Raw genomic sequence first — 56,495 nt, 5'->3', positions numbered from 1 at the left:
GCCGCGTCACCCGCGACCTCGACCTGCCCGTCGAGATCGTCGGCGCCCCCACGGCCCGCGCCGAGGACGGCCTGGCCCTCTCCTCGCGCAACGCCTACCTGTCGCCCGAGGAACGCGCCGCGGCCGTCGCCCTGCCGAACGCCATGAAGGCCGCCATCGCCGCCGTCCAGGCCGGTGAGCGGGTCGAGGCCGCCGAGGCCGCCGGCAAGGCCGCCCTGGCCGCCGCCGGTTTCCGCCAGATCGACTATTTCGACTTCCGCGACGCCGACGACCTGTCGCGCCTGGGTCCGGACGCCCTTAACGGCGCAAAGGCCCGCCTGCTGGCCGCCGCCTGGCTTGGCAAAACCCGCCTGATCGACAACATGGCCGCCTAGCCGCCGCCGGGGAGCTCCAGCCATGCTGCTCCTCGACTTCGTCCTGCGCGGCGGCGGCTCGGCGCTCCTGGCGTTGATCGCCCTTGTCCTGCTGCGCGACCGCAGAGGGTCTGACCTCGCCCGCCTCAGCGCCGCCTTCGCCTGCGGCGTCATCGTGCACGTCTGGCGGACCGCGCCGGGCTTCTCGGCGCTCGATCCCCGGATCGCCATCCCCGTCATCGCCGTGACGACCGGCAACACCCTGCTGTTCTGGTTGCTGGCGCGGCGGACCTTCGACGACGGGTTCGCCCCCCGCCCATGGCACGGCGCCGTATGGGGTCTGATCGTGCTGCTGCAGGTCGCCAACCAGCTGGGCGCGGGCTCCCAGGTCCTCGGCCCGCTGCTGACTGTCCAGGCGCCGGCCTTCGCCGCCCTCGCCCTGATCCAGACCGTGCGCACCTGGCGCGACGACCTGATGGAGCGCCGCCGCCGGCTGCGGGTGTTCGTCGTCCTGGCCTGCGCGGCCTACATCCTGGCCAGCGCCGTCCCCGACCTCGGCGGCGCGCGGCCCGACGCCCCCGGCCTCGGCAACCTCTTCGGCGCGATCACCTTGCTGGCCGCCAGCCTGATCGTGGCGGCGGGCCTGCTGCGCCTCGCGCCCGAGAGCGAGCCCTCCAGGCCGCCCACCGCCCCGCCCCTGCCCGACGCCGCCGAGGACGCCCTGCTGGGCCGGTTGCGCCGGGTGATGGACGAGGAGCGCCCGCATCGCGACGAGCGCCTCACGGTGGCCAAGCTGGCCGCGCGGCTGTCCGTGCCCGACTACCGCCTGCGCCGGCTGATCAACCAGCGGCTCGGCCACGCCAACTTCCAGGCCTTCGTCAACGGTTACCGTCTGGCCGAGGCCAAGGCCGCCCTGGCCGATCCAGGCCAGACGCAGGTTCCGATCCTGACCATCGCCTTGGACGCCGGCTTCGGCTCGCTGGCCCCGTTCAACCGCGCCTTCAAGGCGCAGGCCGGCGTGACGCCCGGCGCCTATCGCAAGGCGGCGGCCGATCGGATTTCGAAATCCGACGAGCCATAGCCGCCGACCACCCCCTTCATCGCCGCCTCTTCCACCGGAGCCGACGATGACCACCGCCCCGATCGACAAGCCGACCCTCTGCGCCGCCGCCGTGCTGGCCATGTGCGCGACCACCTTCAGCCACGAGGCCCTCGGCCACGCCGGCGCCTGCCTGGCCTCGGGCGCGGCGGTCGAGCATCTGAGCTCGGCGATCTTCCGATGCGCACGACCCTCCCCCCTGGTCGACGCGGCGGGACCGGTCGCCAACCTCGTCGTCGGGGCCCTGGCCTGGTCGGCGGCGAGCCGTGTCCGCACGCCCGCTCCACGGCTGCTGCTGGCCCTGGTCGGCGCGTTCAGCTGGTTCTGGGAGGGCGGCTACGCGCTCAAGGCCATGGTTCTGCGGGACGGCGACCTCTATTTCGGCCTCGCTGGCGCCTTGGGGGCGGTTCCTGTCGCGGTGCGCGTTCTGGCGGCGACGATGGGGATCGGCCTCTATGTCGTGACGCTGCGCCTGGCCCGTTCGATGCTCGGCGACGGAACGGCCAGGACGGCCTGGCTGGCGGCGACGCTCGCGGCCCTGCTGGCCGCCCTGGCGAGCACGCGCGACCTTGGTCCGGGCCTGCGTGACGCGGGCCTGGAGATCGGCCTGGCCTCGGCGCCGTTGATCTGGATCGGTGGGAACGCCGCGTCCCGGGGTCTCGCCCGAGACCGCTCGCTGATCGTCGCCGCGATCCTCGTCTTCGCGGCGTTCGTGCTGACCTTGGGCCGGGGGCTGCCCTGGCCCGGCTAGACCTTCACCGCCAGGGCGACCCCGACGGCGATCACCATCGCCAGGAACAGCAGACCCATGCCGAGCGCCACGTAAGCCAGCCGCATCTTCGCTCTCCTCACAAGACCGAGGACCGAGCGTCGCACCCTTGGGTTGACGAGACGCTAAGCGCTCACCAGGCGCCGAGTTCGCGCAGCTGCCGCGCCAGTTCCGGCGGCATGTCGGCGGCCTCGCCCTCGGTCAGGTCCGGCGGGGCGTCTTCCGGCTTGAGATAGCGCCAGCCCTGGAAGGCCCGACGCGGCTGGGGCGCGACGCGGACGATGTTAGGATCCACCGTCACTTCGCAACGCGCCGCCTGGCCCTCGCCCACGGTATCGATGGCCAGGATGGTCTGGCGGCACAGCACCTGGCCCTTGAACACCCGATAGAGCGAGCCGCCGTCGAGGATCTCGTCGATGCGCTTGGGCGTCATCCGGGTGTGCATCACCCACGGATGACCTTCCTCGTGCCAGGCGAGAAGGTCGTCGATGGTGTCGCAGCCGACGACCAGCTTGATCATGTGCAGAGCCATGAGGCCGATGTAGCGCGTCGCGGTCGCGGCGCAAGCGGAAGCCTCGGACGCCCTCCGCTCCACACCCGTAAAATCCCCGCGAAAGCGGGGACCCAGGTGTTTTATCGTCGAGCGCCAAGCCTTTCAGAAAAAGCCTGGGTCCCCGCTTTCGCGGGGATTTTACGGAGTTTGAGAGCCGGTCAGGCCGACGCCTCCAGCCGCGCCAGCACCACGCCCTCGGCCACCTGGCCGCCGGCCACGGCCGAAAGCTCGCCCACCACGCCGTCGAACGGCGCGGCCAAGGCGTGCTCCATCTTCATGGCCTCGAGCACCATCAGGGTCTGGCCCTTGGTCACGGACTGGCCGGCCGCGACCGCCACCGACACCACCTTGCCCGGCATCGGCGAGAGGATCGCCCCATCCGAGGCTGCGCCATGGGCGCCGCCGCCGACCTTCGGCGCGAAGTCGAACTCGCGCACGTCGCCGCCCTCGAACACATAGAGCGGATCGCGGCCGTAGACGCCGGGCAGCACGTCGACGTCGTCCAGCGCCCGGCCGTCCTCGACGGTGATGTCCCACGACCAGTCGTCGCCCGCGCCCGCAACCAGGCCGACCCGCAGCGGAACCTTGGCCCCGTCCACGGTCAGCGGCAGGGCCATGGCCGCGCGCGGGGCGTTCATCCGGAAGCCCTGCAGGCGTGACGGCGCGCTGGCCCAGGGATCGGCCTTGGGCTGGTCGGCGGCCATGAAACCTTCGAGCCGCTGGCCGATCGCGGCCAGGGTCGGGGCGTCGCTGAACGTCCGCTCGGTGAGTTCCTCCAGTCGCGCGGCGATGAAGCCGGTGTCGATCGCGCCCTCGACGAAGTCGGGATGGCTGGCGCAGGCGGCCAGGAAGGCGGCGTTGGTTTTCACGGGATAGACCTCGACCAGCTTGCAGGCCTCGGCCAGGCGATGGGCGGCGTCCTGGCGATCGACGCCGTGGGCGATCAGCTTGGCGATCATCGGATCGTAGAAGGCCGTGACCTCGCCGCCCTCCTCCACCGCGCTGTCGACGCGCACGTCGCCTTCGGGCAGGCGGAAGTGCTTCAGCGGCCCGGTCGAGGGCAGGAAGCCGGTGGCCGGGTTCTCGGCGTAGAGGCGGGCCTCCATGGCCCAGCCCTGCAGCTCGATCTCGTCCTGGGCCAGAGGCAGCGGCTCGCCGGAAGCGACCAAAAGCTGCCATTCGACCAGGTCCTGGCCGGTGACCATCTCGGTGACAGGATGCTCCACCTGCAGGCGGGTGTTCATCTCCATGAACCAGATGCGATCGGCGCGCAGGCCCTCGCTGGCGTCGGCGATGAACTCCACCGTGCCGGCGCCGACATAGCCGACGGCCTTGGCCGCCAGCACCGCCGCGCCGCACACGGCCTCGCGGGTCTCCTCGTCCATGCCGGGGGCCGGAGCCTCCTCGATGACCTTCTGGTGGCGGCGCTGCAGCGAGCAGTCGCGCTCGAACAGGTGCACCACGTCACCGAACTGGTCGCCGAACACCTGCACCTCGATGTGGCGCGGTCGGGTGACGTATTTCTCCAGCAGCACGCGGTCGTCACCGAAGCTGGCGGCGGCCTCGCGGCGGCACGAACCCAGGGCCTCGGCGAAGTCCTCGGCGCGATCGACCTTGCGCATGCCCTTGCCGCCGCCGCCGGCCACGGCCTTGATCAGCACGGGGAAACCGATGGCGGCCGCTTCCTTCGAAAGGCGCGCCTCGCTCTGGTCGTCGCCCAGATAGCCGGGCGTGGTCGGCACGCCAGCTTGGATCATGAGCTTCTTGGCGGCGTCCTTCAGGCCCATGGCGCGGATGGCCGACGGCGGCGGGCCGATCCACACCAGGCCCGCGTCGATCACCGCCTGGGCGAAGTCGGCGTTCTCGGACAGGAAGCCGTAACCGGGATGGATCGCCTCGGCGCCGGTCTGGCGGGCGGCGGCCAGGATCTTCTCGGGGACGAGATAGCTTTCGCGAGCGGGCGAGCCGCCGATCAGGATGGCCATGTCGGCCTCCATCACGAACGGGGCGTGGGTGTCGGCCTCCGAGTGGACGGCGATGGTGCGCACGCCCATCTCGCGCGCGGTGCGGATGATCCGGCGCGCGATCTCGCCGCGATTGGCGATCAGGACCGACTCGATCAACGCATTCCTCCTCGGGACGAGGCTCTTTGCGGAGAGCCTCCATCGCATGTTTCGTTGTTGGCCGACGTTTATGCCCGAAAAGGCCGCCACACCAGCACGACCTTTGCCGAAGGCCCTGCGTTCCCCGCCAGCTTGCCCCCTGCCCTCGCCGTTGCAAAGCGCCGCCGGAACCGAACGACGCCGCCACTCCTCCCAAGCGAGATCGCTCGACGAATCCACAATCCCCGGCTACACGCCGCCGGCCCGATCTTCGGGCTCGAAATGGGGGTACTCTTGAAGTTCATCGTAGCCGTCGCCGCCCTGGCGGCGGCTTGCTTCGTCGCGTCTTCGGCTCAAGCCGGCGCATGGATGGTCGAACTGAACGGCGCCAAGGCCGACGATCTCACGGGCGCCGAATTGGGGGTCGGCTATAACTGGACCAAGAACAAATTCCGGCTGACTCCGATCGTCGGCGGACTGATCTATCAGGACGACGACAGTCGCTACCGCAGCGAGACCCTCAACAACGGCAATACGATCTGCCGGGATCGCCAGACCGGTTACTTCGCCGACAAGGATCGCTGCAGCCCCGAGATCAAGCCTTACGGCAAGCTCGAAGGCGCCTATCAGGTGACCTCGAAGCTGGAGTTCGGCGCCGGCGTGCGGGTCAGTGACGAAGTGGCGCCGTATGGCCTGATCGGAGCGCGCCTGACCGACCGCGTCACGATCAAAGGCTTCGGCGGTAAGGACTACTATGGTCTGGGTCTGACCGCGTCCTTCTGAAGGCCAAGGTTCGGGGGCTTTCCTTGAGAAGGCTCCCGAATGGGGTTGGGAGCATTGCGATGGGGGCGGACATCCCCCTAGATCACCCCGCCAGTGAATTCGCGCAGGAGCCCTGATGCCCGTCGATCGTTCGCGCCGGGCCCTGGCCCTCGGCGCCGCCGCCCTGGCCATCGCGCCGGCGGCCCAGGCGGAAGCCACCCCCGCGCCGATGCTGCGCCTGCCGAACATGCCGCTGCACGACCCGTTCATGGTCGCCGACCAGCAGGCCGGGCTCTACCGGCTCTACACGTCGAACATCCCTCGCCTCAGCGGAACGCCGGGCCTGGGCACGATGATGTATGTCAGCCGCGACCTGCTGGACTGGGAGAAGCCGAAGACGGTGTTCACGGCCCCGACCGACGCCTGGTTCAAGGGCGGCGCCTGGGCGCCGGAAGTCCACTTCTGGAAGGGCCGCTGGTTCCTCTTCACCACCTTCCACGACGAGGCCGCCGCCCTGCAGGCTGTCGGCAAGCGCAGGCCCTACCGGCGCGGCACGATCCTGGCGGTCGCCGACCGTCCCGAAGGTCCCTTCACGGTCGTGCGGGGCGGTGAGCCGGTCGCGCCCAAAGACCTCATGACCCTGGACGGCACGCTCTACGTCGCCCCGGACGGACAGCCCTGGTACGTCTATTCGCGCGAATGGCTGCAGGTCGGCGACGGCGCCATCGAGGCCCTGCCCCTGAGCGACGACCTCGCCGCCGCCGGCCCGCCGATCACACTGTTCACCGCTAGCCAGGCGCCCTGGGCCGACGGCAAGCGACAGCCCGAAGGCGATCTGGCCTATGTCACCGACGGCCCGCAGCTCTTCACGACCAAGACCGGCCAGTTGCTGATGCTGTGGTCCAGCTATGACCGGAACGGCTACGTCCAGTCCCAGGCTCGGTCGACGACGGGCAGGATCGAGGGGCCGTGGGAGCAACTGCCGCCGCTGGTCCGCCACGACAGCGGCCACGGCATGCCGTTCCGCTGCTTCGACGGCCAGCTGATGATGATCGTCCACCGGCCGTTCAAGAACGCCCGCGGCAAGCTCTACGAAATGCGCGACGCGGGGGATCGGCTGGAGATCGTGAGGCAGCGGATCGACTTGGATGGCGATGCGCGAGAAATCGTGGGGTAGGCCCCTTTCCCCCTCATCGTCATCCCGGAAACGGCGAAGCCGTTATCCGGGACCCAGGGGGACTGGACTCTGCGGGTCGATCAAGCGCCCAGGCGACTGCCGACACGGTGCGGCCGCCCCTGGGTCCCGGCTCTACGCTTCGCTTCGGCCGGGATGACGAGCTTTGGAGCGACCTCTTACGCCGCCCGGGCGTACGCCACCCGGAACCCCACGTGCGACGTCCCCAGCCCCTCCTCCTGCGCCTGCCAGGCGGCGGGGCGGAAGTTGGCGCAGTAGTTGAAGGCGCAGAGGAACGAGCCGCCCTTGATCAGGCGTTCAGGACCACCGCTGGCCGCCGGACTGGAGGTCCACTCCCAGGCGTTGCCGATCATGTCCACGAGGCCGAAGGCGTTGGCGGAAAAGCAGCCGACGGGCGCGAGGCCCATGAAGTGGTCCTCGTTGCTCTGGGCCAGCGGGAACTCGCCCTGCCAGGTGTTGGCGGTCGGCTTGCCGTCGTCGTCATAGGCCCAGCCTTGCGGCGAGCGCGGGCCGGACTGGTCGCCGCGCGCCGCCCGCTCCCATTCGGCCTCGGTCGGCAGGCGCCCGCCGGCCCAGCGGGCGTAGGCCTGGGCGTCGTCATAGGTCACGTGCACCACCGGCTCGTCGGCATGGGCCAGGTCGTCTGCCCCGCCGCCGTGCGGATGACGCCAGTTGGCCCGGCGCACCAGTTTCCACCACTGGGCCGCGTCGTCGCCGGACAGGTGCTCGGGCTGGACGAACACCGCCGAGTCCCCGTCACGCTCGGCTTGGGTGACATAGCCCGTGGCGTCGACGAAGGCGGCGAACTGGCGGTTGGTGACCTCGTGGCGGTCGATCCAGAAGCCTTCGACGGCCACGGCCTTGCCCGGCCGTCCGGGTCCGTCCTCGCCCAGCGCCACGGCGCCGGCGGGGACGAAGGCGCGGCCTTGCTGGGGTCTGCAGGCGCCGGGGGCGGCGGCGCGAATGGCCGCCACCTCGACGCCGGCCGGATCGGCGACCGTGAAGCCGCTCGTCGCCAGGCCGGCGACGAGGGCTCCGGCGGCGACCGCCCAGGACAGGCCGCGCCGGCTCATCGACCGGTCGGCTTGGCCGCACCGGCGCCCGCGGGAGGCGCGGCGGGCGGCAGGATCACGCCATTGTCGGCGGCGTAGCGGTTCCAGGCCTCGACCAGTTCCTTCAGCTTCTCGGGCTGGCTGGCGGCCAGGTCGACGGCTTCGGCCGGGTCGCTCTTCAGGTTGAAGAGCTGCCAGTTGGCCGGCAGCACGGCTTCGCGCGAATAGGCCACGCCGCCCGGGGCGGTAGGCAGGTAGACCGCCTTCCAGTCGCCGCGACGCACGGCCCGGCGGAAGAACAGCTCCCACGCCACGGTGTCCTGCGGGCCGCGCACCGAGGCGTCGGGGCTGGCCAGGGCCTGGACCCACGAATGGCCGATGGCGGGGGCGACGGGACGGCCGCGATAGGTCTCCGGACGCTTGACGCCCGCCAGCTCCAGCACCGTGGCCTCGACGTCGGTGACATGGGCCAGAGAGTCGACGATGCGGCCCGCGCCCTTGACGCCGGGGCCCTCGACGATGGCCGGCGTGTGGATGCCGCCCTCGGTCGAATAGCCCTTCACCAGCCGCGTCGGCGACGTCGCCGCCTGAGCCCAGCCGGGGCCGTAGCCGACGTGCGAGCTGGCGCGGCCCAGGTTGTCGAAGCTGTTGTCGACTTTCAGCGCCGCCAGCTTGGCCGGGTCGAAGACCGCCCGCACGGTGTCGATGCGGCTGCCCTCGGCGCCGTTGTCCGACAGGAAGACGATGACGGTGTTGTCGTACTGGCCCGTCTCCTTCAGGGCCGCCACCACCTTGCCGACGTTCTGGTCGAGGCGATCGACCATGGCCGCGTAGATCTCCATCTTCCGCGCCTCGACCTTCTGCTGCTCGGGCGTGAGCGAGCTCCAGGCCGGCACGTCGACGAACGGGTGCGGCTTGGCGTCCTTGGCGACCAGGCCCAGGGCTTTCAGCTTGGCCAAACGCTGCTCGCGCAGGGCCTCGTAGCCGGCGTCGTAGCGGCCTTTGTACTTGGCGATGGTCTCGGGCGGGGCCTGCAGCGGCCAGTGCGGCTCGGTGAAGGTCAGGTAGCCGAAGAACGGTCGGCCGTCCTTGGCGCCGTCACGGACATACTGGGCCATCCGGTCGCCATAGAAGTCGGCCGAGAACACGCCCTTGGGATAGGTCACGACCTTGCCGTCCTCGCGGAAGGTCGAGGCCGCGCCGGCGGCCGCATAGGCCTCGTTCTGGTCCTCGCCATAGTGGTTCTGCAGGCCTTGCAGCAGGGCGTAGGAGCGCTCGAAGCCGCGCGCGGTCGGCGACTGGTCGTCGGTCAAACCGAGGTGCCACTTGCCGGCCATCACCGTGCGGTAGCCGGCGTCGCGCAGCAGCTCGGCCACGGTCACCGAGCGGTCGTTGAGATAGCCCTCGTAGCCGGGCTGGCCCTTCTGGCCGGGGGTCAGGATCTCGGCCATCGAGCCCAGGCCCACCTGGTGGTTGTCCGAGCCGGTCAGCAGCATCGAGCGGGTCGGCGAGCAGGTGGCGGCGGTGTGGAAGCCCGACAGGCGCACGCCGGCCTTGGCCAGGGCGTCGAGGTTCGGCGTCTCGATCTCGCCGCCGAACGCGCCCAGATCAGAATAGCCCAAGTCGTCGGCGACGATGATCAAGAAGTTCGGCCGCTTCTCCACGCCGCGCGTCGCGGCCGGAGCCGTCGGTTCGGCGGCGTTGGCGAGGCCGCCCGCAAGACCTCCAGCCAGGCAGGTCGCGGCGATCATGGCGCCGGCCAGGAGCCGTCCGCGCAGGGTGGTTCGGTAGGTCTTCATGACGCTTTCCCTCAGCTTTCCCTTTCCCCTAAGGCCTCCTCGCTCGGAGGCGCTTACGACAATTTCGAAACGCACCGTTGAGAATTTCTGTAATGCCGATCGGAGTAGTTGGGATTTAAAGCTCCCTCCGCACCGCAACGACGACGCATCGGCGAAGGGCCCGCCGAGGCGTCAAGGACCGTCGTTCTTCTGCGGTTGTTCTTGCTGTTTATGGGGGCTCCACAACATGTCGGGCGCGCAACATTCTCTCCGCCAGGCGAATACTCGCCTCGACCACAACCACGGCGTTACCCTGCGTCGTCTGGCCTTGGCCGCCGCCTCCTGCGCGGCCCTGATGGCCGGCGCGCCCGCCTTCGCCGCCGAGACGCCCGTAGAGCCCGCGGCGGCGCCTGATGACGCCGTCGGCCTGGACTCGGTGGTCGTCACCGCCCGCCGCCGCGAGGAAGACGCCCAAACCGTGCCGGTCGCGGTTTCCGCTTTCGGCGGCGCCCAGCTGGAAAAAGCCCGCGCCTACAATGTCCGCGACCTGCAGCAGCTCTCGCCGAGCCTCAGCGTCAGCGTCACCAACCCGCGCAACACCAGCATCAACATCCGGGGCCTGGGCAACAACGTCTCGGTCTATAACGACGGCCTGCAGTCGGCGGTCGGCGTCTATCTGGACCAGGTCTATCTGGGCCGTCCGGGCCAGGCGGTGTTCGATCTGGCCGACCTCGACTCCGTGCAGGTGCTGCGCGGCCCGCAGGGCACGCTGTTCGGCAAGAACACCTCGGCCGGCGCTCTGGTGATCGCCACCAAGGAGCCGAAGTTCACGCCCGAGTTCGCGGCCGACGTCACCGGCGGCAACTACAACTACTTCCAGGCTCACCTGGCCGTCGCCGGTCCGATCGTCGACGACAAGCTGGCCTTCCGCGTCGCCCTCGCCAACACCCAGCGCGACGGCTACATGACCAACGTCTATGACGGCTCCAAGACCCAGGATTATCACGACTTCGGCGGCCGCGTTCAGTTCCTGCTGACCCCGAACGAGAAGCTGAAGATCAAGCTGTCGGGCGACTACGGCCAGCAATATTCCAACACCGCCGCCAGCGTGCTGACCGGCCTCTTCACCAACTACGCCGACGACGGTACGGCCTATCCGAACGGCTTCCTCGCCCGCTCCGCCCGCGTCGGCTACACGCCGCCGGCCATTGATCCCGATGCGCGCCTCGTCACGGTCAACAGCAAGAACAGCTATTTCGAGACCCACGGCGGCGTCTCGGCCATCGTCGACTACAGCCTCGACGGCGCCACCATCACCTCGGTCACCGGCTACCGCGCCTGGCACTGGCGGCCGCACAACGACGGCGACGGCACCACCGCCTCGGCCCTGCTCGACGCCCACCAGGATAACGACCAGCAGCAGTTCAGCCAGGAACTGCGCATCCGCTCGGAAGGCGACCGCAAGGTCGACTACGTGGCCGGCCTCTACTACTTCTGGCAGGATCTCGAAGCCAAGGCCGTCACCTACTACGGCCCGCAGGCCGCCGACTGGTTCCTGGCGCCGGCCGCCGCCTCCGCGACCGTCCGCGCCGCGGCGCTGAACAACTATTCGATCGTCAGCCACTCCAGCCCCGAGACCAACAGCGCGGCGGCCTTCGCCCAGGGCACCTGGCACGTCACCGACCGCTTCGATATCACCGGCGGCCTGCGCTACACCTACGAGAAGATGACCGGCTGGTTCGACCAGACCGCCTGGGGCGCCGACCTGTCCGGCCTCAGCACTGCCGACCAGGCCACGGCGATCGCCCTGCGCGCCCGCTTCGGCGCGGCCAACAGCTTCTCGTCCGAGACCTCGGGCGACAGCCTGACCGGCAACGTCACCCTGGCCTACACCTTCGAAGGCGGCCCGCTGCTCTATGCGACCTACGCCCGGGGCTACAAGGCCGGCGGCCTGAACCTGTCGAACATCAACACCTCCGGCGCCAACGCCGTCGATCCGGTCATCGATCCGGAGACCATCGACAGCTACGAAGCCGGCCTGAAGAGCACCTGGCTGGACCGTCGCCTGACCGCCAACCTCGCCCTGTTCTGGACCGAGGACGAAGGCTACCAGACGACCTCGATCAACCTGATCAACAACGTCAGCTACCTGACCAACGCCGGCAGCGTGCGCAGCCGGGGCGTCGAACTGGACGTGCGGGCCGCGCCGATCGAGGGCCTGACCCTCTACGGTTCGACCACCTACAACGACGCCAGCTATACGAGCTACGAGCGGGCCGCCTGCCCGATCGAGGTCCACCTGACGACCTATTGCGACCTTTCCGGCCGGCGCCTGCCGGGCGTGTCGCTGTGGGCCGCCTCGACGGGCGGTGAATACCGCCGGGCCGCCGGGACCTGGCGCGGCGCCGCCCTGGAGGGCTATGCCGGCTACGACGCCAGCTATCGCTCGTCCTACTACACCACCGCCGCGGACTCCGAATATTCGAAGATCAAGGGCTACACCCTGCTGAACCTGCGCGCGGGCATCGGCTCGGAAGACGGCCGATGGGACCTGCAGGTCTGGGGCCGCAACGTCTTCGACAAGCTCTACTACCTGTCGCTGGGCGCGGGGAACACCGGCGCCGTCGCCGGCACCCTGGGCGATCCGCGCACCTTCGGCGTCACCCTGCGGGTGCGTCGCTAGGCCTGATGAGTGGTCCTCGTCCTTCGACAAGCTCAGGATGAGGACCAATTCAGGCTCGGCGTTTGAAAAACCTCATCCTGAGCTTGTCGAAGGACGAGGTTTTCGCCCCGGAAAAGCAGCTCAAAACGACAAACGGCGGGGGCCCTGGCCCCCGCCGTTTCCATTTCAGGGCTCGCCGGCCTCTTCGCCCTCGCCGCCGGGCGGCAGGCTCCAGACGTAGTCCTGGCCGAGCACGCGCTTGCTGAACCAGTCCATCTGCACGTTCACCTGGAACAGGCGGTGGCGCAGCTCGCGGAAGTTATGAGGCTCGCGCGGGGCCAGGTAGAGCTCGCTCTCGACGCCCAGGGCCCGCAGCGCCCGGTTCAGCATCACCGACTGGGTCCACGGCACCCGCTCGTCCTCGGCGCCGGCCAGGATCAGGGTCGGGGTCTTGACCTTGTCCAGCTGGCTGAGCGGCGAATTGTCCGTGTACAGATCCCGTCGCGCGGTCGAGCCGTAAGGCGGCGTCACGAACCACTCGGTGCGCTGCCAGCGGTTGTCCGAGGTCAGGTACATCGACGGCCAGTCCACCGCCCCCGCGCCCGAGGCCGCGGCCTTGAAGCGGTCGGTGACGGTGATCAGGCGGTTGGTCATGTGGCCGCCGGCGCTCCAGCCCATCACGCCCAGGCGGTCCGGATCGGCCAGACCCTTGGCCACCAGGTTGTCGACGCCCGACAGCACATCCTTGTCGGCATGGCGGAAATAGCCAGCGTTCATCCCCTGCAGGAATTCGTCGCCATAGCCGGTGCCGCCCCGATAGTTGACGCTCAGCGTCATCACGCCCTTGGCCGCCAGCAGCGGGTTGAAGCGGCCATAGGCGAAGATGTTGAACACGTCCGATGAGCGCGGCCCGCCGTGGCTCTGCACGATCAGCGGGTAGCGACGGCCCGGCTGGTAATCGAGCGGATAGGTGACGAGGCCCTCCAGCGCCTGGCCGTCGGGCGCGGTCCACTGGATCGCCTCCTGGCGCGGCAGGCGGAAGCGCTGCGCGATGTCGTCGTTCAGGTGGGTCACCTGCACCGGCGCAGGCTTGGCCGGGTCGATGCGGAACACCTCGCCCGGCGAGGTCGCCGAGGCCTTGAAATAGACCACCGTCTTGCCGTCGCGGGTCAGGGTGACGTCGCCGGCGGCGTGGTCGCCGCGGGCCAGCGGGCGCACGGCCTCGCTCTTCACGTCGACCGCGAACAGCTCGCGCCGCACGCCGGTGGTCGCGGTGATGTAGATCTCGCGGCCGTCGGCCGACCAGGCCGCGTCCTCGATCTCATAGGGCAGGCCGTGGGCCAGCTCGCGCGGCGCGCCGCCGGCCAGCGGCGCGACGAACAGGTTCGGATTGACCGTGCCGTAGCGGCCGTTCTCGGCCGTGGCCAGGAACAGAACCGAGCGGCCGTCGGGCGACAGGCGCGGCGTGCTTTCCTGGAAGTCGTTGTCGGTCAGGCGACGGTCGGGCCCCTGCCCCGTCTTCACCCACAGCTCGGATTTCGGATTGTCGTCCAGCAGATGCGAGGGCGCGCGGCGGTAGAGGATGCTCTTGCCGTCGGCCGACAGGTCATAGGCCTCGACCTCGAAGTCGCCCTCGACCACCGGCTCGGCCTTGCCGTCGGCGAGGGTGATCCGCCACAGCCGGCCGCGCGCCTGCGGCGTCTCGAAGGCGACCATGTCGTCCTTCTCGCGCTTGCGCTTGGCCACCGGCTTGGAATCCGGTGCGTCGGCCAGGAAGTAGAGCGCCGAGCCGTCCGGCGACCAGCGCAGGTCCGACGGGCTGGTGCGCAGCTTGCCGAGACGGCGCGGCTCGCCGCCGTCGATCGGCGACAGATAGATCTGCCGGCCGCTGTCGCCGTCGCGCTTGGCGGTGAAGGCGAAGCGCTTGCCGTCCGGCGCCCAGGCCGCGCCCGAGGCCGGTCCCTCGACCATCCGCCGAGGATCCGAACCGTCCAGGCCCACGCGCCACAGGTCGTCCTGCACGGCGTTGGCCTTCCAGTCGACGCGGCCGACCGAATAGAGCACGAACCGCCCGTCGGGCGAGACCTTCGGGTCGGAGAGCTTCTCGAGGCCCACCAGATCGGTGGCGGTCATGACACGCGGGGCGGCCCAGCCGTGCGAGGCCACGGACGCGAGCAGGCTTCCGGCGGCCAGGGCCGCCAGGCGGAAACGAAACATCGAAAAGCTCCGGAAATGAAATCGCCGGCGCCCCGAAGGGCGCCGGCGAGGAAGGCGTCGTGCTTAGAACGCGACCTGCAGGCCCAGGGTGTAGGCCCGGCCGGTCACGCCGTAGACGGCGCTGTAGTTGTAGTCGTTGCCCGACTCCGTGCCGCTGGGCAGGAACGGACCCTGGTTGTCGAACACGTTCTTGATCGTGCCGAACACGCGCAGGTCCTTGTTCTTCGGATCCGGGAAGAACTTCACCGACACGTCGTGGCGCCAGAAGGCGTCGACGTTCAGGTACATCGGATCGGTCACGCCGGCTTCCGCGAAAGCGGCCGCCAGATCGTTGTCGTCCACGGCCTTGCCGATGTAGTTGGTCGTCCACTGCAGGTTCCAGTGGCGGCCGCGCCAGGCCAGGCTCGCCATGCCCTCGTTCTTCGAGGTGCCGACTTCGCCCAGGTCGTCGTTGACGGTCGTGCCGTCGATGCCCTGGTAGCGGCTCTCCAGCTTCAGACGCCGGCTGTAGTTGGCGCGGAAGGTGAAGTCGCCAGGCACGCTCCAGCGATCCAGGTCGAAGCGATAGCGCAGGGCCACGTCGACGCCGCTGGCGCGCAGGTCGTCCAGGTTTTCCGCGAGGTTCAGGATCTTGGAGATCTGGCCCTCGGCGTCACGGCTGATGACGTTGCAGAAGCGGTTGTCCGTGCCGCTGGTCGATTGATAGCACTCGGCCAGCAGCTGGCTGTTGGACAGCGACGAGATCGCGTCGGCCACCTTGATGTCGTAGTAGTCGACGCTCAGGTTGAAGCCGCGCAGGAACGTCGGCTGGAACACGAAGCCGACCGTCAGGGTGTCGGCGGTCTCTTCCTTCAGGTCGATGTTGCCGCCGTTGGGCGAATTGACGCTGGTGACTTCCGAGGTGAACACGCCCTCGGCCGCGATGGCCGCGGCGATGCCGGGGTTGGCGCGGCAGTTCTGGGCCACAGTGCCGGTCGTGGAGGCGGTCACGCCGCTGCAGGGGTCGGCGACCGAGTCATAGTCGTCGCGGGGCGGCGAATAGAGCTCGGTGGTGTCGGGCGCGCGCTGGGCCCGGCTCCAGGCGGTGCGGAAGCGCAGGCCGTCGATCGGCGCCCATTGCAGACCGCCGCGATAGCTGACCGTCGTGCCGACGTTCTCCAGATTGTAGTGGGCGACGCGCACGGCGCCGTCGATTTCCAGGCGCTTGATCAGCGGCAGGTCCTTCACCAGCGGCACCGAGGCTTCCACGAAGGCTTCCTTGGCCTTCACCACCCCGGTGTATTCGGGGATGTAGGCGAAGTTGGTCAGGCCGTTCTGGGTCAGTTCGTCGGTCGTGGTGCGGGTCTTGTCGCGACGCAGTTCGAAGCCGAACGCGGTCTCGATCGGGCCGGCCGGCAGCTGGAACAGCTCGCCGGTCATGTAGCCTTCGACCGTGTCCTGGCGGTTCTGCGGGCGATACCAGACGTCGGCGCGGATGTAGTCAGCCGCCGCGGCGCTGATCGAGCCGATACCGAACAGGTTCAGCGGAACGCAGCCGTTGGCGCGGGCCGTGGCGTCCTTGCACTGGATCTGGCCGGTCGTGGTGTTCAGCTCGGAGTTCAGCGCGTTCTTCACATTGGCCATGTTCAGGCCGTTCTTGCGCAGCTGATAGCCGTCGAACTCGCCGTAGCCGTAGGTCACGGCCCAGTCCCAGTCGCCGAACGCCTTGCCCTCGGCGCCGGCCCAGCCGCGCAGGGTGGTGCGGCGGTTGTAGATCTCAAGCTCGCCGACCTCGGTCATGCGGCGACGGAAGCTGATCGACGAGGTCGAGGACGAATAGATCGCCGACGGCACGTACGGGTTGGCCCGGGCGATGTTGCCGATCGTGTACTCGTCGTTGACGCCGTAGGTGGTCGAGCTGCTCAGGGCGTAGGGCTCGCGCACCGAGTTGGTGCTCACGCGCGAGGCTTGGAACTGACCCCAGATCTTGATGTCGGACGTGACGTCGTAGGTGATCTTGGCGGCGGCGGACGAGCGCTTGGCCGGGGTGATCAGGGTGCCGTTCTTGCGGGTCTCGTAGCCGTTCACCGCGGTGACGAAGTTCTTCTGCAGGCCGCCTTCGTCATAATAGAAGCTGCTGCTGCGGAAGCGGCCGCCCGGGGTGTAGGTCGACAGGTCCGGACCCGAGACGGTGTTGGTGCCGGCGTCGTAGGCCACCGACTGGGTCGCCCAGTCGCGGTCGGTCGCGTTCAGGGCGTCCTGCTTCTCGTAGGTGCCGCCGATCATGACGAACAGCTTGTCGTCGAAGAAGCGCTTGCCGGCGACCGCCGAGTATTCGAGCGAGCTGCCGCCGCCGTCATCGGTGACGCCGGCCACGGCGCGGGCCTTCACGCCGTCCATCTTGCTGGTGGTGATGATGTTGACGACGCCCGAGATGGCGTCCGAGCCGTAGACGGCCGAGGCGCCGCCGGTGCTGATCTCGACGCGGTCGACGAAGAACTCCGGAATGGAGCTCAGGCTGACGGCGTTCTTGTTGCCGGCGTTGGACACCGTGCGGTGGCCGTCGATCAGGGTCAGGGTGCGGTTCTGGCCCAGCGAGCGCAGGCTGACGGTCGACAGGCCGTTGTCCTGCACCGCCGACTGGCTGGTCGACAGGTTGACGCCGATATCGACGCCCGGCAGGTCGGTCAGGGCTTCGGCCAGATCGGTGTAGCCGCTTTCCAGCAGCTCTTCGCGCTCGATGTCGACCACCGGCGAGGGGCTGTCGAAGGTGGTGCGACGCAGGCGCGAGCCGGTCACCACGACTTCTTCAACCTGGACAGCAGGGCCTTGATCTACGGCTTCGAACGAGGCGGGTTGAACGGTGGCGACCGGGGCGGCGCCCGGCTGGCGCACGATCAGCGCGCCCGAACCATCCTCGACCACTTCCAGGCCGGCCGAGCCGGCCATGCGACGGGCAGCCTCGATCGGGGTGTAGCGGCCGACCACGGCGCCGGCGCGACGCCCGGCCACGGCCTTGGGCGAGAACAGGATGTTGGTGCCGGTTTCCTTGCCAAGCTCGCGCAGCGCCTTGTCCAGAGGCTGAGCCTGCACGTCCACGGCCACGGCCTGGCCGAAGGCCGCCCCGGCCGTCAGCAGCACGCCCACGGCCGCCGATCCGGCCAGCATCCGGCGCAGCCGGCCGTCGTTCCCCATCGTCATGAAAATCTAGTCCCCTCTCAGCCCGACATTTTCGGGCTCTAGAGGCCTGACGACGGCGGTCGATTTTTCCTCAGCAACTTTTTTCGGGGCCGCGAAACGACGCGTTCATGCCCCGCCGCGCGGCTCGATCAGCAGCCCGCCGGCGCTGGTGTGGACCTTCAGGTCGAGCAGGGTCGCCACCGAACGGGCGAAGGCCTCGTTGTCGCCGGCCTTGTAGACGCCGCTGATCCGCAGCTCCTCCAGGCCCGGCTCCGAGAGCACGATGCGGCGACGGCTGTAGCGGTTCATCTCGGCGATGGCGGCGGCCAGGGTCTGGTCGTCGAACACCGCCTGGCCGAAGCGCCAGGCCGTGGCGGCCTGGACGTCGGCGGTCTCGCGGCGCGGCGCGCCCTCCCCGGCCATGACGATCCGCTGGCCGGCGGCGGCGGTCAGGCGACTGGAGGGCTGGCCGGCGTCCATCACCAGCACATGGCCCTCGACCGCCGTCACGGCCACGGCGGAATCGTTCAGCGACACGTCGAAGGCGTCGCCGCCCTCGCCGACGATCTCGCGGCCCTCGGCGGTGACCACGAACGGCTTCACCGGATCGGTCGCGGCGCGGAAGAAGGCCCGTCCGCGCACCAGGGTCGCCTTGCGCTTGCGGCCGCCCAGGTGGACCCGGATGCGGCTGTCGGCGTCGAGCAGGATCGAGGTGCCGTCGTCGAGATGCAGGGTGCGGGTCTCGCCGATGCCGGTGGCGTAGACCTCCGGCGCCAGGGCCAGCCAGCCGATACCGACCGCGCCGACGCCCACCCCGGCCAGCACCGCGCGGCGCGCCATCGACGGCGCGCCGCGGCGGGTGGAGGCGGCTATCTCGGGATCGTGCTTAAGAGCGCCGGCCAGTTCCCAGGTCGCCGTCAGGGCGTCGAAGCTGGAGCGGTGATCCTCGGAACGACTCAGCCAGAGCTTGAACTCGGCCTCGTCGGCCGGGCCGCGCGCGTCGCTGCGCAGGCGGGCCAGCCAGTCGGCCGCCTCCTTGCGTACAGCGTCGAGATCGCGCGCTGGGCTCACCACTTCTCGGTCCATCCGGTCAGGAACAGGGCCGCCTTGGCCACGTGCTTTTCCACGGCGCTGACGGTGATCCCGAGGCGCTCTGCGATCTCCCGATACTTCAGCCCCTCCAGTCGGTGAAGCAAAAAGACTTCGCGTGTCCGCGGACTGAGACGCGCCAGGCCCAGTTTCAGCCGCGCCAGACGCTCGCGCGCCCGCAAAACCTCGTCCTGCAGCGGATTGGCGTCGGCCAGGGCGTTCTCGACGAAATCGAGACCCTCCTCGGGCCGCCGCGCCCTCTGGCGGCGCTCGTCGATGGCCAGGTTCACCGCCGCCCGGGCGACGAAGGCCTCGGGGTTGTGAAGCGCGTTGGCCCGCCGGTATTCCAGCATCCGCAGCATGGCCGACTGGACCACGTCTTCCGCGCCGGCGGGGTCGCGCGTGATGCGCGTGATGCGGCGCACCAGCCCGCGCCAGCCCTCGTCCTTCACACCGATCGCCCCTGCCCGCCCTCGATGGCGCGCTTCTTTGCTGTCGGCGCGCGCCTCGTCAACGGCTAGCTCTGCAAGCCCGGGACCGGCCAGTCAACTGCCCGCCGCGCAGGCGCCCTCCCCGATGAAAAGCCTTTTGGATCAAGGACAACGAAGCCTGAGGGAGAGCGCTACAACGCTCTCCACCTGACCGTGCGCCCCATTCACTCGCTGCGCAACGCCTTGCCGGGCGAGGTCGCGGCCGCCGCCCAGCCCAGCCCGCCGACGGTCGCCAAGCCCACCGCCAGAGCCGCCGCCGCGCCGGCCAGGAAGATCCCCGGCCCAATGCCCACGGGGTCGTCGAACTGCGACAGCCAGCGCCGCAGCGCCCACCAGGCCAGCGGCCAGGCGATCAGGCAGGCGATCAGGATCGGCCGCAGGAACTGGCCGATCAGCAGCCGCGCCACCTGCGGGCTCGACGCCCCCAGCACCTTGCGCAGGCCCACCTCCCGCGCCCGTCGCGAGGTGTTGAACGCCGCCAGGCCGTAGAGGCCGATGCAGCCGATCCCCGCCCCCGCCGCGGCCCCCAGGCTGAACAGGTTGGAGCGATCGCGCTGGGGCTTGTAGTAACGATCGAGATTGGCGAGCGCCGTCTTGCCCTCGAACGGCGTGCTCGGCGCGGCCTGCCGCCAGGCCGCCTCCAGCCGCGCCCGCATCGCCGCATCGTCCACCCCCGAATAGCGGACCATGGTGATCGGCCAGTCCGCCGGCCACCAGGCCGGATAGCCGCTGAACAAGTAGATCTTGGCCGACACCTTCTCCATCGGACTGTAGAAGCGCATGTCCTCGACCACGCCGACGACGCGCACCTTGCGGCCGGCGAAATCCATCAGCTTGTCCAGCGCCTCCTCCGGAGAGGCGTATTCCATCAGCTTCACGGTCGCGCGGCTGATCACCACGTTGGTCACGGTGTCGGGCGTGGCCTTCGGATCGTACTGCTCGTCGCCGCCGTGCTGCAGGTCCAGCAGCCGCCCGGCGATCAGCTTGCCCCCCAGCGCCTGGAAGTAGTCCGGACCGATCGACGACAGGTTCAGGGTGGGCGAAAGACCCGGGCGCGCGGCCCGGTCAAGGCGCGTGGCCGACGAGTTGCTGTTGAAGCTGTCGTCGGCCGGGGCGTTGCTGCTGGCCGTCACCGCGATCACGCCGGGGATACGCCTGACCGCCTCCCAATAAGCGTTGCGCTGCTCGGGCGTGACGCCCACCCCGCGCGTGGCCGTGACCAGAAAGAGCCCGTCGCGGCGATAGCCGAAGTCGGCGTCCTGCATGTGCCGGATCTGGCCCAGGAACCCCAGCATCAGCACGAAGGCGGCCACCACCGCGGCGAACTGGCAGACCACCAGCGCCTCGCGCAGCCGCGCGCCGAACCGGCCGCCGCTGGGCGCGCGGCTCGAGGCCAGCACCTGGGCCGGTTTGAACGCCGCCAGCATGAAGGCCGGATAGACCGCCGCCAGCAGGCCCGCCGCCAGCACCACGCCGAACACGCCCGCCACCCAGGCGCCGTCCTGCCGGTAGTCGAGATCCAGCGACAGCCCGCCGGCCGCGTTGATCAGCGGCAGGGCCAGTTCCACCACCGCCAGGCCGATCAGGAACGCCAGGGCGATCGTAACCGCCGCTTCGCCCAGGAACTGGGTCCGCAGCGTCCCGGGTCCAGCGCCCAGCGTCTTGCGCACGGCCACTTCACGAGCCCGCAGGCCCGCCCGCGCGGTCGCCAGGTTCACATAGTTGATCAAGGCCAGAGCCAGGGCCACGATCCCGACCACGCCCAGGGTGTCGACCGCCGCCCGCTGCTTCGGATCCAGCAGGTGCACGTCGCCCGCGGGTACGAACTTCAGGGCCAGCATCTCATGCGGGACGACGTCGCCGAAGGTCTTGCCCACCCGCCGGTCGACGAAGGCCGGCAACTGCGCCTCGAGGGCGCGGGCCTGCTCGGGCCGGTCGAACTTGAAGAAGGTGTTGAGCTGGATTGACCCCCAGTGATGCCAGCTCTCTTCCTTGGCGGTCCTGACGGCGGTCAGCGGCCGCAGCATGTCGAGCTTGAGGCTGGAGTTCTTAGGCAGGGTCTTGAGCACCGCGCTGATCGTGTAGCTCGCCCGCCCTTCGGTGTCGGTCATCTCCAGCGTCCGCCCGACGACGTCCACCGTGCCGAAATACTTGCGCGCCAGATCCTCGGAGATCGCCATCCGGCTCGGATCGGCCAGGGCCGTGCGGGCGTCGCCGGCCAGCAGCGGGACCTGGAAGAAGTCCAGGAACTCGGGATCGACCAGCTCCATCTGCTCGGCCGTGGCGACCGCGCCCCTGTGCACCGTGGCCTGCTGGGACCAGTCGCGCACGCCCCGCACGTCGGGATAATCGGCTTTCATCTCCTCCAGCAGGCCGCCCATCGCCCCCACCCGCGTGGCGTTGGAGAACCCGGGGATGTTGTAGGCCACCCCGCCCGCGTAGATCTTGCCGCGCTCGGGCGTCCAGCGCTCGTAGCTGGTCTCGAAGCGATAGAGCAGGCTCAGCGTCAGGAATGTCGCAACGCCCAGGCTGAGGCCCAAAAGGTTCAGCGCCGCATAGAGCGGCCGCCGGGTGAACGAGCGCCAGAAGGCGACCAGGATCGAACGCAGCACGCCCCGCCTCCTCAGATCGCCTGGGCGACGGAGGCCACCAGCCGCCCGTCGAGAATGTCGATGCGGCGGCCTGCCTGGTCGGCGTGGCTGGGCGAGTGGGTGACCATGACGATGGTCGCCCCGGCCGCGTTCAGGCCCTTGAGGATCTCCATCACCTGGGCCCCGTTCTCGGTGTCGAGATTGCCGGTAGGCTCGTCGGCCAGGATCAGGCTGGGCTCACCGACGATGGCGCGAGCAATCGCCGCCCGCTGCTGCTGGCCGCCCGACAGCTGGTGCGGGAAGTGCCGCGCCCGATGCCCCACGCCCACCCGGTCCATCGCCGCCTCGACCAGCGCCCGGCGCGAGCCCTGGCGGCCCTTGCGATAGAGCAGGCCCAGCTCGATGTTCTCGGCGATGGTCAAATCGTCGACCAAGTTGAAGCTCTGGAAGATGAAGCCCAGCCGCTGGGCGCGATGCTGGGCCAGGGCCGCCTCGCTGCTGGCGGTCAGGTCCGCGCCGTCGAACAGGTAGCGGCCCTCGGTCGGCCGGTCGATCGTGCCCAGGATGTTCAGCAGCGTGGACTTGCCGCAGCCGGACGGGCCCATGATGGCCACGAACTCGCCCTGGCGGATGGTCAGCGACACGTCGTGCAGGGCCGTGGTCTCGATCTCGTCCGACCGATAGCGGCGCGAGAGGGATTTCAGTTCGATCATGGTCAGTCTCTCGCTCGAAGTCGCAGGGTCTTGGCTTTCTGCAGGTCCTGGGCGCCGGCGGTGACGATCCGCTCGCCGGGCAGGAGGCCGCTCACCACCTCGACCTGTTCGGGATTGCGCCGGCCGATGGTCACCGCCCGCCGCTCGGCCCGTCTGCCGTCGGGCGACAGGACGAAGGCCCAGGTTCCCCCAGTCTCGCTCAGCCAGGCGCCCGAGGGGGCGATCACCGCACTGGCCGGCTGGCCCAGCGACAGGCGCAGGTCGATGGCCTCGCCGCGCTTGAGGCCGGCGGGCTGGGCGCCGGCAAAGGCCAGCTCCACCGTCACCCGCCCGGCCGTGACCTGGGGAAACACCTTGGCCACGCGGGCCTGCACCGTGCGGCCATGGACGGTCGCCTCGGCGCTCTGCCCCACAGCCAGGCGCTGAAGGTAGAATTCGTCGACCTGGGCCCGCAGCTTGTAGGCGTCCTCGACGTCAACCTGACCCAGGCTCTGGCCCAGGGTCACGGCCTGGCCGGGCTTGAGGTCGAAGGCCGTCAGCCGGCCGCTCATGGGCGCGCGGACGACCAGGGCCGAGCGCCCCGCCCCCACCTCCACCAGGTTGCGCCGCAAGTCCTCGGCCGTGCGGGCCGCCTGAGCGCGTTGCGAAACATAGAACCCCTTGTCCGAGGCCTGGCCCGCCTTCAGCGCCGCCACGCGCTGGCGCTGGTAGGCGGCCTCGTCGGCATAGGGCTTGACCGCCGCCTCGCTGAGCAGGTCGCGCGACAGCAGCACCTGGCGCTTCTCCAGCTCCTGCTGGGCCTTGTTCAGCGCGTGCGAAGCGTCGGCCAGGGCCTGCTCACGGCTTTCCTCGGCCGACTTCAGCGACATCACCCGGCTGGCGTTGTCGCTGATCCGCGCCGAGATGTCGGCCTCGCGGGCGGCGGCGTCGAGGCTGAGCTGGGCGTTGCTGAGCCGCGCCAGCACCTGGCCGGCGCTGACCCGGTCGCCGTCGGCCGCCCCGACACTCTCGACCCGGCCCGAGGCCTCGGCCGCCACCAGGGTGGTCTCGGCCGGCGCCGCCTCGGCCCGCACCGGGGCGTAGTCGAGATAGGGCGCGCGGGTCACCGCGCCGATGGTCAGCAGGTTCGCATCGACGTTCACCGACCCCGCCCTCGGCGACAGGGTCCAGGCCGTGGCGCCGACCACGACCACCGCCGCGGCGACCGCGCCCAGTCGATAAGCGCGTTTCGCGTGCCATGGCCGCTCGACGCGGCGATCCATGCCGCCGGCGCCGGCGTCGTCATGGGTTGAGGAAAGCAGGACGGTCCTGGTCATGCTGCTAGGCTAACAGCATCGACGCAATAGGCATAAATAACTGATTTTATTTGATTTATACGGAATTTCAGCAGATTCTCCACCTCAACCGCCGCTTGAGAGTGTACGTTTCCGAACATGTCCGACGCCCGGCCCACCGTCCTCTTTCTCGACGACGATCCAGACATCCTGACCTCCGCCGGCCTGGTGCTGCAGCGGGGCGGTTTCGCCTTCGTGGGGCTGGAGACTCCGGCCGCCGCGCACGAGCGCCTGGCCCAGGGTGGGATCGACCTGCTGCTGCTCGACCTCAACTTCCGGCGCGGCGACACCTCGGGCGAGGCGGGCCTGGCTTTCCTCGAAGCGGCCCTGGCCGCGACGCCCGAACTGCCCGTCGTGGTGGTCACCGGCCATTCGGGCATGGCCATCGCCATCCAGGCCATGCGCCTGGGCGCCCAGGACTTCGTGGTCAAGCCGTGGAACAACGACCGCTTCCTGGGCTCGATCCAGGCGGCGCTGGAGGCTCCGCGCCGCGTGCCCGCCGGCCTGCCGCCCAAGGACCTCAACCTCGAGCGCTCCGAGCGCGCCCTGGTGCAGGCCGCCCTGACCCGGCACGGCTTCAACGTCTCCCAGGCGGCCAAGGACCTGGGCATCACCCGGGCGGCGCTATATCGGCGGATGGAAAAGCATGGGCTTTAGGCCGCTCGCCCTGCTGCTGGCGGTCCAGGCCGCGCTGTTCGCGGTCGGCGCCCTGGCGTGGCTGGCCTTCACCCACGGCCTCTACGCCAACGCCCTGCTCTGCGTGCTGGTCGCCGCGGGCCTGGCCACCGCCCTTTCCCAGCGCCTGCTGTCGGGACGCCCGCTGGCCGCCCGCGCGGCCCTGCCTGGTGAGGCCTTCGCCACCGACCTCAGCCGACGCCGGCTGCAGCTGCTGCTCGACCAGACCCCCTCGCCGATCCTGCTGCGCGGCCAGGACGACCAGGTCATCGCCGTCAACCGCGCCGCCCGGCGGCTGTTCGACACGCCCTACGCCCTGCCCTCGGCCGCCCGCCGCGCTCTCACCGACGGCCAGCCCCTGGCCGACCTCGTCACCCCCGTCCGCTGGCGAGACGCCGCCTACGCCGTCAGCCGCGCCGAACTGATCGAGAACGGCCAGGCCGCCGACCTGGTGGTGCTGACCGACATCTCCGCCGACGTCCGCGCCGCCGAGGCCGCCGCCCTGCGCGACCTGCTGCGGGTGCTGAACCACGAGCTGATGAACGCCCTCACCCCCGTCGCCTCGATGAGCCGCAGCGCCCTCGATTTGCTGCGCGACGGCGGCGACGACGCGACCGCCACGGCGATCAAGGCCCTGGAGCGGGTGGTGGCCCGCACCGCCGGCCTGCAGGACTTCATCAACGCCTACCGCACCATGACCCGCCTGCCGCCGCCGGTGCGCACCCTCGCCGACCTGTCCGCCTGGTTCGACGTCGCCTGCGAGAGCTTCGAGGCCCAGTGGCGCGACAAGGGCGTGGCGCTGGAGCGCACGGCCCCGCCGGAGCTGGAGGTCCGTCTCGACGAGGACCAGATGTGGCTAGCGGTCGGCAACCTGCTCAACAACGCCGCCCAGGCCGCGCTGGAGCGGCCCTCGCCGCGCGTGCGGCTGTCGGCCGAACGCGTGGGTGAAGCCCTGCACATCACGGTCGAGGACTCGGGCCCCGGCGTCGCCCCCGACCAGGCCGACCAGGTGTTCCTGCCGTTCTACACCACCAAGACCACGGGCTCGGGCGTCGGCCTCAGCCTGGCCCGCCAGATCGTCCAGGCCCATGGCGGCGCCCTGGCGCTGCTGCCGCCCGAGCCCGGCGATCCGGACGCCCTGGGCGGCGCGCGGCTGCGCCTGACGCTGGCTTTCTGAACGTCGAAAGAGGTTCCGCTCGGGAAGCTGACATCATCGTGTCTTGGTCGAGAGCCCGCTCGCCTGCAATCTCAGGATAAGGAACGGGAGGACTTTGCCATGACCGAACGCGTCTTTCGACAGGGCGACATGATCCTGCGCACCGGCGCCGGCCTGCCCCACCTGGGCGTCTTCACCGGCCAGGTCTACGAGGTCGAGGATTTCGAGCGCCATCATTCCGAGGGCCTGACCGTGCGCGGCGTGCTCGAGTCTCTCGATCCGGCCGGCTTCGTTCACTACGAGCCCGAGGCCTGAGAGGGATTTCTGGGAGCTGGTGCCGGCTGAGGGGATTGAACCCCCGACCTTCGGTTTACAAAACCGCTGCTCTACCGCTGAGCTAAGCCGGCGCCTCGACGTCGGCGAACGGCGCGCGTTCGCGAACGGGCGTTCTCCTTAGCCGCAGTCGATGACGCGAGGCAATGGCCGCCGTGGGCTGGAATTCACGGCTGAAACCCTCGAAGGGCGCTCCAACACCGTCCTAGAGGAACACCGCCACCGTCTGGCGCGCCGCGATCAGCGGCTGGCCGTCCCGGCTCCACAGCGTCATGGCCTGGGCCGAATAGCCTTCCGCGATGGTTTCCGCGCGGCTGGACATCAGCCGCCAGCCGTCGTCGTCGGGAACCTCGCCCAGCACATCCATCGACCAGGTCATGGTCGAGATCGGCGCGAACTGGTCGAACACCGACAGAGCCGGCGGCGGCAGGGCGTCGGCCAGGGCGACCATCGCCGCCAGCGACCGCGCGGCCGGATCGCGGTGACGGATCCAGACCAGGAATTCCGGCGGACCGCCGCTCAGCGGCCGGCCGCCGGCCACATAGCGAAACTCGAACTGGCGGGCGAAGGCCGGACCCGCGCCCTCCGGGATGAAGAGTTCGAGCGTCTCCGGAGCGGGCGCGTCGGGCGCCGGCAGGTTCAGGTGATCGAGCTTCGAAGCCCGTTCCGCGCCGAAGGTCAGCAGGCCCCGCGTGGCCAGGCCGCCCTCGCCGCTCAGGTCGACATTGGCGAACAGCGCCGACTTGCCCTGCCGCAGCACCTCGACCTTGGCGCTGAGCTCGCCGGCAGCCGGCCCTACGAACGCGAACTGAGCCGAGCGCAGCGGCGGCCCCTCCGGCAGGCGGCGCGCGGCCGCCTCCAGGCACAGGGCCGCCGACAGCCCGCCATAGGTCGTGCGCCCCTGCTTCCAGTCGTCGCCGACGCTGGCGACCACCGCCTCGCCGTCGATGCGCAAGGCCCCGATCAGTTCGCTGTAGCTGGTCACGGACAAGGCTCTCCCCACGCCAGGACGCGGCGCGCGATCGACATAGTCCTAATTCGAAACTGACGTCAATCGACTGTGCGATGGGGGCGCCATGGCGCCCTGGGCTGCCGCGCCCAGCGAAAACCACGCCCTTCGACAAGCTCAGGGTGAGGTTTTCTACTGAACCGCCGCATCAATGGTCCTCATCCTGAGCCTGTCGAAGGACGAGGACCACGCACGGCCCTTCCTACACCGCCTCGACCCGCGCGCCCTCGCGGAACGCCCTGGGCGAGGCCCCCACCGCCTTGGCGAAGAACCGCGAGAAATAGGCCGGGTCGTCGAAGCCCAGGTGATAGGCCGCCTCGGCCACCGTCATGTTGGAATAGAGCAGCGCCCGCTTGGCCTCCAGCAGGATGCGGTCCTGCACCAGCTTCAGCGGCGCCGCGCCCGCCGCCTTGGCGCAGGCCGCCCGCAGGCGGCTGGCGGTGACGCCCAGCAGGTCGGCATAGGCCTCCAGCGACAGATGCTCGCGATAGCGGGCCTCGACCAGTTCCCGGAACCTAGCCACCAGGGCCGCATGGCCGCCGATCGCCGCCGGCCCCTCCCCGGCCCGCGCCGAGACGCTCAGGCGAAGGGCCTCGACCAGCACCGTCAGCAGGTGCGCCTCCACCGCCGCCGCATGGCCCGGCGCGGCCCAGACTAGTTCGCGCGCCAGCCCCTCCAGCGCCCCCTCGACCCGAGAGTCCTTGGCCAGGGCCAGCGCCGCCGGCGCCCGGAACAGGCCCGCGAAGGCCGGCTCGCGCATCGAAAGGTCGCGCAGATAGCTGTCGGCGATGGTCAGCACCGAGCCGGCCGTCCCCACGTCGTAGGCGAAGCCGTGCACCACGCCCGACGGCACCACCAGCAGGCACGGGGCGGTAAAGGCCACCCGGCGGTCCTCGGCCATCATCGTCCCGCCGCCGGTGGTCAGGTGGAAGACGTGGTTGAGGTCGCCATGGGCGTGGGCGCGGATGTTCCAGTCGTTGGGCCGCGTGCGATCGTCCAAGGCCTCCAGATGGATGAACTTGCCCTCGGCGGCCTGGGGCGGCTCGCCGAACAGGAAAAAGCTAGGAACGACAGTCTTTTCCATCGTCAGGCCCGGGAGATCCAGAATTTGTGCGCGATGCGAACACCTGTGCGAAATGTCCAAGTTTTGGCGCGCTCTGTCCATCCCAATCCTAAACCGGAGAGCTAGGCTCCTCCCACACAAGACGCCGTGAGGCGCCCCCAGAGGCGCCCCCAGGGAGCGAGACTAAGGACCCCATGCGCACTCAGGTCGCCATCATCGGCGCGGGCCCCGCCGGCCTCTTCCTTGGCCACCTGCTGAAGCAGGCCGGCGTCGACGCCGTCATCGTCGAGCGCAAGGACCGCCATTACGTCGAAGGCCGCGTGCGCGCCGGCGTTCTCGAACAGATCACCGTCGACCTGATGGAGCGCCTGGGCCTTGGCGCCCGCATGCGCCGCGAAGGTCTGGTCCACGGCGGCACAAACCTGGCCAGCGACGGCGAGGTCTTCCGCATCGACATGGCCGAACTGACCGGTGGTTCGACGGTGATGGTCTACGGCCAGCAGGAGGTCATGAAGGACCTCTTCGACGCCGCCGAAGAGCGCGGCGTTCAGATCGTCTTCGACGCCGACCAGGTCCAGCCGCACGACATCGAGGGCGATAAGCCCTACGTCACCTGGCGCAAGGACGGCGTCGAGCAGCGCCTGGACTGCGACTTCATCGCCGGCTGCGACGGCTATCACGGGGTCAGCCGCGCGGCGATCCCGGAGGGCGTGCTGAAGACCTTCGAGCGGGTCTATCCGTTCGGCTGGCTGGGCATCCTCACCGAGGCCCCGCCCTGCGACCACGAGCTGATCTATTCCAACCACGAGCGCGGCTTCGCCTTGGCCTCGATGCGCTCGCCGACGCGCAGCCGCTACTACGTGCAGTGCTCGCTGGACGACCGGATCGAGGACTGGTCGGACGAGCGGTTCTGGGACGAGGTCTCGATCCGCCTGGGTCCCGACGCGGCCTCGCGCATCGTCCGCGCCCCCTCGTTCGAGAAGTCGATCGCCCCCCTGCGCAGCTTCGTCGCCGAGCCGATGCGCCACGGCCGCCTGTTCCTGGCCGGCGACGCCGCCCACATCGTGCCGCCCACCGGCGCCAAGGGCATGAACCTGGCCGTCTCCGACGTGGTCATGCTGTCGGAAGCCCTGACCGAATACTTCAACGAGGACTCCAAGGCCGGGATCGACGGCTATTCGGCCCGCGCCCTGGCCCGCGTCTGGAAGGCCGAGCGGTTCTCCTGGTGGTTCACCAGCCTGACCCACCGCTTCCCCGACCGCGACGGCTTCGACCGCAAGATGCAGGTCGCAGAACTCGCCTACATCAAGGGCTCGCGCGCCGCCCAGGTGACGCTGGCCGAGAACTATGTCGGTCTCCCTCTGGTCTAAGGGAGCCTTGGAGTCAGCATGAAGAGCAAGATCTACGAGAGCGCCGCGGCCGCCCTGGAGGGCGTGACCTTCGACGGCATGACGCTGATGTCCGGGGGCTTTGGCCTGTCGGGCAATCCCGAGACCCTGATCCCGGCCCTGAAGGACACCGGGGTGAAGGGCCTGACCGTGATCAGCAACAACTGCGGCGCCGACGGTTTTGGCCTGTGGATGCTGCTCAACAACGGCCAGATCAAGAAGATGATCTCGTCCTACGTCGGCGAGAACAAGCTGTTCGAGCAGCTCTACCTCTCGGGCGAGCTGGAGCTGGAGCTGAACCCGCAGGGCACGCTCGCCGAGCGCATCCGCGCCGGCGGCGCCGGCATCCCGGCCTTCTACACCAAGACCGGCGTCGGCACCGTCGTGGCCGAAGGCAAGCCGGTCGAGGAATTCGAGGGCGAGCTTTACGTCCGCGAGCGCTGGCTGCGCGCCGACCTGTCGATCGTGAAGGCGTGGAAGGCCGACCCGGAAGGCAACCTCGTCTTCCGCAAGACCGCCCGCAACTTCAACCCGGTGATGGCCACGGCCGGCAAGATCACCGTGGTCGAGGTCGAGGAGATCGTCGAGGCCGGCGCCCTGGAGGCCGACGGCATCCACACCCCCGGCATCTATGTCGACCGCATCGTGCTCTCGACCATCAACGAGAAGCGCATCGAGAAGCTGACCACTCGTCCGCGCGAGGAGAACGCGTAATGGCCTGGACCCGCGATGAAATGGCCGCCCGCGCGGCCGCGGAGCTGCAGGACGGCTTCTACGTGAACCTGGGCATCGGCATCCCGACCCTGGTCGCCAACCACATCCCCGAGGGTGTGCACGTCACCCTGCAGAGCGAGAACGGCATGCTCGGCATGGGGCCCTTCCCCTATCCGGACGAGGTCGATCCCGACCTGATCAACGCCGGCAAGCAGACCATCACCCAGCTGCCGACCTCCAGCTTCTTCGACAGCGCCCAGAGCTTCGCCATGATCCGCGGCGGCCACGTGGACCTCACGGTCCTGGGCGCCATGGAAGTGGCCCAGAACGGCGACATCGCCAACTGGACGATCCCGGGCAAGATGGTGAAGGGCATGGGCGGGGCCATGGACCTGGTGGCCGGCGTCAAGCGCGTCATCGTCGTCATGGACCACGCCAACAAGGCCGGCGAGAGCAAGGTGCTGGAGCGCTGCGCCCTGCCCCTGACCGGCGCGGGCTGCGTCGACATGGTCATCACAGACCTCTGCGTCTTCACCCTGGAGCGCGGCGCCGACGGCCAGAAGAGCCTGAAGCTGGTTGAACTGGCTCCAAACGTTCGTTTGGATGAGGTCAAGGCCAAGACCAAGGCCGCCTTCGACCCCGGAGCCTTCCAATGACGACCGCTTACATCTGCGACGCCATCCGCACCCCGTTCGGCCGCTACGGCGGCTCGCTGTCGAAGGTGCGGGCCGACGACCTGGCGGCCATCCCGCTGAAGGCCCTGATCGCCCGTAATCCCGGCCTCGACTGGGCCGCGGTGGACGAGGTGATCTACGGCTGCGCCAACCAGGCCGGCGAGGACAACCGCAACGTCGCCCGCATGGCCCTGCTGCTGGCGGGCCTGCCGGAAACCGTGCCGGGCGTCACCGTCAACCGCCTGTGCGCCTCGGGCCTGGAGGCGGTCGGCACGGCCGCCCGCGCCATCCTCTCCGGCCAGGCCGACCTCGTCATCGCCGGCGGCGTCGAGAGCATGAGCCGCGCGCCCTTCGTCATGGGCAAGGCCGACAGCGCCTTCTCGCGCGCCGCCAAGATCGAGGACACCACCATCGGCTGGCGCTTCGTCAATCCGGCCATGCAGAAGGCCTACGGCGTCGACTCCATGCCCGAGACGGCCGAGAACGTCGCCGCCGACTACGGCGTGACCCGCGCCGACCAGGACGCCTTCGCCCTGCGCAGCCAGCAGCGCGCCGCCGCCGCCATCAAGGCCGGCTTCTTCGACGGCGAGATCACCCCGGTCGAGATCCCCGGCAAGGCCGGCCCGACCATCGTCGACCGCGACGAGCACCCGCGCGAGACCACGCTGGAGACCCTGGCCAAGCTGAAGCCCGTCGTCCGCCCGGACGGCACGGTGACCGCCGGCAACGCCTCGGGCGTCAACGACGGCTCGGCCGCGATCATCCTGGCCTCGGAAGAGGCGGTGAAGCGCCACGGCCTGACCCCGCGCGCCCGCGTGCTTGGCTACGCCACCGCCGGCGTCGCCCCGCGCGTCATGGGCATCGGCCCCGTCCCCGCCACCCAGCGCCTGCTGGCCCGCACGGGTCTTGCGATCAGCGACTTCGACGTCGTCGAGCTGAACGAGGCCTTCGCCGCCCAGGGCCTGGCGGTCCTGCGGGAGCTTGGCCTGCCCGACGACGGCGCGCACGTGAACCCCAATGGCGGCGCCATCGCCCTGGGCCACCCGCTCGGCGCCTCCGGCACGCGCCTGGCCCTGACGGCCCTGCGCCAGCTGGAAGCGACCGGCGGCAAGCGCGCCCTGGCCACCCTCTGCATCGGCGTGGGCCAAGGCGCGGCCCTCGCCATCGAACGTGTCTAAGAAAGACTAGGAGGTCCTCGTGACCCTGATCCTGCCCTATGCGCGGGAAGACGCCGGCCAGCCGCCGTCGTTCGCCCCCGGCTACGCCTCGACCGTGGCGCGCTCGCCGCGCCAACCGCTGGTCAAGATCCCCCACACCCTGACCGAGACCACGGGTCCGGCCGGCCAGTGGGAGAACCTGATGGGCTCGTCCCTGGCCGACCTTACGGCCCAGCACAAGGGCACGCCGCAAGGCCAGCGCATCGTCGTCTCCGGCCGCGTGCTCGACGAGAACGGCCGCCCCGTGCCCAACACGGTGATGGAGATCTGGCAGGCCAACGCCGCCGGCCGCTACATCCACAAGAAGGACCAGTGGGACGCCCCGCTGGATCCCAACTTCACCGGCGCCGGCCGCGTCGTCACCGACAGCGAAGGCCGCTACCAGTACGTGACCATCCGTCCGGGCGCCTATCCGTGGGGCAACCACCACAACGCCTGGCGGCCCTCGCACATCCACCTGTCGCTGCTGGGCCCGGCCTTCGCCAGCCGCATCGTCACCCAGATGTACTTCCCCGACGATCCGCTGATCGAGATCGACCCGATCGCCAACGCCGTGCCCATGCCCTACCGCGACCGCATGGTCTCGCGCTTCGACATCGAGACCACCAAGCCCAACTGGGCCCTGGGCTACCTGTTCGACGTGGTGCTGCGCGGCCGCGACGCCACGCCTACCGAGGACGACCATCATGACGACTGAACAGGTCAACCCGGCGCCCCGCCACGACAACCAGGACCCGGCCCTGTTCGGCCAGACCCCGTCGCAGACCGTCGGCCCGTTCTTCCACTACGGCCTGCCCTGGAAGGGCGGCGCCGACCTGGTCGGCCAGTCGGAGATGGGCGCGCGCCCGGAACTGTTCCCCGAGGAGCACTACGTGCTGAACCTGTCGCCGCCGCGCGGCGCGGTCAGCGGCGAGGTCATCACCCTGGAAGGCGTGGTCTATGACGCCGACGGCAAGCCGATCCCCGACGCCATGATCGAGATCTGGCAGGCCAACGCCGCCGGCCGCTACGCCAGCCCCGACGACGAACGCGCCGAGATCCCGCTCGACGAGGGCTTCGTCGGCTTCGGTCGCGCCTCCACTGACGAGACCGGCCTCTATCGCTTCAAGACCGTGCGTCCCGGCGCCGTTCCTGCCCCCGGCAACGGTCTGCAGGCCCCGCACATCGCCGTCGGCGTGTTCGGTCGCGGCCTGATCAAGCGCCTGGTCACCCGCGTCTATTTCGAGGACGCGCCCCAGAACGCCGAGGACCCGATCCTGGCCCTGGTGCCGGCCGAGCGTCACGACACCTTGATCGCCAAGCAGCAGGACGGAGCCTGGCGCTTCGACATCGTCTTGCAAGGCGAGCGCGAAACCGTCTTCTTCGACGTCTAGCTCAGTGCGTGGTCCTCGTCCTTCGACAGGCTCAGGATGAGGACCACTTACAAGCTCGGCGTGAGAAAAACCTCATCCTGAGCTTGTCGAAGGACGAGGTTTTCGTCTCAAACACTGAACGTCGATCCGTCCTAGTCCAGATCTCTCGGGAGTCGTCATTTGCCATCCCTGATCCGCGATCGCGCGGCCTCGACGCCCGCCATGCTGGCGATCTTCGGCGACGAGGCCTTGCTGCGCGCGGCCCTGCGCTTCGAGGCGGGCCTGGCCCGGGCGCAGGCGGACGTCGGGTTGATCGATGCGAACGCGGCGGACCGCATCGCCGCCGCCTGCGCCGATCTTCCCGACGTCGAGCTTCTGGCCGAGGCCGCCGCCCACGCCGGCACCCTGGCCATCCCCCTGGTCAAGGACCTGCGCGGCCGCATCGCCGACCCGGCCATCGCCGCCCTGGTGCACAAGGGCGCCACCAGCCAGGACCTGGCCGACACCGCCCTGGTCCTCCAGGCCAAGGCCGGGACGGCGCTGATCGTCGAGGAGGCCCGCCGCCTCGCCACCGGCCTCGCCGCCCTGACCAAGGCCCACGCCGCCACCCCGATGATTGGCCGCACCCTGTTGCAGGCGGCCCTGCCGATCACCTTCGGCCTGAAGACCTCGCAATGGCTGCTGGGCGTCGATGCGGCGCTGGCCCGCTTCGAGACCGAGGCCGCCGGCGCCCTGCAGGTCCAGCTCGGCGGCGCCACCGGCTCGCTGGCCGGCATGAACGGCAAGGCCCTGGCCGTCTCCGACCGTCTCGCCGAGATCCTCGACCTCGCCCCCGCCGTCGCCCCCTGGCACGCCCGCCGCGAAGCGATCGCGGCCCTCGCCTCGGCCCTGGCCATCCTGGTCGGCGCCGTTGGCAAGATCGCCCGTGACCTGTCGCTGATGGCTCAGGGCGAGGTGGCCGAGGCCTTCGAGCCGCGTGTCGAAGGGCGCGGCGGCTCCTCGGCCATGGCCCACAAGCGCAACCCCACCGCCTGCCAGACGGCCCTGACCGCCGCCATCCGCGCCCCGCACCTGGCCGCAACACTGGTGTCCGCCCTGCCCCAGCCGCACGAGCGCGACCTGGGCGGTTGGCAGGCCGAGGGTCCGGTGATCGCCGAGCTCTTCCAACTGGCCCACGGCGCCCTGGCCGTCATGGCCCCGGTCATCGAAGGCCTGGAGGTCCACACGGATCGTATGGCCGCCAACCTCGCCGCCGCCGGCGTCGGGACCGACACCGGCGAGAGCGAGAACATCGCCCTGCGCGCCCTCGCCCACTTCGAAAAGGACCGCTGATGGCCTTCGCCCAAGCCGCCGACGGCGCCCGCCTCTATTTCCGCCTCGACGGCGGCGCCGAGAAGCCCGCCCTGGTGCTGCTGAACTCGATCGGCTGCGACATCGGCCTCTACGACGCCGCCGCCCCGCTACTGCTGGCCGACTTCCGCCTGCTGCGCCTCGACACCCGGGGCCACGGCGCCTCTGACGCCCCGGCCGGCGACTACAGCCTCGATCTGCTCGCAAGCGACGTGCTGGCGGCGATGGACGCGGCCGGCATCGAGCAAGCCGCTGTCGTCGGCACCTCGCTGGGCGGCATGATCGCCATGGAACTGGCCCTGAAGGCGCCCGCGCGCCTGACCGGCCTCGTCCTGGCCTGCACCTCGGCCGCCATGGACGCCGCCGCCTGGCAGGCGCGGATCGACACCGTCCGTAGCCAGGGTCTCGCCGCCATCGCCGAGATGGCGCTGGGCCGGTTCTTCTCGGAAGACTTCCGCAGCCTGCATCCCGAACAGGTCGAGACCGTCCGCGCTGGCCTGCTGGCGACCAGCGCCGAGGGCTACGCCGCCTGCGGCGCGGCCATCCGCGACATGGACCTGCTGGAGCGGATTTCCGCCATCACCGTCCCCACCCTGGTGATCGGCGGGACCAAGGACGTCTCCACCCCCTTCGAAGGCCACGGCGACCGCATCGCCGCCGCCATCCCCGGCGCGGCCACCGCCCTGATCGACGCCGCCCACCTGCCCTCGATCGAGGCCCCGGCCGCCTTCGCCGGCGCCGTGCGCGCCTTCCTCGGCGCCGATCCGGCCGAACGCGCCGCCAAGGACACGCTGTTCGAAGCCGGCCTGAAGAACCGCCGCAAGGTGCTGGGCGACGCCTGGGTCGACAAGTCCCTGGCCAAGCGCACGGCCTTCACCACCGACTATCAGGCGATGATCACCCGCTACGCCTGGAACGAGATCTGGGGCCGCCCGGGCCTCGACCACAAGACCCGCCGCCTGCTGGTGCTGGCCATCTGCGCCTCCCTCGCCCGCTGGGAAGAATTCCGCCTCCACGTCCGCGCCGGACTGGAGCAAGGCGGCTTCACCCAGGACGAGCTGAAGGAAGTGCTGATGCAGACGGCGATCTATGCCGGGGTGCCGGCGGCGAACACGGCCTTCACCGAAGCGGCCAGCGTGATCGCGGAACTAGGGCTGTAGAAGACCCCCTCAGTCGGCTTCGCCGACAGCTCCCCCAGAGGGGGAGCATCTTCGCGGACTAGATCCTCCCCCTCTGGGGGAGGTGGCCCGGAGGGCCGGAGGGGGCCTTCCCCGGCGCTAGCTCTTCGGCGTCGCGGCCGCCCTGAACCGGTCCTTCATCTTCGCGACCCAGCCGTTGAACACCTCGTTCTCGGCCGTCACCCGGCCGAAGTCGGCGCTCGATCCCACGCTGTCGACCCCGGCCAGCGCCACGCGCAGGCCTTCGGGATTGCGCGCCGTGCCGATCAGGTTGGTGTAGCGCGTGCGCAGGCGGCCCAGCGACGCGTCGTCGTCCGACAGACTGAAGGCGACGGCGGCGCGCATCAGCTTGGCCTCGTCCGAGGGCGACAGGCCCGCCGGGTTCTTGAAGCGGTCGCCCAGGGCGGCTTCGTACAGCTTGCCGGCCAGCGGCCAGTTGCGCTGCTTCCAGGCGATGTCGCCGCGGATGTCCTGGGCGTCCTTGCCCTTGTCGCCCTCGATCACCTCCAGGGCGTCGTCGTAGCGGCCCAGGGTCATCAGGGCGCGGGCGGTGGCCAGGCGCCGCTCGCTGTTGAGGGCCGGCGGCAGGATGGTGGTGCGGGTGTTGTTGATCGCCGCCAGCGCGTCCTCGGGCTTGCGGTCCATCAGGTAGATCCAGGCCAGGTCCGTGGCCACCTGGGCCTTGGGCACGCCGTTCAGGCGGTTGTCGACCTGGTACTTCAGGAGCTTGGCGGCCTCGTCCAGTAGGTCGACGTCGACCAGCCGGCGCACGAGGTTGCGGACCATCTGGTCGCCGTCGTTCCCGATCGGCGTCAGGTCCTGGTAGTCGTAGAACAGGCCCACCGCCTGGATCGGCTGCATGCCGTCGGCTAGGCCGTCGAGGAACAGGGTGCGGAAAGCGCCGTAGAGGTCGTTCTGCAAGGCCACGGCCTGCGGCAGGTCGGGCAGCACCTTGTTGGCCGAGCGCAGCACTTCCAGCGCCTCGCGATAGCGGCCCTGGTCGATATAGAGCTTGCCCAGCGCCCGCACGACGTCCAGCTCGACGCCGTCGCCGCGCCAGCGGAAACGCAGCTGGTCCAGGGTCTTGGCGGCCTCGGCCGGCGAGATCTGGTTCTTTTCCAGCTTGATGCGGGTGGCGTGCAGGATGGCCGGCGTGGCGATGCGGTCGATCGGCGCCTTGCCGATCGCCTGGAACATCTTCAGCGCCTTGTCCTTGCGGCCTTGCAGCTCGAAGGCCTTGGCCAGCGTCAGCCGCAGGATCAGCTGGTCGACGATCGGCACCTTGGGCAGCTTCAGGGCCTGGTTGACCAGGCGTTCCGCCCCGATCCCGTCGCCGGTGGCCACCGCCGACTCCGCCTGGGCGCCCAGGAAGCGGGCCTGCCAGACGTTCGGGAACAGGTTCATCGCCTGGGCGCCGGCCGCGAACTTGTTGCGGGCGTCCACCCACTGGCCCTGCTTGTAGGCGACATAGCCGCGCCACAGGGCGCTGGACGGATCGTCCGACAGCACCGGCGAGGAGAAGTCGGCCTCGGCCTCGGCCCAGCGTCCGGACATGGCCTTGGCCGCGCCGCGCAGACCGCGGAACTCGGCGTCGCCCAGCAGGGTCTGCTGCTTGCGGGCGGCGGCGTTGAGCACGCCGATGGCCTCGAACGACAGCTTGGAGCCGACCAGGAAGCGGGCCAGGGCCATGCGGGCGGCGATGTCGCCCTGGCGGTCGGCCGGATCGACGGCGGCGATGGCCGCCTGCAAGGCGTCGTAGCGGGCCATGAAGCCGCCCGAGCCGGTCTTGGGCCAGTTCTCCAGGTCGACGACGGCCGGCATGGCCGCCGGCTGCGGCGCGCCGGTGATCACTTCCTCGCCCGCGCTCGACGCCGAGGCCGGCGACAGCACCAGGCCCTTGGGCCGGCCGATGCGGACGATGTCGCCCTCGGTCAGCACCTGCAGGTCGCTGGCGAAGGCCTCGACCGCCAGGCCTTGCGCCGACGGCAGCAGGGCCATCTCGACATATTCACGGCGCGACGGCAGGCCCTTGGACGGGGCCAGGGCCGGCACCACGGCCAGGCGGTCGCCGACGGCCGGATCATTGACCCACACCGGACGCCCCGCCCCGGCCAGATTGGCCGACAGGCTGGCGGGGGAAGCGGTCTCGTCGCGGGCGACCTTGATCGGATCGGGTTCGGGCTGGAGACCGGCCCCCAGGGCCACGGTCCAGACGTTCCCCTGCCCTTCGGCATAGACCGGCACGCCGGGCTTGGCGACGATGCGCAGGGCCGAATAGTCCGGGCCGCGGAAGACCTGGATCTTGGTGTGGTTGGGGCCGGTCTGCGGCGTGCGGCCCAGCTCCAGGCGCACCGAGGCGTCGAACACCACCCACACGGCCTCGCCGCGCTTGAAGACGGCGGCGGCGGCGGGCGCGGCCCAGGTGGTGACGAACTGGGTCTGGCCGTCGGTCTTGCTGTAGTTCACCGCCACCACGCCGCTGCCGGGGGCGGGGTTAGGCCGGCGCGGATCGCGCGGAACCGGGGTCGGGGCCGTCGGCGGGGCGCCCGGCGTCGCGGCTTGGGGCGGCTTGGCGAAGACGTTGACGAAATCGACGCCGTCGGCGCGGCCGACCCGCAGGTCGGCGTCGTCGGTCAGGGTCAGCACCAGTTCCAGCGCGCCGCCGGCGTGGCGGACCTCGACCGTGCGGATCCAGCGCGGCGGCGCGATGCGCAGGGCGGCGATGTTAGGATTGGCGTCGCGGCCGAAGCGCAGGATCGCCTGCTGGCCCTCGCGGCGCATCTTCATCGCCGGAGCGCGGCCGCTCCAGCGGAACTCCAGGCGCGAGAAGTCGGGAGCCTGGGCCGCGCGGACGACGAGATCGCCCTGGGTAGCTTGAGCGGCGGCGGGACCGGCGGCCTGGACGGCGGGCGCGACGACGCCGGCGATGCAGATCGCCGCGACGCTCGCCCTCAACGCCCCCCGCAGGTTCATAAGCCCCCCTTGGCCTTTCCCTAGCCGGCTTTCTTCGGCGCGCCGGCGCCGGCCAGCGGCGGAGCCGCGGCGGCCTGCTGACCACCGGCCGCGCCAGCCGGCGCGGCGGCGTTGTCGGCCACGGCGGCCTTGCCCTTGGCGATGGCGTCGCCCGAGAAGCGGGTGGCCAGGCGCTCGGTCAGCACCTTGGCGTCGCCCGGCGCCATGTTGGCCAGGATCATCGCCAGGGTGCGTTCCTTCATCTTGGCGGCGATCGGCAGGCGCACGCTGTCGTCCAGCAGCGTCAGGCGGACGGCCGCGTCCTTGGGCTTCATGGCCGAGAACACGCTGACCATGCGGTCGACCTCGGCGGCCTTCTGCGAGTCCGCCTGCCCCAGCAGGTTCTGGATCTCGCCCTTCATGCCGTTGAGGTTCTTCATCTTGGCGTCGAGCTTGGCCTCGGCGGCGGCCAGCAGCTGCAGCTGCACGTCGATGTCCTGCTCGCGCTGGTCCAGCTGCCCGCGGCGCTGGCCCAGGCTCTGCAGCACGCGCAGCTCGGCCGGCGACAGGCCGGCTTCCTTGGCCAGATCGGTAGCCGACGGGGCGCAGATGCGCGGCGGGGCGGCGGTCGAAGCCTTGGCGGCGGCGTCAGCGCCCGCGCCGTCGGCCGAGGCGGCCTCTTCGCCCTTGGCGTCCTTCTTGTCGGTCTTGCCCACGCCTTCGGCGAACGCCTTGGCGCCGCCCAGCAGGTCGGGCATCGACTTGGCGCCGGCCAGGGCGTTGACGGCCAGGACGCCGACGACGGCGACGCCGACGATCGGCAGGATGCGAGGAACGTTCTTCATCGACGGTCTCTGAAAGGCGATCCGGGCCGCGACGAGGGGTCGGGGCCGTCGAACAGGTCATCATCTACCCGCGCCCGTGAACGGGGCGTTTCCCGCGAGGGATTAACAGGCGGATTAAGCGAGGAATTCGAAGGCGTCGCGGGACGCGAGGTCGCAGGGCCGTTCGTGCGGGCGCGAGCTTCGCGCTCCAGCATGGCTTCGAAGTCCTGCGCGCTCAGGCGGCGACCGCCGGCGGGGCTCGGCGCGGGCTGCGGCTCGGGGGCCTGCGACGCGACGAAATCACGCGGTTCGCGGGCCGGCCGCTGGCCCAAGTCTTGGCGGGGTTCGCGCGTCTCGATCCGAGGCGCCGAAGCCGCGCGGGTCATGCGGTCGTCCAGCTGGGCGGCCAAGGCCTTGGCCTTCTCGATGCGGTCGGCCAGGTATTCGGAGGCCTCGTCGGTGGCCGCGCGCAGGTCGGCCAGACCCTGCTCGGCGCGCTGGGCGGCGTTGTCGAGATCGGCCACGGCCTTGGCGAAACCGTCCTGGGCGTCGCGCAGCGCCTTCAGCTTGCGCTCCAGGCGCCAGCCGAAGACCAGCGCCACCATCAGGAGCACCGCCAGAAAGACCTGCAGGGCGACCGCGACCAGGCTCATTTCAGCTTCTGAACCGCCTTCTTCGCCGCGGGCGTCAGCGGGGCGTCGGCCCGAATGGCGATGGAATGGTTACGACGGCCCATCCGGCCGCGCGTAAGCGGAATCGACCCCGCCCGCAACTCCACCAGACTGTCGGGCGTGGCGTTCAGCATCAACGTATCGCCGACCTGCAGGTTCAGCACCTTGGAAAGCGGCAGCTGCTGCTCGTCGAGCACGGCGCGCACCTCCATCTGGGTGGTCCAGAGTTCGGTGGCCAAGTGGCCTTCCCAGATGTTGTCGCGGCCGAACTTCTCACCCATGAACTGCTGCAGCAGCATCTTCCGGATGGGTTCCAGCGTGGCGTAGGGCAGCAGCAGTTCGATACGGCCGCCGCGGTCTTCCATGTCGATGCGCAGCTTCACCAGGATCGCCGCGTTGGCTGGCCGGGCGATGGCGGCGAAGCGCGGGTTGGTCTCCAGGCGATCCAGGGTGAAGGCCACCGGATGCAGGGGCTCGAAGGCGGCCTTGGCGTCGTTCAGCACCACCTCGACCATCCGCTGCACCAGCACGCGTTCGATGGTCGTGTAGGGACGGCCCTCGATGCGCATGGCCGCGGTGCCGCGACGGCCGCCCAGCAGCACGTCGACGATCGAGTAGATCAGGTTGGAGTCGACCGTCAGCAGGCCGTAGTTGTCCAGTTCCTCGGCCCGGAACACCGCCAGGATGGCCGGCAGCGGGATCGAGTTCAGATAGTCGCCGAAACGGATCGAGCTGATGTTGTCGAGGCTGACCTCGACATTGTCGGAGGTGAAGTTGCGCAGGGACGTCGTCATCAACCGCACCAGGCGGTCGAAGACGATTTCCAGCATCGGCAGACGCTCGTACGAAACCAGCGCCGAGTTGATGATCGCGCGGATGCCGGTGCGGTCGTCGGAGCCGTCGCCGGACAGGTCGAAGCCCAGCAGGCTGTCGATCTCGTCCTGGTTCAGGATGCGCTCGGCGCCCATGCCGTCGCCGCCGCCGTCGTCCCAGCCACTCATGCCGGCCATGCCGCCGCTGAAGTCGCCGAAGCTGTTCATCTCGCCGCCGCCAGCGGCGTCGAAGGTCCCCGGAGGGTTCTCCGCGGCCCACTGGGCCATTGCGGCCTGATCGTCGATCTCGTCTGCCATGATGGTTCGCTTCAGCCAGCCCGGGGGACTAGTTGATCAGCATCTCCTCGATCAGGACGGCGTTCACTTTCGAAGGGGCGGCCACCAGGTTCACCCGGCGCAGCAGTTCGGAGCGCAGCTGGTAGCTGCCCTGGCTGCCGGCGAGGTCCTCGGGACGCAGCTCGCGCAGGAAGGTCTGGAACATGTCGGTCAGGCGCGGCAGGTTCGGCGTCAGTTCGTCGGCAGTCTCCTGGTCGGGCAGCTCGAAGGTCAGCTTCAGCTTCAGGAAGGTCGACTTGCCGTCGGCCGACTGCATGTTCACCACGATGTCGGGCAGGGTGTAGAACACCACGCCGTCGGGGCCTTCCTTGATGACCGGCGCGCCGGCGCCGCCGTCGGCCTTGGCGCCTTCGCCGCCCTCGCCGTGGCCGCCTTCCTTCTTCTCTTCCTTTTTCTTTTCCTTCTTCTCGCCATGCTCGCCGGCCGCGGCTTCGCCCTCGGCGGCCGGCTTGGGCTTCATCAGCAGGAAGGCCGTGGTCCCGCCGCCGATCAGCAGCACGAGCGCGCCGGCGGCCCCGGCGATCAGAATGATCGGCGGCTTCTTCTTGGCGGAAGCTTCACCCTCGACGGCGCCCTCTTCGCCTTCCGGGGCGGGAGCTTCCTTGGGCGGTTTCTTGGCCACGCGCGAGTTCCTTGAAAACTATGGGTCCTACTTGTGCGCGAGCATGGTTAACGATCTCTTTTGACGGCCATTTGGTCGCAGGCTGAATCTGCCCGGCGCATCCCCTCAAAGCGTCGCCGTTAACCACCCTCTTCGCTGATTTCATTACGCTTTTCGAGTTGGCACGAGGATTGCTTGTAGGGTTTCGGCGCATTTGTCGCGCCAAACTGCGAGTTAATCGTCATGGACAACGCGCTGTATGTGGGCCTTTCGCGGCAGATGACGCTCCGTCGTGAGCTGGACATCGTCGCGAACAACATCGCCAACGCCAACACCACCGGCTTCAAGGTCGAGGACCTGATGGTCCGCACCGAAGCGGCCAAGCCCGCGCGCACCGCTGGCGGCCCCGCGCCGATCAAGTTCGTGATGGACGACGGTGTCGTCCGCGATTTCAAGCCCGGCGCCCTCAACCAGACGGGCGGCAGCCTCGACCTGGCCCTCGAGAACCAGGGGTTCTTCAAGGTCCAGACCGCCGAGGGCGAGCGCTACACCCGCGACGGCCGCTTCACGACCAACCCCGAAGGCGTGCTGACCACCCAGCAGGGCGCCCCGGTGCTCGATGACGGCGGCGGCCAGATCACCCTCGACCCGCAGCTGGGCGCCGTCACCATCGGCCGCGACGGCATCGTCAGCCAGGGCGCGGCCCGGGTCGGCAAGATCGGCGTCGCCCGCTTCTCCGACCTCTCCTCGCTGCGCAAGCAGGGCGACAACCTCTATCGCAACGCCGGAAACGAGACCCCGCAGTCGGCCACCGACGCGGTCATTCACCAAGGGATGCTGGAGGGGTCGAACGTCCAGCCCGTCCAGCAGATCACCAAGCTCATCGAGGTCAGCCGCGCCTACGAGAGCATCGCCAAGATGATGGACCAAACCGCCGAACTCTCGCGCTCCGCCGTCGAGCGTATGGGCAAGGTCCAGTAAGGGATTAACGACAGATGCAAGCGCTCCGCACCGCCACGACCGGCATGGCTGCACAGCAGCTGAACGTCGAGGTCATCTCGAACAACATCGCCAACATGAACACCATTGGCTACAAGCGCCAACGGGCCGAGTTCCAGGACCTGCTGTACCAGACGATCGAGCGCGCCGGCGCCCAGTCGTCGAGCGACGGCAACGTGGTCCCGACCGGCATTCAGATCGGCGGCGGCGTCAAGGCCGGCTCGGTCTACCGCATCACCGAGCAAGGCACCCCGACGGCCACCAACAACCAGCTGGACGTGGCCATCCAGGGCAAGGGCTACCTGCAGATCCTGATGCCCTCGGGCGAGACGGCCTACACCCGCGCCGGCAACTTCTCGACCAACGACCAGGGCCAGATCGTCACCGAGGACGGCTACACGGTGCAGCCCGGGATCACGATCCCGGAGAACGCCACGGCCATCACCATCGGCAAGACGGGCCTGGTGCAGGTCACGCTGGACGGCCAGGCCGACCCGCAGACCGTGGGCCAGATCGAGCTGGCCAACTTCATGAACGAAGGCGGCCTCGAGGCCATCGGCGACAACCTCTATCTGGAGACCGGCGCCTCGGGCGCGGCCAACGTCGCCGCCCCCGGCTCCACCGGCTTCGGCACCCTGCTGCAGAACTACACCGAAGCCTCGAACGTCGACGCGGTCAGCGAAATCACCTCCCTGATCGTCGCCCAGCGCGCCTACGAGATGAACTCCAAGGTCATCACCACGGCCGACCAGATGCTCCAGGCCACCTCGAACCTGAGGTCGTAAGCTCATGAAAAGCCTGCTCCTCGCCGCCGCCGCCCTGCTGATCGCCGCCCCGGCCGCCTTCGCCGGCCAGCCGGTCGACCTGCGCAACGACACCACCGACGCCGACGGCGTCGTCACCCTGGGCGAACTGTTCGAGGGCGCCGGCTCGGCCGGCGGCGTCGTGGTCGCCCGCCGCGCCGGCCCCAGCGTCGTGCTCGACGCCGCCCAGCTGCAGATGACCGCCCGCCGCAACGGCCTCGACTGGGCCAATCCCCAGGGCCTGCGCCGCGTCATCGTCCGCCAGGGCGTCGAGAACGGCGGCCAGCTGGCCGGCGCCGCCGGCGTCCAGCGCGGCAACGTGGAGGTTCTTGCCTATGCCCGCAGCCTCGCCGCCGGCGAGGTCGTGCAGCCCGCCGACCTGGTGTGGATCAAGGTCGCCGCCGCGCCCATGGATGCTCCCCGCGACGCCGACGCCATGATCGGCATGAGCGCCAAACGCCCGCTGCGCCAAGGCGCGGCCGCCGCCCTGCGCGACGTTTCCGCCGCCCAGGTCATCGCCAAGGGCGATGTTGTCGCAGTCACCTACGATTACGACGGCGTGGCCCTCACCTTGCAAGGCAAGGCCGTGACCGGTGCGGCTGTGGGCGAGACCCTCAGCATCCAGAACACCGCCAGCAAGAAGATCATCGAAGCGGTGGCCTCCGGCCCCGGTTCGGCCGTCGTCGGCCCTCAGGCGCAAGCCCTGAAGGCTCCCCGCAATTCCGCGCGTTACGCCGCCCGCTAAGAGAGCACAGAGATGTCCATGCGTCCCGCCTTCGTCGCCCTCGCCCTGCTCGCCCCGATCGCCGCCTGCTCCAGCGTCAAGGAGGCCGTGAAGGGCCCCGAGCTGGCCCCGGTCGGCTATCCCGCCTCGCTGGCCCCGATGACCCCCAGCTACGTCTCGACCCGCGAACCGGCCCCGCAGGCCGCCTCGGCCAACTCGCTGTGGCGGGTCGGCGCCCGCGCCTTCTTCAACGACCAGCGCGCCAGCCGCGTCGGCGACATCGTCACCGTGCTGATCGAGATCGACGACAGCGTCAGCACCTCCAACACCAGCAAGTCCTCGCGCACCTCGACGGGCACGGCGGGCCTCAGCAACTTCTTCGGCCTGGAGTCGAGCCTGGGCAAGATTCTGCCGGGCGGCTTCGACCCGTCGAACGCCGTCAACAGCAACTCGGGCTTCTCCAACGCCGGCGCCGGCAGCGTCAGCCGTTCGGAAAAGATCAGCCTGACCATCGCCGCGGTCGTCTCTCAGGTCATGCCCAACGGCAACATGGTCATCCAGGGCACCCAGGAGGTGAAGACCAACAACGAACTGCGCCAGCTGACGGTGGCCGGCATCGTGCGTCCGGAAGACATCTCCTCGGCCAACACGATCAAGCACACCCAGATCGCCGAAGCCCGCATCAACTACGGCGGCCGCGGCGACATCAGCCGCGTGCAGAAGACCCCGGCCGGCCAGGCCCTGGTCGAGAAGTTCTCGCCCTTCTGATGACCTGAAGGGCCGTTCCGGACAGGTCCGGCCCTTCCGTACAAGCCTCTCCCGCTCGACCGCCGCAGGGTGGTCGGGTGGGATCGGCAGAAACCGCCTAGGCGGCGAAGCGTTCTCCTGACGAAGGAGATCCACCGCCATGTCGTTCCGCCTGATCGCCGCCGCCCTGCTGACCGCCCTCGGGCTGGCCGGCTGCGCGCACGAGCGGGCGGCAAATTCCGCCTATGCCTGGGCCTATCTCAACGAGCCCGGCGAAGGTCCCAAGCTGGCCTACGGCCGCCCCTCCAGCGACGAGGTGCTGCTGATGCTGGCCTGTCCGACGGCGGGCGGGCCGGTAGAGGTCTCGGCCGGCGGGATCACGGGCGGCGCCATAGCGCTCGCCAGCCGCGACCAGACGTCGCGCCTGGCCGCGAAAGCCGCCGACGACGGCGGAACCGGGCCCTTCCTGCTGGCCCGGACGCCCCCGCGCGACCCCGCGCTAGGCAATTTTCGCCGCACGGGCGATCTTGCAATCCTTAACGCCGGCCAGCGCCACAGCATCTCCGCCAGCAGCGACGAGCGCGGCCGCGTGAAGGCTTTCTTCGAGGCCTGCGGGGCTTAGCGCCAGACAGTCCCGCTCTTTTTTCCGCCTCCCTCGCCCTTGTGGCGAGGGTCCATCGTTCAGCCGCTCAAACCTATCCAGGCCGGCAACGATCTGAGAAGTCGTCGGCATGGGCCCTCGCCACAAGGGCGAGGGAGGCGGGAAGTTTAGGCCTAAATGAGAAAACACCGCGACGGAGGCCCGTCGCGGCGTTCTATCTTCAGCATTCGACGCTGAGAGCGGCTACGCCCGCCGCCCCGCGGCGCTGACATTGTCCATGCCCAGCGCCGACAGCGCCCCGTGCAGGATGCCTTCGGCGTCGAGACCGGCCTCGGCGTACATGACGTCGGGCTTGTCCTGGTCCTGGAACACGTCCGGCAGACCCAGCGTGCGGATCTTCAGGCCGCGATCGAGCGCGCCGTGCTGGGCCAGGGCCTGCAGCACGAAGGCGCCGAAGCCGCCCATGGCCCCCTCCTCCACCGTGACGATGGCCTCGTGCTCGCGCGCCAGGCGCAGCAGCAGGTCAAGGTCCAGCGGCTTGGCGAAGCGGGCGTCGCAGACGGTGGCCGAAAGACCGCGCGCGGCCAGCAGGTCGGCCGCCTTCAGGCTTTCCGACAGGCGCGTGCCGAACGAGACGATGGCGACGCTGGTGCCTTCGCGGACGATGCGGCCCTTGCCGATCTCCAGGGGCTCGGCCGGACCGGCCGGCAGCTCCAGGCCCACGCCCTCGCCACGCGGATAGCGGAAGGCGCTGGGGCGGTCGTCGATCTCGACGGCGGTGGCGACCATGCGGGCCAGTTCCAGCTCGTCGGCGGCGGCCATCAGCACCATGCCGGGCAGAGCGCCCATGAAGCCGATGTCGAACGAACCGGCGTGCGTGGGGCCGTCGGCGCCCACCAGGCCCGCGCGGTCCATGGCGAAGCGCACCGGCAGGCGCTGGATCGCCACGTCGTGGACCACTTGGTCGTAGCCGCGCTGCAGGAAGGTCGAATAGATCGCCGCGAACGGCTTCATGCCGTCGGCGGCAAGGCCCGCGGCGAAGGTCACCGCGTGCTGCTCGGCGATGCCGACGTCGAAGGTGCGGGTCGGGAAGGCCTTTTCGAAGATGTCGAGGCCCGTGCCCGAGGGCATGGCGGCGGTGATGGCGACGATCTTGTCGTCCTTGGCCGCCTGTTTGACCAGTTCCTGGGCGAACACCTTGGTGTAGCTGGGCGGGCCGGCGGCCGCCTTCTGCTGCTGGCCGGTGACGACGTCGAACTTGGCCACGGCGTGCAGCTTGTCGGCCGCGCCCTCGGCCGGGGCGTAGCCCTTGCCCTTCTGGGTGACGACGTGGACGAGGACCGGCTTTTCCTTGAATTCGCGGGCGTTCTTCAGCACCGAGACCAGGGCGTCCATGTCGTGGCCGTCGATCGGGCCGACATAGTGGAAGCCCAGCTCCTCGAAGAAGGTGCCGCCGGTGACCATGCCGCGGGCGTATTCCTCGGCCTTGCGGGCCGCGTCGCGGATCGGGGTCGGCAGCTTTTCCACCACCGTCTTGCCCAGCTTGCGCGCCTTGCGATAGGCGCCGCCCGAGACGAGGTTGGCCAGATAGGCGCTCATCCCGCCTACCGGCGGGGCGATAGACATGTCGTTGTCGTTGAGGATGACGGTCAGTTGGCGCGTGGCGTCGGTGGCGGCGTTCATCGCCTCATAGGCCATGCCCGCGCCCAGCGAGCCGTCGCCGATCACGGCCACGACGGCGTTGTCCTCGCCTTTCGCGTCGCGCGCCGCGCAAAAGCCCAGCGCCGCCGAGATCGAGGTGGCCGCGTGGGCCGCGCCGAACGGGTCGTACTGGCTCTCGGCCCGTTTGGTGAAGCCCGACAGGCCCCCGCCCTGGCGCAGCGTCTTGATGCGGTCGCGGCGGCCGGTGAGGATCTTGTGCGGATAGGCCTGGTGGCCGACGTCCCAGATCAGGATGTCCTTGGGCGTCTCGTAGACGTGGTGCAGGGCCACGGTCAGTTCGACCACGCCCAGGCCCGCGCCCAGGTGACCGCCGGTCGCGGAGACGGCGTCGATCGTCTCGGCCCGGACCTCCTGCGCCAGCTGCTTGAGTTCGGCGACCGACAGACCCCGCGTGTCGGCGGGCGAGGTGATCGAGTCGAGAAGAGGCGTTTGCGTCGGCATGTTCGTAGAAAGCGCGGTCAGTTGCGGCGGTCCAGCACGAAATCAACGCTGTCGCGCAGATGATCGGCCCTGTCGCCAAAGATATCGAGATGGGCCTTGGTCTGCGCGGCCAGAAGCTCCACGCGTTCCTTGGCGGCTTCGAGGCCCAGAAGGGTGACGTAGTTGGCCTTGCCCTTGACCGCGTCCTTGCCGCCCGCGGCCTTGCCCAGCAAGGCGACGTCGCCCTCGGCGTCGAGAATGTCGTCGACAATCTGGTAGGCCAGACCCAGGTCCTGGGCGAAGCCCATCAGGGCCGCGCGCTCGGCTTCCTTGGCCCGGCCGATGATCAGCGGGATCTCGAAGGCGAAGGCGATCAGGGCGCCGGTCTTCAGGCGCTGCATGCGCGCCACCGCGCCCAGGTCGTCGCGAACGCCCAGGAGGTCGATCATCTGGCCGCCGCACATGCCGCGCGCGCCCGAGGCGATGGCCAGCTTGCGCACCAGCTCCGAGCGGACATGGCCGTCGTCGTGGGTGTCGGGGTGGGCCATGATCTCGAAGGCCGCCGTCTGCAGGGCGTCGCCCGCCAGGATCGCGGTGGCCTCGTCATATTGTACGTGCACGGTCGGACGGCCGCGACGCATATCGTCGTCGTCCATGGCCGGCAGGTCGTCGTGCACCAGGCTGTAGGCGTGGATGCATTCCAGCGCGCAGGCCGCCCGCAGCACCGGCCGCTCGGGCAGGTCGAACATCTTGCCGGTTTCCAGCGCGAAGAACGGCCGCAGGCGCTTGCCCGGACCCAGCGCCGCATAGCGCATGGCCTCGGTCAGCCGGCTTTCGGGCCCGTCGGCGCGCGGCAGCAGCTCGTCGAGCGCCACGGTGACGATGTCGGCCGCCTGGGCGATGCGCTTGCCAAGGTCGCTCAAAACAGCTTTCCCCCGTTCGGCGCCGCGCGATCCACCGTCACGAGGACGACTTCGCCCTCGTCGTCGGGAAAGCCCAGGCAAAGGACCTCCGACATGAACGGGCCGATCTGGCGCGGCTTGAAGTTCACCACCGCCGCCACGCGGCGTCCGACCAGCTGGTCGATCGCGTAGTGGCGGGTCACCTGGGCCGACGAACGCTTGACGCCGATCGCGGGCCCGAAGTCGATCGTCAGCTTGTAGGACGGCTTGCGGGCCTCGGGAAAGGCCTGCGCCTGCGTGATCGTGCCGACGCGGATGTCCACGCGCTCGAAATCCTCGAACGCGATCGTCGGCGAGATCTTCGCGGCGGCCTGACCCATCAGGAGAACTCGGCCGGCTCGACGCCCGCGGCGCCGCCCTGGCCGAGCACGATCTTCTCGACCTTCAGGCGCGCGGCTTCCAGCTTCTTCTCGCAGTGGGCCTTCAGGGCCGCGCCGCGCTCGTAGATGTCGATCGACCGCTCCAGCGGCGCCTGGCCCGATTCCAGCTCGGACACGATCTTCTCCAGCTCGGCCAGGGCCTGCTCGAAGCTCAGGGCCGAGAGATCATGCGCGGGGGAAGCGGCGTCGGTCATTTCTACTCCGGGGAGAAGCAGGCACCCTAGTTGGGCAGGCGCGTGCGGGCAACGGCTGTGAGGCTTCAGGAGCGCTCGAAACGCTTGACGCACCAGTATTGGAAGCCCTGGTCGAGCGTCTTCTTGAGGCCGCGCTTCTGCAGCGCCACGCCGATCATGGTGTTGAAGAAGCCGTGGGCGACCAGCAGCACGTTCCTGCCGTCCTGCGACAGGGCGATCAGGGCGTCGGCGGCCGCATCGGCGCGAACCTCGGCCTGCTTGCGGCTTTCCTGGCCCATGTGGTGATCGAAGAACCACCACCAGAAACGCGAGAAGAAGCCCCACTTCTTGGGCGACAGCTTGATCCAGCTGGGCCAGGGCGGCGGCGGCAGCGGCGCCTCGATGAACATCGGGTCGCGCGGGAAATCGCGGCCGCCGGCGATGGCCTGGGCGGTCTCGATCGAGCGGCGGCGGGTCGAGGAGATGATGACGTCGGCCTTGCGGGCGATGTCGAGCAGGCAGTCCGGCGGGGTCTGGCCGGCCAGCAGGCCGCCCTCCTCGTACAGCGCCCACCAGTCGCCATAGGCCTGGGCGCTGAAATGGATCTTGCGCGACAAGGCGGGCTCGCCGTGGCGCGCCAGGACGATCGCCCCGGGTGGGCGGACCACGGGCGAGGCGGTCTGGTCGGCGGTCGGTGCGTCGGCCATTTTCCTCGACGGTCCGGCTCGCGCGGGGCGCGGCGCCGGGTCCCTATCCTTCCTGAAGCGCTCGAACATGCGCCTGGGCCGAACGGCCCAGCGCTTCGAGGTCGTACCCGCCCTCGAGCGAGGAGACAATACGCCCTCTGGATCGACGGTTCGCGACGGCGACGATGGCCCGCGTCGCCCAGGCGAAGTCTTCGGCCTCAAGGCTTTGCTGCGCCAAGGGATCACGTAGGTGGGCGTCGAAACCGGCCGAGACCAGCACGAGGTCGGGGGCGAAGGCGTCGACCCGCGCCATCAGCCCGTCGAACGCCTTGCGCCAGGATTCGCGGGCCGCGCCGGGCGCGACCGTGGCGTTGACGATGTTGCCGACCCCGGTCTCCGACGGATCGCCGGTGCCGGGATAGAGCGGCGACTGGTGGATCGAGGCCACCATCACCGTCGGGTCGTTCTCGAACGCCGCCTGGCTGCCGTTGCCGTGATGGACGTCGAAATCGACGATCGCCACCCGCTGCAGGCCGCTGGCCTGGGCGACGCGGGCCGCCACCGCCACGTTGGAGAACACGCAGAACCCCATGGCCGTGCCGGGTTCGGCGTGATGGCCAGGCGGCCGCACGGCGCAGAAGGCCCGGCTCCCCTCCCCGCTCGCCACGTGCCGCACGGCCGCCGCCACCGCCCCGGCCGCCCGCCGCGCGGCGATCAGGCTGCCCGTGGACATCACCGTGTCGGGGTCGAGGGCGCGGATCCCCGCGTGCGGCGCGGCGGCGAAGATCGAATCGACGAAGGCGGCCGGATGGATGCGCAGCAGGTCAGCCGGATCGACCAGCGGCGCCTCGAACGGCTCCAGGTCGAGGCCCGCCTCGTCCTCCAGCGCATCGATCACCGCCTTGAGACGCGCCGGGCTCTCCACGTGGCCAGGCCCCGGCCGGTGGTCGAGCATGTCGGCATGGGTGAACAGCGAGACGGCCATGGAACGAGGTTATGCTGGATGAGGCGCGGGAGCCAAGCGCGGCCGGAGCGACGTAGCGTCAACCAAGCTTCAGATGTTGGCTGCCCGCCGGGATGCCGGGCTCGAGGGCGATCTCAAGGGTTCGGCCCTCGATGACGCCCGAAAGCCCGTACGCCGGATCCAATTCTAGCCGGAACTCGCCTTCCGAACCGCGCGTGATGGACAGTCCCATCAAGGCGTTCTGATGATTGAAATCATAGAGCTCCAGGGTCGTCAGGTCGCCGACCAGGAACGTGACGACCACATGTTTTGAACAGACATAGAAGCCTGCCGCGTCGACATCGCTGGTCATTTCGAAGCCGTGGACCCGGAGCGAACAAGTCTCGCTCATCCGGTCAAGCGTGAGTCCGAGAACCTCCGCGTCATGAAATCTCGGCGCGTAGCCGAACCATGAGGCAAGCTCGCGCCCGCCCGGCACGCTGTTCAGCAACTCTATGTCCAAGACTACCTTCCGAACTCCGCACGCTGAGCGTGCGCGGCGGCGGGCAATCAAGCGGAAAAGACTTGGGGCGGCAAGGCCGGCTACGGAGGCTCCGCCTCGCCCCCTTACCTAAACCCCCGCCTTCGCCGCAGGGCGGGCGTTCATCTCGTCCAGCCAGCGCTTCACATGCACCAGCGCCGGATCCGGCCGGAACCGCGCCATCCGCGCGAAGTCGATGCCCGTGACCGCCAGGATGTCGGCGATGGTCACCCGGTCGCCGGCGATGAACGGGCTGTCGGCCAGGCGGCGGTCCAGCACCTTGATCCCCTTCTCGGCGGCGGCGCGGTTGTTGGCGGCCACTTCGGGGACCTGGGTCTCGATCGCCGCCAGGGCCGGATGGCTGTGGCGCACGGTCAGCATCAGGGGCGTGGCCACCAGCATCTCGGCCCGCCGCGCCCACATCTCGATGATCGCCGTCTCGCGCGGATCGGCGCCGAACAGGTTCGGCTCGGGATAGACGCTCTCCAGATAGCGGCAGATGGCCACCGACTCGGTGATCGTGGTCCCGTCGTCCATCTCCAGCGCGGGCACGTTGGGCAGGCCGGCCCTGGCCATATAGTCGGGCGTGCGGTGCTGGCCGGAGAAGATGTCGACCTCGACGATCTCGACGTCCTCGATCCCCTTCTCGGCCATGAACCACCGCACCCGGCGCGGATTGGGCGCGCGACGGCTGTCATAGAGCTTCAACGAAAAATCCTCCCGGTTTTGGCCGGGAGGATCGTTCGTTTTCGCAGCGGAAGGAAAGAGCCTTACAGCCCGAACAGCGCCCGCGGCATCAGGCCGATCAGCGAGCCGGTCAGGCAGGTGGCCAGGAAACCGGCCAGCATGGCCTTCCACACCAGGCTCAGCACTTCCTGGCGGCGCTGGGGCACCAGCACCGAGAAGCCGGCGACGTTCATGCCGACCGAGCCGATGTTGGCGAAGCCGCACAGCGCATAGGTCATGATCATCCGCGAGCGCTCGTCGAGCGTCGCCGCGCCGGTCTTGGCCATCTGGATGAAGGCGGTGAACTCGGTGAGGATCAGCTTGGTGCCCAGCAGGCCGCCGGCGGCGCCGGCTTCCTTCCAGGGGATGCCCATCGACCAGGCCAGCGGCGAGAACACCACGCCCAGGCCGCGCGTCAGGCTCAGCGGCTGGCCGCCGATGGCCGGCAACATGGCCAGGAACTTGTCGAGCATGGTGGCCAGGGCCACGAACACGATCAGGGTCGCGCCGACGTTCAGCGCGATCTGCAGGCCGTCGGTGGTGCCCTTCATCACGGCGTCGATCGAGCTGCCGTAGGTCTTGTCCTCGGTGGCCAGATCAAGGTCGCCGCCCTTTTCCAGCGGGTCCGACGGCACGACGATGCGGGCCAGCAGCACGCCGGCCGGGGCCGAGATGATCGAGGCGGTCAGCACGTGGGCCGCGGCGTTGGGCAGCACGTCGGCCAGGATGGTGGCGTAGGCCACCATGGTCGAGCCGCTGACGCAGGCCATGCCGACCGTGATCAGCATGAAGAGCTCCGAGCGGCTCAGCTTGTCGAGATAGGCGCGGATGAAGATCGGGCCTTCGATCTGGCCCATGAAGATGGTGGCGGCGGTGGCCAGGGCCGGCGGGCCGCGCAGGCCCAGGGTCTTCTGGAACACGAAGCCGAAGCCTTGGGCGGCCCACTTCAGGATCTTCCAGTGCCACAGCAGCGCCGACAGGGCGCAGACCACCAGGATCACCGGCATCACGCGGAAGGCGAAGATGAAGCCCGCGCCCGGGTTGCTGACCGGATAGGGCTGGTCGCCGCCGGCCAGGAAGCCGAACACGAAGGCCGTGCCGGCCTGGGTGGAGGCGCCGAGGCCCTCGACCGCGCCGTTGACGCCGCGCAGCATCTGCTGGGCCTGAGGCAGGCCGAACAGGAGCACCACCAGGCCGACCTGGATGATCAGGGCGCCGACGGCCAGCACCCACGGGAAGCGCTTGCGGTTTTCGGAGACGAGCCAGCAGAGGCCCAGGGTGAGCGCCAGGCCGGCGAGGGCCTGGACGTTCTCAGGACGGAAAAGCAACGGCAGAACCTTGAATTATGTAGCGACGCCCCCGCGACGCCGACCAAGGGGCCAGTTTGTCCAACACAAGCGCGTCCGGCGCAAGCGGCTTGCTTAACCTTTGGCGTCGCGGGCGCCGGCGCCTCTCGGGCGGGCGACTGGCGTCAATATCAAGTCATAGCCCCCTTCCCGTTGGCGGATGGGGGAAGGGCCGGGGATGGGGGTGACACGGCGCCGGCCGGATAGCCGGTCAACGCAGGACCACCCCCACCCAACCCTCCCCCATCGAGGGGGAGGGCTTTCAGTCCGATCAGGCGGCGATGTTCACCGACTGGGTCGAGGTCGAGCTGCTGGAGCTGTCGTCGCTGGCGGTGCTGGTGGTCATCGCATCGGCCAGCTGCTGAAGCAGCTTCTGCATCATCTCCGACGCCAGGTTCGAGCTGGACAGGGTGTCCATCACGCTGGAAGCGCTGTCGGAGCTCGGATCCAGCAGGCTGGAGAATTCCGTGCTCGACAGGCTGCCGTCGCCGTCGCTGTCGGCCGCCGAGATCAGGCTGGAGGCGGCCGAAGCCGCATCGCTGCTGTCGGTGTCGGCCGCGGCCAGTTCAGCAGCCGAGACGGTGCCGTCCTGGTTGGTGTCGAGGGCGTCGAACACCTGGCTGGCCGCGGCTGCGCCGCCGGCGCCGCCACCACCGCCGCCGCCTTCACCACCGCCCGCGCTCTCGCTCGGCGGAGGTCCGGGCGGCGGACCGCCCATCGGACCCGCGCCGCCCGAAGCCTGGGCCAGGGCCGCGAACTCGTCGCCCGACAGCGTGCCGTCGCCGTCGCTGTCGCCGTCCGAGATCAGGCTCTCGACGGCCGACGACACGTCGTCCGACTCGCCCAGGGCGCTGCTCAGGGCCGTGGTCAGCTCGTCGCTCGACAGGGTTCCGTCGGCGTCGGTGTCGAGGGACTCGAAGATCCCCTGACCGCCGCCCATTCCCCCCATCTGGCTCGTGCCGCCTTCCTGCATGGAAAGCAGCGAGCCGAGGGTTTCGGAGCTGAAACTTTCGCCGCTGGAGCCTTGCGAGCTCATGGCGGGCGGCGGCGGGGGTGAACCGCTGCCGACCTGCATTTCTTGCCCAGCGGACGAGCCGCTGGACGAGGACGTCGCGCTGGCCGCGGACGTCGTTGAGGAGCTGCGCATCGACTGCAGCAGCTGCTGCATGATCGAAGAACTGCTCAGGCTGGAAACGCTCAAGGCGATTTCTCCTGGTGCCGGTGGACGCGCACGAAGCGCGAGAAACGCGCGCCCTTGCCCCGGGCGCGCTCCGACACCAGCGAAAAACATTCCACATTTCAGTGTGTTGCAGCGATGAAATGTGGATTTGAGAAGGTGGGGATCAATGACCGTCAAAAGGGGACCACCCCCATCCGTAAAATCCCCGCGAAAGCGGGGACCCAGGTGTTTTATCGTCGAGCGCCGCGCGTTTCAGAATAAAGCCTGGGTCCCCGCTTTCGCGGGGATTTTACGGGAGAGGCGCCTGCCCCCTTTGAACGCAAAACGCCGCGACAGCGGGTCGGCTGTCGCGGCGTCCTGTTTCTCAGACCCCCTCCCCACCTCCGTAGAAGTGAGAGGGATCGGGACCTACTTCCCCGATACCAGTTCCTTCACCAGCGCGTCGCGGCCGTAGACCTTGGTCAGGGCCTCGGTGATCGCCGCCGTCGAGACCACCACGGTGCGGTTGATCGACCCGTCATAGCCGAAGGCGCCGCCCAGCGAATGGATGTTGCCGTCGAAGGCGGCCCCGATCACCCGGCCCTTGGCGTCGATCACCGGCGAGCCAGAGTTGCCGCCGATGATGTCGTTGGTGGTGACGTAGTCGTAGACCGTCTTGGGGTTCAGCTTGTCCTTGGCGGCGATCCAGCGCGGCGCGGCCTCGAAGGGCTCGGCGCCGGTGACGCGGTCGTAGAAGCCGGCGAAGTCGGTGAACGGCGTGATCGTGCGGCCGCGATGGGTCCAGCCGGCGACCTTGCCGTACGACAGGCGCAGGGAGAACGTCGCGTCCGGATAGACGCTGTCGCCCAGCACCGCGAAGCGGGCCTTGGCGATGCGCTCGGCCGCCGCGTCGGTCGGCGCGGTGACGGTGGCCTCGTAGGTCTTGCGCACCTCGCGGCCCGCGCCTTCGGTCTTCAGCACGAACTGGATCATCGGGTCGTCCGAGGCCTGGACGGCGGCCAGGCCTCCGTCCCACAGCGCCTTGCGCACGGCCGGGTCGGCCAGCTTGCTGCCGGCGACCAGGCGGGCCGACAGCCCCTCGGGGCTTTCCTTGCCCAGCAGCAGCTTCACCGCCGGCGCGTCGGCGGTCAGGTACTCGCGGGTCTTCAGCAGCCAGTGCTCGAGATAGAGCTGCTCCAGCGGCGCATCGACCGGCTTGACGTCCAGCAGGCGCTTCTCGGCCAAGGGCAGGCGCGTGTCGGCATATTCCGGCAGGCGCTCGGCCGAGGGCTTGGCGCGCTCCTGGGCGCCGCGCACC

The 56,495-nt window shown here is 69.6% G+C and carries 51 protein-coding genes and 1 tRNA gene (2 of these 52 cut by a window edge); 22 read left to right on the top strand and 30 right to left on the bottom strand.

All coding sequences use genetic code 11. The features are described from left to right. The 3 genes in view from panC to AC2YHT_RS11260 are tightly spaced (at most 46 nt apart) and all read left to right on the top strand, a layout consistent with a single transcriptional unit that may run on beyond the window. Positions 1–374: the end of a pantoate--beta-alanine ligase gene (gene panC, locus AC2YHT_RS11270; RefSeq protein WP_487289763.1), read on the top strand. The gene continues 475 nt to the left of window position 1, outside the view; 374 of the gene's 849 nt are visible here — the last part of the coding sequence; the start codon falls outside the window, past its left edge; it ends in the stop codon at positions 372–374. A 22-nt stretch (positions 375–396) separates the two neighbouring features. After that, positions 397–1,434, top strand: a complete 1,038-nt coding sequence (locus AC2YHT_RS11265; RefSeq protein ID WP_487289762.1) for a helix-turn-helix domain-containing protein — start codon at positions 397–399, stop codon at positions 1,432–1,434. Positions 1,435–1,480: 46 nt separating this feature from the next. Then, positions 1,481–2,203, top strand: coding sequence for a hypothetical protein (locus tag AC2YHT_RS11260; protein WP_487289761.1), 723 nt, complete (start codon positions 1,481–1,483; stop codon positions 2,201–2,203). A gap of 151 nt (positions 2,204–2,354) precedes the next feature. Here the strand turns inward: AC2YHT_RS11260 and AC2YHT_RS11255 are convergent, their stop codons facing one another. Both AC2YHT_RS11255 and AC2YHT_RS11250 read right to left on the bottom strand, forming a co-directional pair. Continuing rightward, positions 2,355–2,753: a DUF1489 family protein gene (locus AC2YHT_RS11255; RefSeq protein WP_487289760.1), complete on the bottom strand. Its 399-nt coding sequence runs from the start codon at positions 2,751–2,753 to the stop codon at positions 2,355–2,357. Between the two features lie 179 nt (positions 2,754–2,932). After that, entirely contained in the window at positions 2,933–4,897 is a 1,965-nt protein-coding gene (locus AC2YHT_RS11250; RefSeq protein ID WP_487289758.1) for an acetyl/propionyl/methylcrotonyl-CoA carboxylase subunit alpha, read from the bottom strand. Positions 4,898–4,954: 57 nt separating this feature from the next. Here AC2YHT_RS11250 and AC2YHT_RS11245 point away from each other — a divergent pair, with 57 nt between their 5' ends. Together AC2YHT_RS11245 and AC2YHT_RS11240 are read left to right on the top strand one after the other, a co-directional pair. Beyond that, entirely contained in the window at positions 4,955–5,659 is a 705-nt protein-coding gene (locus AC2YHT_RS11245) for a hypothetical protein (protein WP_487289757.1), read from the top strand. A 115-nt stretch (positions 5,660–5,774) separates the two neighbouring features. Beyond that, a complete protein-coding gene (locus AC2YHT_RS11240; RefSeq protein WP_487289756.1) occupies positions 5,775–6,815 on the top strand; it encodes a glycoside hydrolase family 43 protein in 1,041 nt (346 codons plus the stop codon). A 176-nt stretch (positions 6,816–6,991) separates the two neighbouring features. On the opposite strand, the gene AC2YHT_RS11235 is transcribed toward AC2YHT_RS11240, so the two are convergent. Together AC2YHT_RS11235 and AC2YHT_RS11230 are read right to left on the bottom strand one after the other, a co-directional pair. Beyond that, positions 6,992–7,906, bottom strand: a complete 915-nt coding sequence (locus AC2YHT_RS11235) for a formylglycine-generating enzyme family protein (protein ID WP_487289755.1) — start codon at positions 7,904–7,906, stop codon at positions 6,992–6,994. Continuing rightward, the gene (locus AC2YHT_RS11230; protein WP_487289754.1) at positions 7,903–9,684 is read right to left on the bottom strand and encodes an arylsulfatase; all 1,782 of its coding nucleotides are present in this window, start codon (positions 9,682–9,684) and stop codon (positions 7,903–7,905) included. Before AC2YHT_RS11230 ends, AC2YHT_RS11235 begins: the two co-directional genes overlap by 4 nt. 226 nt (positions 9,685–9,910) lie before the next feature. Here AC2YHT_RS11230 and AC2YHT_RS11225 point away from each other — a divergent pair, with 226 nt between their 5' ends. Beyond that, positions 9,911–12,346 carry a TonB-dependent receptor gene (locus AC2YHT_RS11225; RefSeq protein WP_487289753.1) on the top strand — a complete coding sequence of 812 codons (2,436 nt, stop codon included), beginning with the start codon at positions 9,911–9,913 and terminating at the stop codon, positions 12,344–12,346. 165 nt (positions 12,347–12,511) lie between these two features. Here the strand turns inward: AC2YHT_RS11225 and AC2YHT_RS11220 are convergent, their stop codons facing one another. The 7 genes from AC2YHT_RS11220 to AC2YHT_RS11190 all read right to left on the bottom strand — a co-directional run bounded on the left by AC2YHT_RS11220 (position 12,512) and on the right by AC2YHT_RS11190 (position 23,901). Continuing rightward, positions 12,512–14,542, bottom strand: coding sequence for an alpha/beta hydrolase family protein (locus AC2YHT_RS11220; protein WP_487289752.1), 2,031 nt, complete (start codon positions 14,540–14,542; stop codon positions 12,512–12,514). Between the two features lie 63 nt (positions 14,543–14,605). Beyond that, entirely contained in the window at positions 14,606–17,722 is a 3,117-nt protein-coding gene (locus AC2YHT_RS11215) for a TonB-dependent receptor domain-containing protein (protein WP_487289751.1), read from the bottom strand. Positions 17,723–17,827: 105 nt separating this feature from the next. Next, positions 17,828–18,772: a FecR family protein gene (locus AC2YHT_RS11210; protein ID WP_487289750.1), complete on the bottom strand. Its 945-nt coding sequence runs from the start codon at positions 18,770–18,772 to the stop codon at positions 17,828–17,830. After that, complete coding sequence (locus AC2YHT_RS11205) at positions 18,769–19,242, bottom strand: RNA polymerase sigma factor (RefSeq protein WP_487289748.1); 474 nt, start codon at positions 19,240–19,242, stop codon at positions 18,769–18,771. The genes AC2YHT_RS11210 and AC2YHT_RS11205 overlap by 4 nt, the downstream gene beginning before the upstream one ends. 203 nt (positions 19,243–19,445) lie before the next feature. Then, entirely contained in the window at positions 19,446–21,893 is a 2,448-nt protein-coding gene (locus AC2YHT_RS11200; RefSeq protein WP_487289746.1) for an ABC transporter permease, read from the bottom strand. Positions 21,894–21,904: 11 nt separating this feature from the next. Then, a complete protein-coding gene (locus tag AC2YHT_RS11195; RefSeq protein WP_487289745.1) occupies positions 21,905–22,585 on the bottom strand; it encodes an ABC transporter ATP-binding protein in 681 nt (226 codons plus the stop codon). Positions 22,586–22,587: 2 nt separating this feature from the next. After that, positions 22,588–23,901, bottom strand: coding sequence for an efflux RND transporter periplasmic adaptor subunit (locus AC2YHT_RS11190; protein WP_487289743.1), 1,314 nt, complete (start codon positions 23,899–23,901; stop codon positions 22,588–22,590). 117 nt (positions 23,902–24,018) lie between these two features. Between AC2YHT_RS11190 and AC2YHT_RS11185 the strand changes: the two genes are divergently transcribed. From AC2YHT_RS11185 to AC2YHT_RS11175, 3 genes are all read left to right on the top strand, one after another. After that, complete coding sequence (locus AC2YHT_RS11185) at positions 24,019–24,576, top strand: response regulator (protein WP_487289741.1); 558 nt, start codon at positions 24,019–24,021, stop codon at positions 24,574–24,576. After that, positions 24,566–25,771, top strand: a complete 1,206-nt coding sequence (locus AC2YHT_RS11180; protein ID WP_487289740.1) for a sensor histidine kinase — start codon at positions 24,566–24,568, stop codon at positions 25,769–25,771. The genes AC2YHT_RS11185 and AC2YHT_RS11180 overlap by 11 nt, the downstream gene beginning before the upstream one ends. Before the next feature lie 99 nt (positions 25,772–25,870). Continuing rightward, positions 25,871–26,065: a hypothetical protein gene (locus tag AC2YHT_RS11175; protein WP_110120652.1), complete on the top strand. Its 195-nt coding sequence runs from the start codon at positions 25,871–25,873 to the stop codon at positions 26,063–26,065. 17 nt (positions 26,066–26,082) lie between these two features. Here the strand turns inward: AC2YHT_RS11175 and AC2YHT_RS11170 are convergent. The 3 genes from AC2YHT_RS11170 to AC2YHT_RS11160 all read right to left on the bottom strand — a co-directional run bounded on the left by AC2YHT_RS11170 (position 26,083) and on the right by AC2YHT_RS11160 (position 28,176). Further along, positions 26,083–26,157: transfer RNA gene (locus AC2YHT_RS11170), tRNA-Thr, on the bottom strand. Positions 26,158–26,288: 131 nt separating this feature from the next. Next, positions 26,289–27,068: an acyl-CoA thioesterase gene (locus tag AC2YHT_RS11165; protein WP_487289739.1), complete on the bottom strand. Its 780-nt coding sequence runs from the start codon at positions 27,066–27,068 to the stop codon at positions 26,289–26,291. 226 nt (positions 27,069–27,294) lie between these two features. Beyond that, positions 27,295–28,176: a helix-turn-helix domain-containing protein gene (locus tag AC2YHT_RS11160; protein ID WP_487289738.1), complete on the bottom strand. Its 882-nt coding sequence runs from the start codon at positions 28,174–28,176 to the stop codon at positions 27,295–27,297. Between the two features lie 173 nt (positions 28,177–28,349). On the opposite strand from AC2YHT_RS11160, the gene pobA reads away from it, so the two are divergent. The 8 genes from pobA (at position 28,350) to pcaDC (ending at position 36,010) form a co-directional block, all read left to right on the top strand. Continuing rightward, entirely contained in the window at positions 28,350–29,525 is a 1,176-nt protein-coding gene (gene pobA, locus AC2YHT_RS11155; RefSeq protein WP_487289737.1) for a 4-hydroxybenzoate 3-monooxygenase, read from the top strand. A gap of 18 nt (positions 29,526–29,543) precedes the next feature. Next, a complete protein-coding gene (locus tag AC2YHT_RS11150) occupies positions 29,544–30,257 on the top strand; it encodes a CoA transferase subunit A (RefSeq protein WP_487289735.1) in 714 nt (237 codons plus the stop codon). Beyond that, complete coding sequence (locus AC2YHT_RS11145; protein WP_110120646.1) at positions 30,257–30,913, top strand: CoA transferase subunit B; 657 nt, start codon at positions 30,257–30,259, stop codon at positions 30,911–30,913. Before AC2YHT_RS11150 ends, AC2YHT_RS11145 begins: the two co-directional genes overlap by 1 nt. Next, complete coding sequence (gene pcaF / locus AC2YHT_RS11140) at positions 30,910–32,109, top strand: 3-oxoadipyl-CoA thiolase (protein WP_487289733.1); 1,200 nt, start codon at positions 30,910–30,912, stop codon at positions 32,107–32,109. Before AC2YHT_RS11145 ends, pcaF begins: the two co-directional genes overlap by 4 nt. Before the next feature lie 25 nt (positions 32,110–32,134). Then, the gene (pcaH, locus tag AC2YHT_RS11135) at positions 32,135–32,845 is read left to right on the top strand and encodes a protocatechuate 3,4-dioxygenase subunit beta (RefSeq protein ID WP_487289799.1); all 711 of its coding nucleotides are present in this window, start codon (positions 32,135–32,137) and stop codon (positions 32,843–32,845) included. Continuing rightward, positions 32,835–33,521, top strand: coding sequence for a protocatechuate 3,4-dioxygenase subunit alpha (pcaG, locus tag AC2YHT_RS11130; protein ID WP_487289732.1), 687 nt, complete (start codon positions 32,835–32,837; stop codon positions 33,519–33,521). Before pcaH ends, pcaG begins: the two co-directional genes overlap by 11 nt. Positions 33,522–33,680: 159 nt before the next feature. Further along, complete coding sequence (pcaB, locus tag AC2YHT_RS11125; protein ID WP_487289731.1) at positions 33,681–34,832, top strand: 3-carboxy-cis,cis-muconate cycloisomerase; 1,152 nt, start codon at positions 33,681–33,683, stop codon at positions 34,830–34,832. Continuing rightward, positions 34,832–36,010, top strand: coding sequence for a bifunctional 3-oxoadipate enol-lactonase/4-carboxymuconolactone decarboxylase PcaDC (gene pcaDC / locus AC2YHT_RS11120; RefSeq protein WP_487289729.1), 1,179 nt, complete (start codon positions 34,832–34,834; stop codon positions 36,008–36,010). Before pcaB ends, pcaDC begins: the two co-directional genes overlap by 1 nt. 117 nt (positions 36,011–36,127) lie before the next feature. Here pcaDC and AC2YHT_RS11115 read toward each other — a convergent pair whose 3' ends face one another. The 5 genes from AC2YHT_RS11115 to fliL are packed head-to-tail and all read right to left on the bottom strand — an operon-like array spanning position 36,128 to position 42,266. Next, a complete protein-coding gene (locus AC2YHT_RS11115) occupies positions 36,128–39,001 on the bottom strand; it encodes a tetratricopeptide repeat protein (protein ID WP_487289728.1) in 2,874 nt (957 codons plus the stop codon). Between the two features lie 20 nt (positions 39,002–39,021). Continuing rightward, on the bottom strand, positions 39,022–39,825 hold the full coding sequence (locus tag AC2YHT_RS11110; protein WP_487289726.1) for a MotE family protein: 804 nt from the start codon (positions 39,823–39,825) through the stop codon (positions 39,022–39,024). Further along, a complete protein-coding gene (locus tag AC2YHT_RS11105; protein ID WP_487289724.1) occupies positions 39,822–40,457 on the bottom strand; it encodes a DUF6468 domain-containing protein in 636 nt (211 codons plus the stop codon). Before AC2YHT_RS11105 ends, AC2YHT_RS11110 begins: the two co-directional genes overlap by 4 nt. Further along, positions 40,454–41,605: a flagellar motor switch protein FliM gene (gene fliM, locus AC2YHT_RS11100; RefSeq protein ID WP_487289722.1), complete on the bottom strand. Its 1,152-nt coding sequence runs from the start codon at positions 41,603–41,605 to the stop codon at positions 40,454–40,456. Before fliM ends, AC2YHT_RS11105 begins: the two co-directional genes overlap by 4 nt. A 28-nt stretch (positions 41,606–41,633) precedes the next feature. Next, positions 41,634–42,266 carry a flagellar basal body-associated protein FliL gene (gene fliL / locus AC2YHT_RS11095; protein ID WP_110120639.1) on the bottom strand — a complete coding sequence of 211 codons (633 nt, stop codon included), beginning with the start codon at positions 42,264–42,266 and terminating at the stop codon, positions 41,634–41,636. A 222-nt stretch (positions 42,267–42,488) separates the two neighbouring features. On the opposite strand from fliL, the gene flgF reads away from it, so the two are divergent. The 5 genes from flgF to AC2YHT_RS11070 all read left to right on the top strand — a co-directional run bounded on the left by flgF (position 42,489) and on the right by AC2YHT_RS11070 (position 46,140). After that, entirely contained in the window at positions 42,489–43,226 is a 738-nt protein-coding gene (gene flgF / locus AC2YHT_RS11090; RefSeq protein ID WP_110120638.1) for a flagellar basal-body rod protein FlgF, read from the top strand. 14 nt (positions 43,227–43,240) lie between these two features. Beyond that, on the top strand, positions 43,241–44,029 hold the full coding sequence (gene flgG / locus AC2YHT_RS11085) for a flagellar basal-body rod protein FlgG (RefSeq protein WP_110120637.1): 789 nt from the start codon (positions 43,241–43,243) through the stop codon (positions 44,027–44,029). 4 nt (positions 44,030–44,033) lie between these two features. Further along, the gene (gene flgA, locus AC2YHT_RS11080; RefSeq protein WP_487289721.1) at positions 44,034–44,792 is read left to right on the top strand and encodes a flagellar basal body P-ring formation chaperone FlgA; all 759 of its coding nucleotides are present in this window, start codon (positions 44,034–44,036) and stop codon (positions 44,790–44,792) included. A gap of 18 nt (positions 44,793–44,810) precedes the next feature. Continuing rightward, on the top strand, positions 44,811–45,539 hold the full coding sequence (gene flgH / locus AC2YHT_RS11075; RefSeq protein WP_487289797.1) for a flagellar basal body L-ring protein FlgH: 729 nt from the start codon (positions 44,811–44,813) through the stop codon (positions 45,537–45,539). A gap of 139 nt (positions 45,540–45,678) precedes the next feature. Then, positions 45,679–46,140 carry a hypothetical protein gene (locus AC2YHT_RS11070; RefSeq protein WP_487289719.1) on the top strand — a complete coding sequence of 154 codons (462 nt, stop codon included), beginning with the start codon at positions 45,679–45,681 and terminating at the stop codon, positions 46,138–46,140. A 222-nt stretch (positions 46,141–46,362) separates the two neighbouring features. Here AC2YHT_RS11070 and dxs read toward each other — a convergent pair whose 3' ends face one another. From dxs to AC2YHT_RS11015, 11 genes are all read right to left on the bottom strand, one after another. Continuing rightward, positions 46,363–48,282: a 1-deoxy-D-xylulose-5-phosphate synthase gene (dxs, locus tag AC2YHT_RS11065; protein WP_487289718.1), complete on the bottom strand. Its 1,920-nt coding sequence runs from the start codon at positions 48,280–48,282 to the stop codon at positions 46,363–46,365. A gap of 17 nt (positions 48,283–48,299) precedes the next feature. Then, complete coding sequence (locus tag AC2YHT_RS11060) at positions 48,300–49,184, bottom strand: polyprenyl synthetase family protein (protein WP_110120631.1); 885 nt, start codon at positions 49,182–49,184, stop codon at positions 48,300–48,302. Then, positions 49,181–49,543: a tRNA-binding protein gene (locus tag AC2YHT_RS11055; RefSeq protein WP_110120630.1), complete on the bottom strand. Its 363-nt coding sequence runs from the start codon at positions 49,541–49,543 to the stop codon at positions 49,181–49,183. Before AC2YHT_RS11055 ends, AC2YHT_RS11060 begins: the two co-directional genes overlap by 4 nt. Further along, on the bottom strand, positions 49,543–49,797 hold the full coding sequence (locus tag AC2YHT_RS11050; RefSeq protein WP_109099095.1) for an exodeoxyribonuclease VII small subunit: 255 nt from the start codon (positions 49,795–49,797) through the stop codon (positions 49,543–49,545). The genes AC2YHT_RS11055 and AC2YHT_RS11050 overlap by 1 nt, the downstream gene beginning before the upstream one ends. Before the next feature lie 65 nt (positions 49,798–49,862). Then, positions 49,863–50,483 (bottom strand): phosphoglycerate mutase family protein, encoded by a 621-nt coding sequence (locus AC2YHT_RS11045; protein ID WP_110120629.1) that lies wholly within the window; start codon positions 50,481–50,483, stop codon positions 49,863–49,865. A 43-nt stretch (positions 50,484–50,526) separates the two neighbouring features. Further along, a complete protein-coding gene (locus tag AC2YHT_RS11040) occupies positions 50,527–51,447 on the bottom strand; it encodes a histone deacetylase family protein (protein WP_487289716.1) in 921 nt (306 codons plus the stop codon). A gap of 58 nt (positions 51,448–51,505) precedes the next feature. After that, positions 51,506–51,928, bottom strand: coding sequence for a hypothetical protein (locus tag AC2YHT_RS11035; RefSeq protein WP_487289715.1), 423 nt, complete (start codon positions 51,926–51,928; stop codon positions 51,506–51,508). Positions 51,929–52,036: 108 nt separating this feature from the next. Then, entirely contained in the window at positions 52,037–52,654 is a 618-nt protein-coding gene (locus AC2YHT_RS11030) for a glutathione S-transferase family protein (RefSeq protein ID WP_487289714.1), read from the bottom strand. A gap of 62 nt (positions 52,655–52,716) precedes the next feature. Continuing rightward, entirely contained in the window at positions 52,717–54,000 is a 1,284-nt protein-coding gene (locus AC2YHT_RS11025; RefSeq protein WP_110120624.1) for a NupC/NupG family nucleoside CNT transporter, read from the bottom strand. 289 nt (positions 54,001–54,289) lie between these two features. Then, positions 54,290–55,219, bottom strand: coding sequence for an EF-hand domain-containing protein (locus AC2YHT_RS11020; protein WP_487289713.1), 930 nt, complete (start codon positions 55,217–55,219; stop codon positions 54,290–54,292). Positions 55,220–55,606: 387 nt separating this feature from the next. Further along, on the bottom strand, positions 55,607–56,495 hold the 3' end of the coding sequence (locus tag AC2YHT_RS11015; RefSeq protein WP_487289711.1) for a S46 family peptidase. It continues 1,184 nt past the right edge of the window; 889 of the gene's 2,073 nt are visible here — the last part of the coding sequence; the start codon falls outside the window, past its right edge; the stop codon is at positions 55,607–55,609.

This window comes from Caulobacter sp. SRI_008 (assembly GCF_057586355.1).
This window is presented reverse-complemented; position numbering and strand designations above follow the sequence as displayed.

Bases quoted from the DNA above. Each gene is read 5' to 3' on its own strand.
- AC2YHT_RS11265 (WP_487289762.1), top strand. From the start codon at position 397: ATGCTGCTCCTCGACTTCGTCCTGCGCGGCGGCGGCTCGGCGCTCCTG.
- AC2YHT_RS11260 (WP_487289761.1), top strand. From the start codon at position 1,481: ATGACCACCGCCCCGATCGACAAGCCGACCCTCTGCGCCGCCGCCGTG.
- AC2YHT_RS11255 (WP_487289760.1), bottom strand. From the start codon at position 2,753: ATGGCTCTGCACATGATCAAGCTGGTCGTCGGCTGCGACACCATCGAC.
- AC2YHT_RS11240 (WP_487289756.1), top strand. From the start codon at position 5,775: ATGCCCGTCGATCGTTCGCGCCGGGCCCTGGCCCTCGGCGCCGCCGCC.
- AC2YHT_RS11235 (WP_487289755.1), bottom strand. From the start codon at position 7,906: ATGAGCCGGCGCGGCCTGTCCTGGGCGGTCGCCGCCGGAGCCCTCGTC.
- AC2YHT_RS11230 (WP_487289754.1), bottom strand. From the start codon at position 9,684: ATGAAGACCTACCGAACCACCCTGCGCGGACGGCTCCTGGCCGGCGCC.
- AC2YHT_RS11225 (WP_487289753.1), top strand. From the start codon at position 9,911: ATGTCGGGCGCGCAACATTCTCTCCGCCAGGCGAATACTCGCCTCGAC.
- AC2YHT_RS11220 (WP_487289752.1), bottom strand. From the start codon at position 14,542: ATGTTTCGTTTCCGCCTGGCGGCCCTGGCCGCCGGAAGCCTGCTCGCG.
- AC2YHT_RS11215 (WP_487289751.1), bottom strand. From the start codon at position 17,722: ATGACGATGGGGAACGACGGCCGGCTGCGCCGGATGCTGGCCGGATCG.
- AC2YHT_RS11195 (WP_487289745.1), bottom strand. From the start codon at position 22,585: ATGATCGAACTGAAATCCCTCTCGCGCCGCTATCGGTCGGACGAGATC.
- AC2YHT_RS11190 (WP_487289743.1), bottom strand. From the start codon at position 23,901: ATGACCAGGACCGTCCTGCTTTCCTCAACCCATGACGACGCCGGCGCC.
- AC2YHT_RS11185 (WP_487289741.1), top strand. From the start codon at position 24,019: ATGTCCGACGCCCGGCCCACCGTCCTCTTTCTCGACGACGATCCAGAC.
- AC2YHT_RS11180 (WP_487289740.1), top strand. From the start codon at position 24,566: ATGGGCTTTAGGCCGCTCGCCCTGCTGCTGGCGGTCCAGGCCGCGCTG.
- AC2YHT_RS11175 (WP_110120652.1), top strand. From the start codon at position 25,871: ATGACCGAACGCGTCTTTCGACAGGGCGACATGATCCTGCGCACCGGC.
- AC2YHT_RS11160 (WP_487289738.1), bottom strand. From the start codon at position 28,176: ATGGAAAAGACTGTCGTTCCTAGCTTTTTCCTGTTCGGCGAGCCGCCC.
- pobA (WP_487289737.1), top strand. From the start codon at position 28,350: ATGCGCACTCAGGTCGCCATCATCGGCGCGGGCCCCGCCGGCCTCTTC.
- AC2YHT_RS11150 (WP_487289735.1), top strand. From the start codon at position 29,544: ATGAAGAGCAAGATCTACGAGAGCGCCGCGGCCGCCCTGGAGGGCGTG.
- AC2YHT_RS11145 (WP_110120646.1), top strand. From the start codon at position 30,257: ATGGCCTGGACCCGCGATGAAATGGCCGCCCGCGCGGCCGCGGAGCTG.
- pcaF (WP_487289733.1), top strand. From the start codon at position 30,910: ATGACGACCGCTTACATCTGCGACGCCATCCGCACCCCGTTCGGCCGC.
- pcaG (WP_487289732.1), top strand. From the start codon at position 32,835: ATGACGACTGAACAGGTCAACCCGGCGCCCCGCCACGACAACCAGGAC.
- pcaDC (WP_487289729.1), top strand. From the start codon at position 34,832: ATGGCCTTCGCCCAAGCCGCCGACGGCGCCCGCCTCTATTTCCGCCTC.
- AC2YHT_RS11115 (WP_487289728.1), bottom strand. From the start codon at position 39,001: ATGAACCTGCGGGGGGCGTTGAGGGCGAGCGTCGCGGCGATCTGCATC.
- AC2YHT_RS11110 (WP_487289726.1), bottom strand. From the start codon at position 39,825: ATGAAGAACGTTCCTCGCATCCTGCCGATCGTCGGCGTCGCCGTCGTC.
- AC2YHT_RS11105 (WP_487289724.1), bottom strand. From the start codon at position 40,457: ATGAGCCTGGTCGCGGTCGCCCTGCAGGTCTTTCTGGCGGTGCTCCTG.
- fliM (WP_487289722.1), bottom strand. From the start codon at position 41,605: ATGGCAGACGAGATCGACGATCAGGCCGCAATGGCCCAGTGGGCCGCG.
- flgF (WP_110120638.1), top strand. From the start codon at position 42,489: ATGGACAACGCGCTGTATGTGGGCCTTTCGCGGCAGATGACGCTCCGT.
- flgG (WP_110120637.1), top strand. From the start codon at position 43,241: ATGCAAGCGCTCCGCACCGCCACGACCGGCATGGCTGCACAGCAGCTG.
- flgA (WP_487289721.1), top strand. From the start codon at position 44,034: ATGAAAAGCCTGCTCCTCGCCGCCGCCGCCCTGCTGATCGCCGCCCCG.
- flgH (WP_487289797.1), top strand. From the start codon at position 44,811: ATGCGTCCCGCCTTCGTCGCCCTCGCCCTGCTCGCCCCGATCGCCGCC.
- AC2YHT_RS11070 (WP_487289719.1), top strand. From the start codon at position 45,679: ATGTCGTTCCGCCTGATCGCCGCCGCCCTGCTGACCGCCCTCGGGCTG.
- dxs (WP_487289718.1), bottom strand. From the start codon at position 48,282: ATGCCGACGCAAACGCCTCTTCTCGACTCGATCACCTCGCCCGCCGAC.
- AC2YHT_RS11055 (WP_110120630.1), bottom strand. From the start codon at position 49,543: ATGGGTCAGGCCGCCGCGAAGATCTCGCCGACGATCGCGTTCGAGGAT.
- AC2YHT_RS11050 (WP_109099095.1), bottom strand. From the start codon at position 49,797: ATGACCGACGCCGCTTCCCCCGCGCATGATCTCTCGGCCCTGAGCTTC.
- AC2YHT_RS11045 (WP_110120629.1), bottom strand. From the start codon at position 50,483: ATGGCCGACGCACCGACCGCCGACCAGACCGCCTCGCCCGTGGTCCGC.
- AC2YHT_RS11040 (WP_487289716.1), bottom strand. From the start codon at position 51,447: ATGGCCGTCTCGCTGTTCACCCATGCCGACATGCTCGACCACCGGCCG.